At 42.9% G+C, this 56,273-nt stretch carries 31 protein-coding genes (1 of these 31 cut by a window edge); 25 read left to right on the top strand and 6 right to left on the bottom strand.

The features are described 5' to 3' along the window. A partial coding sequence (locus tag BGP15_RS09430; protein ID WP_286769339.1) for a sulfatase-like hydrolase/transferase occupies window positions 1-825 on the bottom strand: 825 nt, incomplete at its 3' end. Between the two features lie 33 nt (window positions 826-858). Continuing rightward, the gene (locus tag BGP15_RS09425; RefSeq protein WP_286769338.1) at window positions 859-2,730 is read right to left on the bottom strand and encodes a right-handed parallel beta-helix repeat-containing protein; all 1,872 of its coding nucleotides are present in this window, start codon (window positions 2,728-2,730) and stop codon (window positions 859-861) included. Between the two features lie 245 nt (window positions 2,731-2,975). Between BGP15_RS09425 and BGP15_RS09420 the strand changes: the two genes are divergently transcribed. The 6 genes from BGP15_RS09420 to BGP15_RS09395 all read left to right on the top strand — a co-directional run bounded on the left by BGP15_RS09420 (window position 2,976) and on the right by BGP15_RS09395 (window position 15,174). Then, the gene (locus tag BGP15_RS09420; protein ID WP_286769337.1) at window positions 2,976-5,579 is read left to right on the top strand and encodes an AfsR/SARP family transcriptional regulator; all 2,604 of its coding nucleotides are present in this window, start codon (window positions 2,976-2,978) and stop codon (window positions 5,577-5,579) included. Window positions 5,580-5,837: 258 nt separating this feature from the next. Beyond that, window positions 5,838-9,035 carry a SusC/RagA family TonB-linked outer membrane protein gene (locus BGP15_RS09415; protein WP_286769336.1) on the top strand — a complete coding sequence of 1,066 codons (3,198 nt, stop codon included), beginning with the start codon at window positions 5,838-5,840 and terminating at the stop codon, window positions 9,033-9,035. 18 nt (window positions 9,036-9,053) lie between these two features. Then, complete coding sequence (locus tag BGP15_RS09410) at window positions 9,054-11,027, top strand: RagB/SusD family nutrient uptake outer membrane protein (protein WP_286769335.1); 1,974 nt, start codon at window positions 9,054-9,056, stop codon at window positions 11,025-11,027. A gap of 10 nt (window positions 11,028-11,037) precedes the next feature. Further along, the gene (locus BGP15_RS09405; RefSeq protein WP_286752952.1) at window positions 11,038-11,769 is read left to right on the top strand and encodes a DUF3823 domain-containing protein; all 732 of its coding nucleotides are present in this window, start codon (window positions 11,038-11,040) and stop codon (window positions 11,767-11,769) included. Between the two features lie 71 nt (window positions 11,770-11,840). After that, the gene (locus BGP15_RS09400; RefSeq protein ID WP_286769334.1) at window positions 11,841-12,821 is read left to right on the top strand and encodes a family 43 glycosylhydrolase; all 981 of its coding nucleotides are present in this window, start codon (window positions 11,841-11,843) and stop codon (window positions 12,819-12,821) included. Between the two features lie 97 nt (window positions 12,822-12,918). Beyond that, complete coding sequence (locus BGP15_RS09395) at window positions 12,919-15,174, top strand: GH92 family glycosyl hydrolase (protein ID WP_286769333.1); 2,256 nt, start codon at window positions 12,919-12,921, stop codon at window positions 15,172-15,174. A 188-nt stretch (window positions 15,175-15,362) separates the two neighbouring features. Here the strand turns inward: BGP15_RS09395 and BGP15_RS09390 are convergent, their stop codons facing one another. Together BGP15_RS09390 and BGP15_RS09385 are read right to left on the bottom strand one after the other, a co-directional pair. After that, window positions 15,363-17,849: a glycoside hydrolase family 95 protein gene (locus BGP15_RS09390; protein ID WP_286769332.1), complete on the bottom strand. Its 2,487-nt coding sequence runs from the start codon at window positions 17,847-17,849 to the stop codon at window positions 15,363-15,365. A 3-nt stretch (window positions 17,850-17,852) separates the two neighbouring features. Continuing rightward, on the bottom strand, window positions 17,853-19,097 hold the full coding sequence (locus BGP15_RS09385) for a glycoside hydrolase family 99 protein (RefSeq protein WP_286769331.1): 1,245 nt from the start codon (window positions 19,095-19,097) through the stop codon (window positions 17,853-17,855). A gap of 323 nt (window positions 19,098-19,420) precedes the next feature. Here BGP15_RS09385 and BGP15_RS09380 point away from each other — a divergent pair, with 323 nt between their 5' ends. The 5 genes from BGP15_RS09380 to BGP15_RS09360 all read left to right on the top strand — a co-directional run bounded on the left by BGP15_RS09380 (window position 19,421) and on the right by BGP15_RS09360 (window position 27,349). Further along, window positions 19,421-22,534 carry a SusC/RagA family TonB-linked outer membrane protein gene (locus BGP15_RS09380; protein WP_286769330.1) on the top strand — a complete coding sequence of 1,038 codons (3,114 nt, stop codon included), beginning with the start codon at window positions 19,421-19,423 and terminating at the stop codon, window positions 22,532-22,534. Between the two features lie 9 nt (window positions 22,535-22,543). Beyond that, window positions 22,544-24,160 (top strand): RagB/SusD family nutrient uptake outer membrane protein, encoded by a 1,617-nt coding sequence (locus BGP15_RS09375; RefSeq protein ID WP_286752946.1) that lies wholly within the window; start codon window positions 22,544-22,546, stop codon window positions 24,158-24,160. A gap of 324 nt (window positions 24,161-24,484) precedes the next feature. Beyond that, window positions 24,485-25,675 (top strand): erythromycin esterase family protein, encoded by a 1,191-nt coding sequence (locus tag BGP15_RS09370; protein ID WP_286769329.1) that lies wholly within the window; start codon window positions 24,485-24,487, stop codon window positions 25,673-25,675. Between the two features lie 5 nt (window positions 25,676-25,680). Then, on the top strand, window positions 25,681-26,586 hold the full coding sequence (locus BGP15_RS09365) for an ABC transporter ATP-binding protein (protein WP_286769328.1): 906 nt from the start codon (window positions 25,681-25,683) through the stop codon (window positions 26,584-26,586). After that, entirely contained in the window at window positions 26,579-27,349 is a 771-nt protein-coding gene (locus BGP15_RS09360) for an ABC transporter permease (protein ID WP_286769327.1), read from the top strand. The genes BGP15_RS09365 and BGP15_RS09360 overlap by 8 nt, the downstream gene beginning before the upstream one ends. Before the next feature lie 29 nt (window positions 27,350-27,378). Here the strand turns inward: BGP15_RS09360 and BGP15_RS09355 are convergent, their stop codons facing one another. After that, window positions 27,379-30,132, bottom strand: coding sequence for a hybrid sensor histidine kinase/response regulator transcription factor (locus BGP15_RS09355; protein WP_286769326.1), 2,754 nt, complete (start codon window positions 30,130-30,132; stop codon window positions 27,379-27,381). A gap of 292 nt (window positions 30,133-30,424) precedes the next feature. Here BGP15_RS09355 and BGP15_RS09350 point away from each other — a divergent pair, with 292 nt between their 5' ends. The 7 genes from BGP15_RS09350 (at window position 30,425) to BGP15_RS09320 (ending at window position 42,229) form a co-directional block, all read left to right on the top strand. Next, window positions 30,425-31,747 (top strand): sugar porter family MFS transporter, encoded by a 1,323-nt coding sequence (locus BGP15_RS09350; RefSeq protein ID WP_286769325.1) that lies wholly within the window; start codon window positions 30,425-30,427, stop codon window positions 31,745-31,747. 198 nt (window positions 31,748-31,945) lie between these two features. Further along, window positions 31,946-32,896: a carbohydrate kinase family protein gene (locus tag BGP15_RS09345; RefSeq protein ID WP_204990784.1), complete on the top strand. Its 951-nt coding sequence runs from the start codon at window positions 31,946-31,948 to the stop codon at window positions 32,894-32,896. 86 nt (window positions 32,897-32,982) lie between these two features. Further along, on the top strand, window positions 32,983-36,108 hold the full coding sequence (locus tag BGP15_RS09340; protein ID WP_286769324.1) for a SusC/RagA family TonB-linked outer membrane protein: 3,126 nt from the start codon (window positions 32,983-32,985) through the stop codon (window positions 36,106-36,108). A gap of 45 nt (window positions 36,109-36,153) precedes the next feature. Continuing rightward, window positions 36,154-37,836, top strand: a complete 1,683-nt coding sequence (locus BGP15_RS09335) for a RagB/SusD family nutrient uptake outer membrane protein (RefSeq protein WP_286752939.1) — start codon at window positions 36,154-36,156, stop codon at window positions 37,834-37,836. Window positions 37,837-37,879: 43 nt separating this feature from the next. Continuing rightward, window positions 37,880-38,992: an SGBP N-terminal domain-containing protein gene (locus BGP15_RS09330; protein WP_286769323.1), complete on the top strand. Its 1,113-nt coding sequence runs from the start codon at window positions 37,880-37,882 to the stop codon at window positions 38,990-38,992. A 60-nt stretch (window positions 38,993-39,052) separates the two neighbouring features. Beyond that, entirely contained in the window at window positions 39,053-40,657 is a 1,605-nt protein-coding gene (locus tag BGP15_RS09325) for a glycoside hydrolase family 32 protein (RefSeq protein WP_286769322.1), read from the top strand. Window positions 40,658-40,723: 66 nt separating this feature from the next. After that, a complete protein-coding gene (locus tag BGP15_RS09320) occupies window positions 40,724-42,229 on the top strand; it encodes a glycoside hydrolase family 32 protein (RefSeq protein WP_286769321.1) in 1,506 nt (501 codons plus the stop codon). Window positions 42,230-42,291: 62 nt separating this feature from the next. Here BGP15_RS09320 and BGP15_RS09315 read toward each other — a convergent pair whose 3' ends face one another. Continuing rightward, a complete protein-coding gene (locus tag BGP15_RS09315) occupies window positions 42,292-43,440 on the bottom strand; it encodes an alginate lyase family protein (protein WP_286752936.1) in 1,149 nt (382 codons plus the stop codon). 155 nt (window positions 43,441-43,595) lie between these two features. On the opposite strand from BGP15_RS09315, the gene BGP15_RS09310 reads away from it, so the two are divergent. The 7 genes from BGP15_RS09310 to BGP15_RS09280 form a co-directional block, all read left to right on the top strand. Beyond that, entirely contained in the window at window positions 43,596-44,195 is a 600-nt protein-coding gene (locus BGP15_RS09310; RefSeq protein WP_053003692.1) for an RNA polymerase sigma-70 factor, read from the top strand. Window positions 44,196-44,259: 64 nt separating this feature from the next. Beyond that, a complete protein-coding gene (locus BGP15_RS09305; RefSeq protein WP_286769320.1) occupies window positions 44,260-45,531 on the top strand; it encodes a FecR family protein in 1,272 nt (423 codons plus the stop codon). Window positions 45,532-45,780: 249 nt separating this feature from the next. Then, on the top strand, window positions 45,781-49,317 hold the full coding sequence (locus BGP15_RS09300; protein WP_286769319.1) for a SusC/RagA family TonB-linked outer membrane protein: 3,537 nt from the start codon (window positions 45,781-45,783) through the stop codon (window positions 49,315-49,317). A gap of 23 nt (window positions 49,318-49,340) precedes the next feature. Next, window positions 49,341-51,098 (top strand): RagB/SusD family nutrient uptake outer membrane protein, encoded by a 1,758-nt coding sequence (locus tag BGP15_RS09295; RefSeq protein WP_286769318.1) that lies wholly within the window; start codon window positions 49,341-49,343, stop codon window positions 51,096-51,098. Between the two features lie 75 nt (window positions 51,099-51,173). After that, window positions 51,174-53,816, top strand: coding sequence for an alpha-L-fucosidase (locus tag BGP15_RS09290; RefSeq protein WP_286769317.1), 2,643 nt, complete (start codon window positions 51,174-51,176; stop codon window positions 53,814-53,816). A 29-nt stretch (window positions 53,817-53,845) separates the two neighbouring features. After that, a complete protein-coding gene (locus tag BGP15_RS09285; protein ID WP_286769316.1) occupies window positions 53,846-54,811 on the top strand; it encodes an SGNH/GDSL hydrolase family protein in 966 nt (321 codons plus the stop codon). A 55-nt stretch (window positions 54,812-54,866) separates the two neighbouring features. Beyond that, window positions 54,867-56,273 carry the 5' portion of an alpha-L-fucosidase gene (locus BGP15_RS09280; RefSeq protein ID WP_286769315.1) on the top strand. The gene runs 432 nt beyond the window's last position, so the window shows 1,407 of its 1,839 coding nt (coding positions 1-1,407); its start codon is at window positions 54,867-54,869; its stop codon lies beyond the right edge, outside the window.

Genomic DNA, 56,273 nt, shown 5'->3' with positions numbered 1-56,273 from the left:
GACATGCACTGCATAGTTGGAAAAATGAAGGAAAAAAGGTTCCTTACGGCGTATAGGTTCTTCGAGTGCCTTGAGGGCTTCCCGAGTCAGCGCTTCGGTTAGGAATGTGGAAGTACCATGATATTCCATCAAATCAGGCACAGCTTGATAACTGGCTTTACCAGGCATATTACCGTAATTCTGCTCGCCATAGTAGTTTTGTGGGTGCCCAGCGGAGTGTCCTGCAATATTCACCATAAAACCCAAATTCAACGGGCTGGCACCAGGTGTTCCGGCAGATCCCCAATGTGCTTTGCCCACGTGAATGGTATAGTAACCATTGGCCTTAAGGATGCTTGGAAATGGAGTAGCATATATCGTATGTGGTATATTGGGCACAGGGCTTAGTCCGTTGATATTCCAATCCGGTGGATTCAACAATTCATCTTTGCTATCGGTCGGTGTGTCAGCCTTGGGATGGGTCCAATTGGTGACACGATGATGAGCAGCATTTAAACCGGTCAGAAAGCTCACCCGGGAGGGTGTGCACACCGGTGTTGCATACGCATTGGAAAATTTTATGGCTTCTTTGGCCAATGTTTCCAGATAGGGGGTATGAAACTTTTCGTTGATTGGTGTTTTGACCTTGTAAAATGGTTCGGACATGTCCTGCCAACCAAGATCATCTACAAAAAACACGACAATATTGGGGCGTTCTGTTGTGGATACCGATTGATGCTTCTGCTTAATTTTAGTTCGGTTGACTGTTTGCGCATGGCCTCCTACATACATACCGATAAATAACACCGCAAGGGTGAATGATAAATTGTGTTTGTGAAATAACATAGGGACAGTTTATAGTTTAAATATCGGGACTTATTATTGATCCAACCTTTGTAAATCACTTTGTTTGCCATTTACAGTATTGTTGGAAACGCTACTATTTGCGACACGTTCAAAAAATAAGGGCTTTTTATTCCAATGAAATGCAGGATATTCCTTATTGGTCTTGATTTGGTTGTTGCGAAAGACCAATCCATTGACTGATTTGGCATAAAGAATAGGCTTATCGAAGGTTTCAAAGTGGTTGTCTTCGATGATGATATGGCTATGGAAGTATTTCTGCTGATTTTTTAAATCCGGAATTTCTGGATAGATCGATATAATCGCATTGGTAAATTGGAACATATTGGTCAAGGCATTGATAAACGTGTTTTTTCGGATGCGAATATCGTGGCAGCTGCCAGTTTCATACCAACCATTGGCATCGCCACACAGGAGAATAGCGGTACCTGAAGTATGATCAAACAGGTTGTTTTCTACCAGGGTCTTTTTTGGCGTACTGAATAAAGCTCCCCGGGCTCTATTGTGACGAATGGTATTGCCGCTAAATAGTACACCTGGAGTCCATGTGAGGTTTTCGATGCCAATATCCATTTTTGTTGGGTCAATAGCTGGATCCAAAGCAGTACTTAAGGTGATTTTGAATTCGCGGATTGGCTCTGAGGCTTTCTCGCGTAAAACGCTAATGGATTGGATCTTATTTTTTTGGTCCCAGAGCTCCATGGTGCTGGATCGTATAAATTGGACGGTATCCCCTTTGTAACCCCAGTCAAATCCGTAGGATTGATCGTGCATGTAACGGCCAATCAAAGTTTTGTCATCCAGTCGTTTGGTGATCTTGAGGTAAGTGCCGTGGATGTTGATGGCATCATCCATCATATTTTCGTAGAGCCCATTCTTCGATACAATGACTCCCTTGCAGCCCGAAAAATGTGTAGCATCAGCCTGTGCTGTAAAATAACGTGGATCCTGATCGTTGCGAAGAGCAATTCGGAAACCTTCTAAGGTGATATTGTCCGTTAATTGAGCTAACAAGCCCATGCCTTCGGCGTAATGGACGGAGATATTTTCTAGTCGTATATTTTTCCCTTTATGGACAAATACGCCCGGGTTGGGACGAAATCCAGCGCGCATGGCAACGACAGTGCCCGGTATAAGTTTGCTGTTCTTCCATTGCTGAGCTTGTATTACGCCCGGAGAAAGTTCCTTTACTTTGCTGGTGCCAACACGGATGTCGCTGGTATTATAAACAATACGCTTGGTCTTTTCTTCAAAGGCAATACCGGATGTTGGTTTTAATTCCCAACCTTCACCGGTATTGTAAAATATACTGTCCTTAATTTTGTAAGTTACCCAGGGAGCAGTTTGATACGTGATTGTACCGTTGATGGTATCGTTTTGTAGGATCTTAACCTGGCAGATTTGAGGGCGCTCAAAATCGATGTGGATATTTTTCAGCGTTAAGTTCTTGTTTTCTATCAATGCAACAGGCAGCATCCTGCCATGATAAATAAAATCTGAACCCTGTCCATCGATTGTGATGTTATCGCAATTTTCAAATGCCATGCCTACCGTCTTGGGGTTGTCCTGATCGTGATTGGAAATGTAATATTCGCGGGTTAACGCCCCTTCTGGATGAAAGTCATAGCGCCCCTTTTTGAATTTTAAAACAAGCGATTCCCTCTTACCAATCTTGCTGAGAATAGACTGGATGACCTTATTGACCAATGCAGTACTATTGTTGCCCGTGTTGGGGACAACACCATAGGTGGAAAGATCAATCGTCTTAGTGGTGGACTGCGCAAGGCTTTCAAAACACAGGAATGGTATGAGAATGATCAGTAAATAAGATTTTAGGATATTCATGTTGATTGTATTAGAATGAATTGGTTTATGTTGTGCTTTCATCCTTGTAGGATTATACTTGTCGAAGATAGCTAATATCCCCTAACATCCCAATTATAGCCGTCAGCGTAGCGATATTTTTACGCATCTGGAAACATGTTTTTACCCACAAATGGGCCCAAAATACACGATCAAGAAGAAACTTGGTGCTTGGAAAAAGATCGCTACGCCCGCTGAGCTAATAGTTACAGAAATTTTAGATTTCTATTTAAAATTTTCTATTTTTGAGATCAGGCTTAATCTAAATTGTGAAGAAAAAATCAAGACATCTTTTTCTGTTTTTGTTGTTTATACTAATCTGTCAGATTGGATCAGCACAATATGGGTTAGAATTTTCCAGTCATAATATGGAGGCTGATAAACGGACAAGCTTGCAGATCGGTAACAAAGAATCGATTTCCTTTCAACATACACTGTCTGTTTCATTCGATCTTTCTTTTCTGCCGCTCCAACAGGATTATTTTGGTTATATCTTTCGACTGGTTACGGACGACGGTGTTAATATCGATTTAATATACGATCGGCGGCTTGATCAAGACAAACATTTTAAATTGGTAGTCGGTGAGGACTTTACCCCTATATCGTTCAATGTCCAACCCTTACAGTTGTATTATAACTGGACACCCATGCGGCTGGAACTGGATATAGATAAAAAAGAGCTTTACTTTGAGGTCGGGACGACCCGGTATTCCTATCGCCTAAAAAAACAGATCGCGCCGCAGTTTAAGCTTGTATTCGGTGCTAATCGGATGAAAAACTTCCAGACAATGGATGTTCCCCCCATGCGCTTAAAGGATATTCGAATTGCAGACAATGGCAAACTTAAATACTCTTGGCCATTGGATGAGTCTTCAGGAACAAATAGTTTAGACGAACAAAAAAAGAGTGTTGCCGAGATCGGCAATCCGATCTGGATCAAACGGCAACGTAGGGAATGGAAAATGCAATCTTCGTTCACACTGGAAGGACAAGCTAGTGTGGCCTTTGATAAACATGAAGAAACGCTATTTTTTGTCGGAAATAAGCGCTTGATGATCAGTAAAATTGGTGGTAATGACTTACGTTCGCAGGAGTATACCAATGGTAAGCTTTTGCTCGTCAATGGCAGCCAATCGCTTTTTGATCCGATCAAAAAAAACGTCCTGAATATCTCCATCGATCAAAAAATTGTGGCTGCTTATGATTCCACCAATCGAACCTGGAATAAACAATTTGATTTTCCGGCAGTAGGCACAAACTATTGGCTGTTCAACAAATATTTTAATTCGTCCGACACGAGTATCTATATGATCGGGGGCTATGGACATTTTAAATACAAAGCGGGCGTATTGCGTTATCATCTGCCCACACAATCTTGGGATAGCATTCCTTTTACAGGTGATGAAATTTTTCCGCACTATCTTGCCGGCATGGGGCAGGGAAAGAATGGTGTATACCTCGCCGGAGGTTATGGCAGTTCCACAGGAGACCAAATGTTGAATCCCCGCGTTTCAAATGATTTTCTTAAGCTTGATTTTAAACACCGCAAAGCACTAAAAATTTACGAATTTTCATCTGCATTTGCCGATATGGTATGGGCCAATAGTCTGGTCGTTGAAGATAGTAGTGGACTGTTTTATGGATTGATTTTCCCGAATAATAAGTTTAAAACGCATCTACAATTGGTGGCAAGTAACCTCAAAGGGACACAATACCAGTTTCTGGGGAGCACTATACCTTTCGATTTTCATGATATCCGTTCTTTTGCCGATCTCTATTATGCACCTAAATCAAAGTCCTTTGTAGCAGTTACCTTGTTTTATGATGACAAGACCGATCTGACTAAGGCAACGATTTATACTTTGCTGGCCCCCCCTTTACCGTCTGAACAGGGTATAATGCCTTTGGCTAAGCCTGCGCTGCTTAAATACAGCCTTTATGCCCTCGCTGTAATGGGATTATCGCTCTTGATCTGGTGGTATCGAAAAAGAAGCAAGCAAAAAAAACAAACGATTTCCGTCATAGAAACCGATAAAATAGGAGAGCCGCACCTACAAGCAGCTCCCTTGAAGGAGACTGAACAAGATAAGAGCGGGCAATTGGTAGATCTTCCGCAACCCAAGAAAGTGGCCAAGGGATTTGAAACCCGACATGGCGCCGGAATCTACCTTTTCGGCGGCGACTTACAGATTGTGGATCTTGGTGGAAAAGAAATCACAAAGAAGTTTTCGCCATTGCTTAAAGAAATGCTGCTGATTTTTATTCTCTATACCGTACGATGGGAGCGGGGAATTAGCTCAGAGAGGCTGACTGAGCTATTTTGGTCCGATAAGAGCCAGTCGAGTGCGCGTAATAATCGATCCGTGAACATCGCCAAGCTCAATAGTTTACTCGAGCAATTGGGTGATTTTAGGGTGACCAAAAAAAGTGGTTACTGGTGCATAGAGCCGATGGATACAGTGTATATCGATTACCTCCGCTTCAGCAGGATGGTATCCAATAAAAAATATTTTACAGAAGCTGAAATTAGAGAATTACTCGATATAATTGACAAAGGTGGCTTCCTTTTCGAAGTGGACTATGAGTGGCTCGATAATTTTAAAAGTGAAATGTCTATTCTGGTGCTCACAACATTGGGCAATTTTATTGAAAATTTGAATGTGCAGGATAATGCCGAACTGATTATTGAGATATGTAATAAGATATTCTATTTTGATGAAATCAATGAGGAGGCGATGGTTCATAAATGTCGTTCCTTGTTACAGCTGGGCTATCACAGCCTGGCCTTACAGTGCTATGAGAATTTCTGTCAGATCTACGCTCGTTTATATGGCGAAGCTTACCCCAAAAGTTTTAAAGACTGCCTAGATTAAAAAAAAAATATTTAAATTTTAATATGCTGATATACAGTTGTTAATAGCGGTTTTAAATACCTGTTAATCTTCTGTTAATCTTCTATTATACCCTCCACCAATATATTCGTTTTCATACTTAATAACCAATCAAATGAAAGCGAAAAATTATTTTCAACTCTTCCCCAGGGAATAGTGGTAATGGACTGTTTGTAGCAAACGGGTCCTCCTGATTACATAAACCTAATACATCATTCAATAACCAATTTAAAACGATACATGAAAACAAACTTCATTTTTAATGAAAGGCCACTGCCGTGGAACAAGCTCCGCACTTATCCTTGGCAGTGGGCATTGTCCTCGCTGCTGCTATTGTCTCCAATGGCAACCATCGCGCAGCAACAGCAAATCGAAGGTAAAGTGCAGACTTCAAATGATAAGCCGATCGCTGGGGCTTCCATTACAGACCTCCGTACCGGGCAGACAACATCGTCTGATGGTCAGGGGCGATTCAAGATTAACGCATCGCCGGGCGACAAACTCGTGATCACTTATGTAGGTTACCGCAAGACCGAAATGATCGTAGGGCAGCAACGTCTCATGGATGTATTGCTCAACGAAGATAATACAGACTTGGAAGAGGTCGTTGTGGTGGGCTACGGCACGCAGAAAAAGGCCTCGTTAACAGGAGCAATATCATCGGTAAACAATAAAGAAATTACGGTCACAAAAAATGAAAATGTGGTCAATATGTTAGCCGGTAAAATGCCCGGTGTGCGTATCAGCCAACAATCGAGCCAACCGGGATCGTTTGAATCAAATATCGACATCCGCGGAATGGGTGAGCCTTTGATTGTAGTGGACGGAATTCCCAGGGACAAAGATTATTTGTCACGCATGGATGCCAATGAAATCGAAAGTGTATCCGTATTAAAGGACGCTTCAGCAGCTGTATACGGTGTGCGCTCGGCGAATGGTGTTCTTTTGGTCACCACCCGTCGCGGAAGTAATGAAGATGGAAACTTTGAAATAAACTATTCCTATAATCGTGCCTGGCAAAAGTTTCTTTATGTTCCCAATACGGTGGATGCCCTTGCTTATATGCAGCTTAAAAATGAACAGATAGGTCGCGATTTTAATAGCAATTATCCGGCGAAGATGCCTAATATTTTTGGGGCAGCAGATTTTGAAGCGTATCAGAACGGCACAAAAAAGACATCCAATTATGTAGATGCGGCATTTGACAAAGTATCACCACAATACCAGCACAATCTGTCCATCAACGGTGGTGGCAAGAAAGTTAATTATTTCTTCAACCTGGGCCATATGGACCAGATGGGAGCCTACAAAAGCAAGAGTCTCAACTATAATCGCTGGAATTTCCGCTCCAACATCGATGCGCAGATCACAGATCGTCTGAAAGCATCTTTGGATGTGGGCGGGTATGCCGATGAGACCAACCAACCACGTACGGATATCTGGGCCGTCTACAAACAGGCCTGGAGACAAAGACCTATTGTGCCGATCTATGTCAACGACAATCCCCTTTATCCGAATTTTGAGATGATCGATAACGAAAATCCGGTCGTGGTAACGGACTCCAAACAGACTGGCTATCGTAAATTTTTACGTAAGCAATTCAACGGTATCATCTCTTTAGACTATAAAGTACCCTTTGTGGAAGGCTTAAATGCGAAGGCAACCTATAATTATGATTTCAAGTACAGTGACAACACGGATTTCAAAAAGTCCTATTTTTTATATAGCTATACACCACCGGTCTATGATGGTAACGGCCAGATTATAACCCCTGAAAAGTATAATGCACATGAGAAAAATGCTCCTACGACCGTGAGGCGGAGTTCTTATCCGGATACGCATTCTCTGATGCAGTTCACGTTGAATTATAACCGTCGTTTTGCCGAAAAACACCAGGTCTCCGGTTTGTTGCTTTTCGTCGAAGAATATAACAAATGGGATAGCTTCTATGCACAGCGGGAGATCATGGTCAATTCGGAATATCTATTTGCTGGAGAGGACAAGAACCAATTGGCAAATATGGAAGGTATTGGCGAACGTACAGCACGAGGTTTGGTCGGTAAGTTCAATTACGATTACTTAGGTAAATACATTGCCGAATTTAGTTTTCGTTATGATGGCTCATCTAAATTTCCAAAAGAATCACGCTGGGGATTTTTCCCGGCAGCCTCGGTGGGTTGGCGTATCAGCGAGGAAGGGTTTATTAAAAACAACTACAATTTTATCAATAACTTAAAAATAAGGGCATCCTATGGTAAGCTCGGGGATGACCGTTCGGCAGGTAATTACCCTTCAACCATCGTTGGTTATGCACTGGAACCCAATGAAACGGGGTGGATCTTTGGTGGAAACCTCGTGAATGGGGCCCTGCCTACAGCAATTCCCAACCCTAATCTCACCTGGTATACTTCCAAAACTGCTGACGTGGGTTTAGACATGGATCTATGGAACGGCAAGCTGGGCTTGACTTTTGATTATTTTAACCGTAATCGCTCAGGCCTTCTGGCGACAAGCCTTGACTTGATCCCTGGTACTGTTGGTGCCAACCTACCGCAGGAAAATCTGGAAAGCGATCGCACGTTCGGCTATGAGCTCTCTTTGACACATCGCAATAAGATCAATGATTTCAATTATTTTATTAATGCGCAGGTCTCTTCTACCAAGAGCCAATTTGTAAACCGAGTAGAATCAAAAGCGGGTAATTCGTACGACAACTGGCGTAACCGCTATTCTAATCGTAATAAGGAAATCTGGTGGGGCAAGGAGTACGCCGGACAGTTTGGATCGTATGAACAGATTTATAACCACCCAACATTGGTAAGCAGCGGCACATTGCCTGGTGATTATTACTATCAGGACTGGAACGGCGATGGAGTGATCAACGATGCCGACAATCATCCTATTGCAACGTACAATATGCCTTTGATCAACTATGGTTTTACCTTAGGAGGATCGTGGCGTGGTCTGGATCTGACGATGAATTTTCAGGGTGCAGCAAAAGTGTATGTACAGTATAGTGAGGTACTGGCAGGACCACTGCAGTTTGACGGTGGTGCTTTGACGCAGTTTTTGGATCGCTGGAGACCAGTTGATGCTGGTGCCGATCTATTTAACCCAAGCACACAATGGCTTGCTGGATATTATCCTTCTACTGGCTCAGCCATGGCCGAAGGAACCCGGGCGGTTCAAAATGCCTCCTATCTGCGTCTGAAAACCTTAGAACTGGGTTATTCTCTCCCGCAACAATGGTTGAAGACATTAAAAATAAAGAATCTTAGGATCTATGCGAGTGCTTATAACCTGTTGACATGGACAGGTCTCAAATATACCGATCCTGAGCACCCAGGATCTGCCGGAGGTTCTTCATCGGGTGATATTGATGTGTACAAATATCCCATCAATAAAACCTACAACATTGGAGCATCCATTAAATTTTAATCTCAAAACGAACAAAACATGAAAAAATCAATCGCTATAGCAATCATTGGCCTTTTTCTGTGCTCGGGTATGCAATCCTGTAAAAAGATGGATTTGGATCCATTAGGAGTATTGGGTGAAGATGCGCTTTTTGGAAATGAGGCCGGAGCACGTAAATATGTCGCCGGAATGTACAGCTATCTGCCCATAGAAGACTTTGTATACCATCCAGAAAGAGGATTTAGATGGGACAATTATTGGCAAAATCCGGAAACGCTTGCGGCTATGAGCGGCGAGATGACCGGACAATTTTGGGGGATAGCTGGGGCACAGGGCTTTGGTTACTGGCCATATGATCGCATTCGGAATGTCAATACCCTGATTGCGGGCCTACCTAAATACAAAGCCAATTATACCGAACAGGGGTACAATCAGATCTTTGGGGAAGCTCATTTCCTACGGGCTTTCTATTATTTTGCTTTGGTTAAGCGTTACGGCGGGGTACCTATTATAAAAGATGTGCAGGATCCTACCGCTGATAAAGAACAACTCTTGGTTAGTAGAAATAAAGAATCTGAGGTCTATCATTTTATCAATGAAGACTTGCAGGTGGCAATTTCTATGATGTCTGGAAGCAGCGAGCGGGGCCGCGCCAATAAATATGTGGCCGCGGCATTACTTTCCCGCGCCATGTTATATGCCGGTAGCATTGCTAAATATAGCTCGTATAGTAATCTGTCCGGCGACGCCACGGACAAGCAGTTGGTGGGTATCAAAAAGGAAGAAGCGGAATGGTTCTTCAAACAGGCTTATGATGCTGCAACAACCGTATTGGCAGGGCCATACAGTTTGTATAATAAGAATGCCCAGGATAAGGAACTAAACTATGTGAATTTGTTCTTGGACTTAGATAGCCCCGAGGATATTCTGATCAAGGAATATAGTCTCACTGCACCGCACAACAATCGTCTTAAACATAGCTATGACGCCACGCACCTACCCAATCCGACCTTTTCAAGTGACAATGAGTCTGCGGCATATCCCGTATTGAATGTCGTAGAATTGTTCGGTGAGCTTCCAATCACGGATGCCGGTGGAAAGCCAATACGCTATACAGACCGTAAACAGCTTTATGCCGATTTGGAACCTCGTCAGCGAGCCACATTTTACTTCTCGGGAATGGAATTGCGCGAAGGCGCCGAAAGGCGAAGTTTTGATATTCAGCGTGGACTCTATAAAACCTTTCCCGGTAAGGCTGCTGATGCACAGATGGGCGCCGGTACTGCCGCTATAAATAGCGAGTCAAATCGTATCCTGGCTGGACCCAAGAATAGCCTCTTTGATTACAATGGCACGAAGATCAACATAACGGGCGAACATGGCATGTGGAAAGATGGACATGCCAACAATACGCGAACAGGTTTTTATATCCGTAAATACATCAACTATAAAATGTCTACCAAGGATGTGAAATTGTATAACAGTACACAGCCCTGGAAGGTCTTTAGGCTTGCAGAGATACTTTTGAATAAGGCTGAAGCGGCTTATGAACTTGGTCTGATCAAAAACGATGAAACACTAAAACAGGAAGCATTCCAATACATCGCGCAGGTCCGTAATCGCGCAGGTGCTAAGCCTTATCTCTACACGGCCGCTTCGGCGAACCTCTCCGGTAAGTATGGTTATCCCTTGGATGGAAATCTGCAATTTATACGCGAGGAACGCGAACGTGAATTGTGCTTTGAAAATCACCATTGGTGGGATATGCGGAGATGGCGCATTGCTGATGTGGAGCTCAACAACTTTGTGCCCAATTCGCTGATGCCTTACCTCGTATTGGATGAACTGAAATATGCCCCGGGCGGTGAACGGATCAACTCCTTTATTTTTATTCGCGAAAAGGAACCTTGGAACAAGACGTTCAACTTTGAAAAGAAATGGTACTACGAACCTATTCCGGGAGGAGAACTGAACAAAAACCCTAATCTATATCCACAGAACCCTATTTACTAATTGAGCAGAAATGAGAACAATATATTTATTGACAGCATTGACAGGCCTGTTATTTTTAAATGCCTGTTCGAAAACAGATAATTACGATGGTCCGAATGCGAGTATGAAAGGGCAGGTCATTGATAAGCTAACCAGTAAACCCTTCATGACAGGACAGGGCGAGTTTAGTATCCGTTTGCTGGAAACTAGCTGGAGCGACAATCCTGCACCGCAGGATATTGCTGTCAAGCAGGACGGATCGTATAATCATACAAAACTCTTTCAGGCGACGTATACGCTGCAGCCTTATGGTGGGGCATTTTGGCCAGCACAGAAGATCGAAGGTTATCAGTTGGGGGCCAATGCAGAGCAAAACTTTGAGGTGACACCCTATCTGCAGATCAAAAATGTGAAGTGGACCTTAAAAGCGGAAAATAAACTGGAAATCTCCTGTACGCTTGCCGCGCCTATTACCGGTGGATTGCCACAAGTGATCGAAGTTCGCCCATTCTTAAGCTTGACACCATATTGTGGGGCTGGCAATCGCATTGATGCGTATTATAAGGATGAATATCGCGCATTGATTAACCAAAATTGGGAAAATATCGGCAATATGCAGACCGGAGAAGGGAAGGAAACCTATACGATCAAGGATATTCCATTGAAATCAGGGTACACCTATTATGTACGGATGGGGGCAAAAGTCCGCGACACCTACGAAAAATTCAACTATTCAGCAGTGGAAGCAATTAAGGTACCCTAAGCAAAGAATCTAAACAATAAGCGGGACTTGGTGCCCGCTACTATTACTACTCAATACTAAATAATTATCGGATGAAACAATTTATTAAAGCTGGTTCCAAATGCCTATTGGGCATGACATTATTTTTTGCCACACACTTGCAGGCGCAAGATAATCCATTTATCAAACATATGTATACCGCAGACCCTTCGGCACGGGTATGGGCCGATGGCCGCCTGTATGTGTACGCTTCACATGACATTGCTCCGCCTCAAGGATGTGATCTGATGGATCAGTATCATGTGTTTTCGACTGCGGATATGAAAACATGGACCGATCATGGCGAAATATTACGCGCCTCACAAGTCCCTTGGGGTAGAAAAGAAGGTGGATTTATGTGGGCTCCTGACTGTGTGTATAAAAATGGTACCTACTATTTTTATTTTCCACATCCAAGTGGTACGGAGTGGAATAAGACCTGGAAAATCGGTGTGGCTACAAGTAAATCACCAGCAAAGGATTTTGTGGTACAAGGCTATGTAAAAGGGGCCGAAGCACTTATTGATCCACATATCTTTATCGATGATGATGGGCAGGCTTATTTTTATCAGGGCGGCGGCGGTGTCTGTAAAGCCGGGAAGCTCAAAGACAATATGATGGAGATCGACGGTGAACTGCAAAAGATGGAAGGCTTAGAAGATTTTCACGAAGCCTCATGGGTACACAAGTATAATGGAAAATATTATCTGTCCTATTCTGACAATCACGATGAGAACTGGAAAGATGGAGTGAAAGGGGATAACCGTATGCGTTATGCGGTAAGTGACAGTCCAATGGGACCATGGAAATCGATGGGCATCTATATGGATCCGACGAATAGCTACACCAACCACGGTTCGATCGTGAAGTTTAAAGGTAAATGGTATGCTTTTTATCATAATAGTGAATTGTCACAAAAAAATGGCGAATTCAACGATTGGCTTCGCTCTATCTGCGTAGACCGTTTAGAGTACAATAAGGACGGCAGTATCAAGAAGGTAAAGCAGACTGGCTTACTGACAGGTCCTAAATAATCGATGGGCACGAAGACGATATGTTGCCAAAAAAAATTAACTTTAAGGGCGGAACAACTGTTCCGCCCTTAAACCATCGAACACTTAATTGTTTAAAATGCTAACGAAGAATATCAAACGTAAAACCAATACATTGTTACGCACAATATGTTGCTGTTCTCTTCTTTCGGTCAGTATGCTAAAAGGTTTTTCCCAAGCTAGAATGACGAAAGATTATGTTGATTATGTTAATCCATACATGGGAAACATCAGTCATTTATTGGTACCAACCTACCCAACGGTTCACTTGCCAAACAGCCTTTTGCGCGTTTATCCTGAGCGGGGAGACTATACTTCAGATCGTCTGTTTGGTCTGCCGCTTATCGTTACCAGCCATCGTGGAAGATCGGCTTTCAACCTTAGCCCAATGGTAAAATTGCCAAGCGGTTTGAAACCGGTACAATTGTACAGTTACGATCAGGAGGAAATTCATCCGTATGCGTATTCCGTGTTATTGGATCAAGAGAATATTCAGGTAGACTACGCGTTGTCGCATCAGTCGGGGATGTATACCTTTACTTTTCCGTCAACTTCGACAAAATACCTGCAGTTCAATTCACAGGAGGGGAAACTTCAATGGGACGGTCAGGGACTTTCGGGTATGCAGGATATTGGTAATGGCACGCATGTGTATATTTATGCCGTTCCCGAATCCAAACCTGTTGCCGTGAAGCGACTGCAAGGCCAACAATTGGAAAATGCCACTGAAGCTGCTGGTAAGAATTCTTGTCTGGTACTGGAGTTTAATCAAGCAGGGACTAGCTTACGTATGAAATATGGTGTTTCATTTATTGATGCGGCACAAGCAAAAGCCAATTTGAAGCGTGAAATCAGCGACTTTGACCAAAAGAAGCTGGCCGAAAAAGGACGTAAAATATGGAACGATGCTTTAGGTAAAATTGCTGTAGAAGGCGACAATGAGTCCAATAAGCATGTGTTTTATACGTCTTTGTACCGCACTTACGAAAGGCCTGTCAACATTTCTGAAGATGGTCGCTATTACAGCGCGTTCGACGGAAAGGTACATCAGGACGAAGGTAAACCTTTTTTTACAGATGACTGGATCTGGGACTCTTACCGGGCACATCACCCATTACGGGTACTCTTGGATCCCAACACAGAGTCCATGATCCTCAATTCTTTTGTCCGGATGTCCGAGCAAATGGAGCAGCCATGGTTGCCTACTTTCCCTGAGATTACCGGCGATAGTAGACGGATGAATTCCAATCATGGTGTAGCAACTTTATTGGATGCTTATCGCAAAGGAGTGCGCAATTTTGATATCAAGAAAGCGTATCTGGCTGCAAAAGGTGCAATTACAGAAAAGACTTTGGCTCCATGGTCCGGTAAGGCCGCAGGAAAACTAGACGAATTTTTTAAGGAGAAAGGCTATATCCCAGCATTGTATCCAGGTGAAAAAGAAACCATACCCGAAGTAAACGGTTTTGAACGGAGACAACCGGTCGCAGTAACCTTGGGTACCTCTTACGATTTATGGTGCTTGGCACAGCTTGCGCAAGAATTGGGTATTCAGGCTGACTATGAGTTATTTATGAAGCAATCTTTCAATTATAGAAATCTTTTCAACGAGCAGACCAAATTTTTCCATCCCAAAGATGACAAGGGAAATTTTATCATGCCTTTTGACTATGTGTTTTCTGGTGGACAGGGAGCACGGGAGTATTATGGTGAAAACAATGCCTGGATCTATCGCTGGGATGTACAACACAACATTCCGGATCTGATCAAATTGATGGGTGGGAATGAATTGTTTGTCAAGTATCTCGATGAGATGTTCCAGCAGCCTTTGGGTCGGTCAAAATTTGATTTTTATGCGCAGCTTCCAGATCATACAGGTAATGTTGGACAATTTTCCATGGCGAATGAGCCGGCTTTGCATATTCCTTATCTCTACAATTACGCCGGACAACCTTGGATGACACAGAAACGGATACATAAGCTGATCGGTGAATGGTTTAGAAACGACCTAATGGGTGTGCCAGGTGATGAAGACGGTGGTGGTATGTCGGCTTTTGTGGTATTTTCCCAAATGGGCTTCTATCCTGTGACACCGGGTTCGACTTCCTACAGCATCGGATCTCCATTTTTCCAGAAGGTGAGCATACAGCTTCCTAATGGTAAATCTTTTGTTATTATCGGCAAGAATGCATCTGCAAAAAATAAATACATTCAGTCGGCGAAATTAAATGGACAGCCACTGAACGTTCCACAGTTGACCCATGCCGATGTGTTGAAAGGTGGTACCTTGGAGTTTGTGATGGGGGATAGTGCAAATCGCAATTGGGGAAACTAACAAAGCTTGCTTACCAGCATGCGTATGTCAGAAAGTAAAAAAGGTAAAAAGCGCTGTTGATCATCGATCAACAGCGCTTTTGTTTATATACAGCTGTTTTCTATGGTCTATTCGGGCTAGGAATTTTCGTTACGTTAAATCGAATGAACAAAATGTGGCAAGCAGCTCAACAATGGATGAATGCATACTTATTGAAACATTTCGGGGGTAATCAAGACTGCTGTACCTTTTGTTCCATGTCGTTCGATCTGTTTACCAGCATAACTGATACAGATTGGACCAGTACCGCTGGGTAGGATTTCAGCTTTCTTAAGCTTACCGTTTTCCCACTGTATATTCACCGTACGATTTCCTCTTGCTTTGAGTCCGGTTACGCTTCCTTGATCCATGTTGTGGCTTAAAGCGGGGAGCAGCTCGATGAGGTAATTGTTATTTTTGTCCCTGACCTGGCTTTGCAGCAGCATTTCGGCAATCGCTGCGGTCGCGCCAAAGTTCCCGTCAATCTGGAAGGGTGGGTGATTATCGAACAGATTGGGCAGTGTCTTATCACTGATCAGGTTATACAATAAGCGGTAGGCATGCTCTCCGTCATGCAATCTATTCCACATATTGATTTTCCAGGCCAGGCTCCAACCTGTACCATGATCGCCCCGACTTAATAGCGTCTTTTTTGCAGCTTCGGCTAGTTCGGGCGTATTGACGATTGAAATTTGGTTGCTGGGATGTAGGCCAAATAAATGGGATGTATGCCTGTGATTTACCTCCGTCTCCTTGTAATCTTCGATCCATTCCATAATGCGGCCTGTCTCTTTGCTAACCTGTGTCGGGATCAGTTTTGTTAAGGCAGCTTGGCAGCGTTTTCTGAAATCAGGATCGCAATCTAAAAGCTTTGTTGCTTCCACACAGTTTTGTAGGAGGTCGCGGATAATCTGTGTATCCATGGTGGCCCCATAGGTAAAACTGGAAATTTCACCTGATGGTAGGATAAAACTATTCTCAGGAGAATGTGAAGGGTTGGTGGTCCAATAACCGGCGAATGATTTACCTTGCGGTATTTTGACCATAAAGTCCAGAATAAATTCAGCTGCTCCTTTCATAATAGGATAAGCTTGGACTTTTAAAAATTCCAGGTCGCCTGTATAGTTGTAGTGTTCCCAGGGGTGCTGCGCGATCCAGGCCGACCCCATGGGCCAAATACCCTGTACACCATCAGCTGGGGCAGTATATCCCCAGGCATCGGTGAGATGATGTACCACCCAGCCTTTGGCTCCATAGAGCTTACTTGCGGTACGCTCACCAAAAGGGATTAAGGCCTTAGTCAGGTCAAATAGCGGGGTATGCAATTCAGACAGATTGGTTACCTCGGCAGGCCAATAGTTCATTTGCAAATTAATATTAGTATGAAAATCAGCATTCCAAGGTGGATCCATCTGCCAAGCCCATAGTCCCTGCAAATTTGCCGGCATATGTCCTGGACGGGAACTGCTAATTAAAAGGTAACGACCGAACTGAAAGAATTTGTTGATTAAGGTATTAGGTACTCTTTGCAATCCTTTTGTTAGCCGAACGAGCGAATCAGTCGATAGTTTTGCGAGTTTATCGTGTTCTTGATCTGGAAGATTCAACTTGACCCTATTGAAATACTGTTGATAGTCTTCAATATGGGCCTGTTTTAACTGCTGATAACCCTGTTTTTTCAGGCTAGTGATTACATTGTAGCAGCTCGCAAGCGGATCAGTATGCGCTGGGGTTTGTGGATAGGCGATATTTTTCAGTCCGGGATAATCTGTAGCAGCGGTAATGAGTATAGTAATTTCATCTGCTCCGGTAATCGATACGCGGCCGTCGGCATTGACGAGTTTACCGCCTTTCAAGACCACTTTTGCAATGGCGGCAAACTTTGTTCCGCGCTCATTGGTGTGAGCAGATTGGCCAATCTGACCCTGAAGTAGCAATTGTGTAGGATCGGCTGGGTCAGTGCTGCAGCTGAAATCTTGGGCTCTTTTCCATGTGAAATTGAGATCCAAACCTTGTTTTTTACCTGCTGAATAATGGATGACCATTGCGTTGGCAGGAGCTGAAATAAAAGACTCGCGAATATACTTGATACCATTGTATACATAGCTTGTTTGTTGCAATGCGCTTTGGAGATCAAGTGAGCGCTGATACTGCTCAGCTTTTAGATGAGGCATATCCAACCACAGTTCGCCAAGCGACTGATAAGGCTTGATGTTTTTTGGTTGGCCCATTAAGGTGCTGTCCGCAAGTTCAATGGCTTCCTTATTTTTACCTTCAAAAAGAAGTTGTTGTATGCGGGGCAGATACCTTTGCCCATTGGGGTTATTGGGATCCTGCGGATGACCGGCCCAAAGCGTACTTTCGTTCAGCTGGATGCGTTCATCGGCTACACCACCAAAAACCATGGCACCGAGCTGACCATTACCGAGCGGTAAGGCTTCCTCCCAAACCCCTGCAGGGCGTGTGTAGTATAAAGATAAAGGGGCAACCGACAGACTAGCGACTGATTGAATCTGTGTGCGATCTGTCCAGAATTGCGTGATCTTTTGTTGCCGCAGACTAGCAGGAGCATCTGTTGTTTTAGTGGACTGCTGTGCCTCAACGATTGTATTGCTCATCAGTAGCAGTGCACAGTATAAGAGCGTTTTTATTTTCATCTTTTAGTTTCTTTTTGGTTGTTTGACAGGGGCTGAGGTTTTGGTTTTTAGGTATTTGCTTGCCTGTCCGGTTAACCAAAGATAATGATCATTTGGTAGATTATCTTCAATACCGACAAATGAGCCTGTTCCATTGCGAGGAACATCTTTTTGATGGAGTGTCTTGAATATAGCGGTACCTTCATCGACTTCATCAAACATGGCAATGTAGAGCATTTGGGCACCAATTGAAAGATTATACTGTAATTGTTTCCACAAGAAATTTCCGGAATCACGTGGGACAAAGGCACGGGAGCTACCCGTCATGTTAGTCCAGGAGAATCCGGGAAAGCAAAGTGGTGCATAATCGATTTTGTACTGTTTGCACCAGTCCATATCATCTTTGATCAGTGATTTGAACTCATCGAATCCGACCTGATTATATCGACCGACAAACCAAGGCATAATGATAGCTGATTTTTTGATGAGTTCATGTAAAAATGGATCGGATTCGGTATCCTGGCGCAATTCACGCCAATAAGTCGGTACGCCAAGAAGTACGCTATAGCCGTTTTGATTGAGATAGTTGACAATACGTTCGGCTGTTTTGAGATTATATTTTCGACCGTCGTTAAATCCGATACCCCAAACGGCAATAAGTGGTTTACCATGATGAAAAAGATAAGTTTTGGCGCGATCACGCTTTTTGAGGTTCCATTCTTTTTCGAGGGCGGCTACATCGTCCATTAAGATTTTGTCGTCGCCATCTTTTATACCACTAAGGTCGTACATGATGCAGATTGCACGGTCAAATTCGTTGGCTGAACGAATAGCCGAAGTCAATACGGTATTGAAATGGTTGCGACCACTGGGGTTGGCAATCTCACCTACGAATCGCTGCATAAATACGCCATCGATTCCGTATTGTTGCATCCATTTGAAATGGAGGTTGACCGATGAATAATCATGAGCGCTATAAAGTTTAGCGGGCTTGCCTTCTTTTGTCATAAAAGGACTATCATAGGTCTTTTGATATGCGCTGACGTCGGGCCAAAAATCGATATTCGTAGAACCAGGTTGGAATCCATTTTTCCCACGGTAATGGTACCATCCGCGGTCTGCACCATCGGTAGGACTATTGAACCAACCTTGGTAGCCAGCCATGACGAGGCCGTTATAGGAATCGTATTGTTTTTGTGCGAATAGCAGGCCTACCGAAAAAAGTAGGCAGATGCCAAGAAAATGAAATTTGAGCGTTTGAGCTGTCATATCGATTTATAATTAAGTTATCCCGCTAAATATCGATTAGCCCAATTAATAGTCCATTAATAAAGTATTAATAGAACACATAAGTATTTGTTTTTAATATAACAACAGCGTTCCGGCTTGGATGCATCCGGTTGCATTGTTTTATATACTAAAAAAGTGACAAAGTGAATTTCAATAAACAAAAGTCAATCGATTGCGTTATTTGCGCAATCGATTTCGTGACACCGTTTTTTTGTTCCCATAAAATATCCCTCTAATTTAATGGGCTGAACCAGTCAATCAAATACTAAACTGACAGACTCAACTTTACTAACTATTTAATTATGATTTCAAAATTTACAAGTAACCAAAAGGTAAGCCTGCTTGCTATTGCTCTTCTTGTTGCGTCTTCGCAAAGTTTGTGGGCCGCAGAAACGCCAATTGCATTTAAACATAAAGCAAACGAGGCCACTCAGAACCAAGTTACCGGGAAAGTAACCGCAGAAGATGGTCCTCTTTCGGCTGCGACTGTTTCGGTCAAAGGTACATCGGTATCGACATCGACAGATGCAAAAGGGACATTTACAATTCGAGCGAAAGCCGGTGATATTTTGCTTGTTAGTAGCGTTGGCTATAAAACTAAAGAAGTAACTGTTACAGGGACGACCCTGTCAATTCAGCTCGAAAGTAACAATGAGGCTTTGGAAGAAGTTGTTGTTGTGGGATTTGCCAAACAAAAGAAAGTAAATCTAACTGGTGCTGTACAGGCGATCACGTCAAAGGATCTACAGGACCGTCCCGTTACCAATGTATCCTCAGCGATCCAGGGTAAATTTTCGGGTGTAACAATTACTCAAAATTCAGGACAGCCCGGTAAAGACAACGGTACGATCCGAATCCGTGGCCTAGGTACTATCAATAATGCAAATCCGCTTGTTATTGTCGATGGAATAGAAAGCTCGATGAATAATATCAATCCCAACGATATTGAAAGTGTTTCGGTATTGAAAGACGGACCTAGTGCAGCAATTTATGGATCTAAGGCTGCTAATGGGGTTATCCTGATTACGACCAAAAAAGGGGGAAGTGGCAAACCGCAATTGAATTATACAGGCTATGCTGGTATTCAGGATCCAACACGTCTACCAGAATATATGAACTCTTATGACCATGCTGTCATCTTAAACGAGGCTCTTAAAAATGAATGGAAGACGCAGCGTTTCTCCCAGCAGGATCTAGAACTTTTCAAAAATGGATCTGATCCGGACGGTCATCCCAATACAGATTGGTTAGGGTTGTTGTATAAAGGGTCAGGTTTCCAGCAATCGCATAATTTGCAGGTTACAGGAGGAACAGAAGATGTGCAGTATATGGCTTCCGGAGGCTATCTAGGGCAGAAAGGTGTTATTAAAGTTGCGAGTTCGGACCGGTATAATTTACGCACAAATGTGGGGGCAAAAGTGTCTTCAAGGCTTCGATTTGATTTAGGGCTGGCGTATAACTATCAACGTATTACCGAACCCATAAACCCTTATACAGGTGACATGGCACAGATCTTTAGACAGGTAAATCGTATTCCTAGTTTTATTCCATACAAATATAGCAATGGTGTGTATGGTCGTGGTAGCGACGGTAACCCAATCGCTTGGATGGATCTGGAGGCAAAGGACAATATGATCAATAAACATACGCAGGTCAATTTCTCCGGTGAATTTAAGATTATGGATGGATTGAAGATCAAACAAGTTGTTGGCTTTCAACCGATCGACAATATGTCTTCCAAATTCGTCAAAGACATCCAATACTATGCACCGAACGGTGATTTGGGACCTAAGCAAGGGGTGAATAATCTGACTGTTTACAACTTTCAATCTGAACGATTGACTTTTCAAACCTTGTTGACCTATGATAAAAAGATTGGTAATCATCAAATCAATGTCTTAGGCGGTTTTATGGATGAAACATTCCGTGCAGATTACTCCAGTGCTTATGCGCAAGGGTTTTTGAATAATGATTTTTCGGAACTGAATTTAGGTAGCAAGGACGGAATGAAAGTCGACGGGGGAGCAAAAAAGTTAATTTTACGCTCTTTCTTCGGTCGTATCAATTATGCATTTGCGGATAAGTACCTATTGGAAGCCAATGTGAGACGTGACGGGACATCGCGATTCTTGGGAAGCAATCGTTGGAGTACTTTTCCTTCGTTCTCAGCAGGATGGCGTATTTCTCAGGAAGATTTCTTTAAAGAATCTTCTTTGTCTGATGTAATTTCAGAATTGAAATTAAGAGGTGGTTGGGGTAAACTCGGAAACCAACAATTAGCGGCAACATCAGATAATTCATATCCTTCTTCAGACGCTTATTATCCAGGCTTATTTACCATTTCTCCTGGCTATAATTACTCCTTTGGCGGTGAGATTAGTTCTGGCGGAGCTATCGTTGAATCAGCAAACCCAATATTGAAATGGGAGTCAACGACAAGTACTAACATTGGTTTGGACCTGAACTTCAAAAACAATTTGGGCTTTGTATTTGAATACTTTGACCGTAAAACTGATGGAGTATTGTTAAAACTGCCCGTATCGAACTTATATGGTCTTCCCGCGCCTTACCAAAATGCAGGGAAAGTACAAAATAATGGGGTTGAGCTCCAAGTGAACTATCAAAATAGTATTGGTGATTTTAAATATAGCATTGCCGCAAATGGTTCTTATATTAACAACCAGATCAAAAAATGGGCAAGCGATGAGCCACAGGTTAATGGAACTTTTTATATCTATGAGCAGGGCCGACCAATCCGTTCGTTTTATGGCTACGAAACAGCAGGAATCTATCGTTCGGATGAAGAATATAAAAACAGTGGCATTCAAGGCGTAAATGGAACTGTAGGTGCTGGTGATATTATCTATAAAGATCAGAATGGCGATAAAAAAATCGATGGAAATGACCGTGTATATCTAGGTTCGCCTGATCCGAAATTCATCTTTGGTCTGACGTCCAATATGAGTTATAAAAACTTTGATCTGAGCCTATTCTTCCAAGGGGCCGCTAAAGTACAGGGCTATCTTTGGGGTGAAGCCATTGGCGGGATCTCGGGATCTGATAAACCGACAACCATTTTTGCAGATCGTTTCAATGCAGAGACCAATCCAAATGGATCGATGCCGAGGGCATTGACCAGTTGGTCACAAAATAGTCCTTCAGGCACTCCTTCCGATTTTTGGATACAGAATGCAAGTTATGTCCGCTTGAAGAACATTACCTTCGGTTATACCTTACCAAAAACGTTTACGGATAGAATCGGTATTAAAGGGGCCAAGGTATACTATAGTGGGCAAAACCTCTTGACTTTTACTGGTTTTGCTAAAGGATTTGATCCGGAGGCTCCAGCGGATTCTAGAGGTAATTACTACCCACAAGTGAAAACAAATGTGTTTGGTCTTAACGTAAACTTTTAATTGAAAATCATGAAACTTAGAAATATAACGATCGCATTGAGCGTAGCCACCTTATTGTTCTCTTGTCAAAAACTCGATCAGGAACCGTTGGATGCATATAATGCCGATAATTTTTGGAAAACGGAAGCAGAAACCGATTTTGCTGTAACAGGTTTGTACAGCGGTACAAGGGGAAGCGACGGTAAGCTGGCCGAAGGATCTGCTTGGGAAGACGGTACACAGATCTTTTACATGGACTGTACTTCGGATAACTCCAATAGTGATTTCCCTTGGGAAGGATTCCAGGCTTTGGGAAATGGGACGGCAACACCGACAAACTCTGGAAACGCAGAGGCACGCTATACGTACGAGCATATCCGTCGTGCTAATTATATCCTTGAAAATATTGAAAAATCGCCGGTTAATGCTGAAAAAAAGAAACGGCTGACCGCTGAGGTACGCGTCATACGCGCATATAAGTATTTTGATATGGCGACCTTATTTGGGGGAGTACCTATCATTACGAAAACTTTGACCACAGAAAATTCGTTCGTGCCTGCAAATACGCAAAAAGAAGTATTGGAATTTGTGGAAAAAGAATTGAAAGAAGCTGCAGCAGATTTGTCGTTTGCTAAGGGAGGCGGGCGGATGTCAAAAGGTGCCGCCCTTGGTTTGTTGGCTCGCTGTTATGCTTTTGAAAAGAAATATCAGGATGTCATCAATACAACACAGGAGATCATCTCTTCGGCTAATTATAAATTATTCGATGATTATGCAACCCTATTTGAAGAGGCAAATGAAAACAACAGTGAGGTTATGATGAATATCGAATATTTGGTAAATATTCAAGGATATACTTCACTTGGTATTATGCTGCCCAATTCCATGGGCGGATGGGGGTCTATTGTACCAACACAGAGTCTGGTAGATGCTTACGAAACTGCCGATGGAGAAACTATTGGCGAGTCGAAATCCTATAACCCTGCCAGTCCATATGAAAAAAGAGATCCACGCCTGGGCGCAACAATTGTTTACCCAGGAGCACTGTATAACGGTAAATATTTCGATCCATTGGATCCGAAATCGGAAGATTATCCATCTGGTCCAGATAATGCATCTAGCACAGCTTACAACTATAAAAAATACATCCAAAATCCGAGCAGTTATGCGAACATTTGGAACGTGGGTACCAACATTATTGTGATGCGTTATGCTGAAATGCTTCTGTTAAATGCGGAAGCAAAGATTGAATTGGGGATCATTGATAATAGCGTATATGACAATATCGATCTGGTTCGTCTACGCGCAAAGATGCCAAAAGTAGATAAAGCAGTTTACAGTGGTCAGAGCAAACTGCGTGAGTTGGTTCGTCGCGAGCTGCGTGTAGAATTCGCAGGAGAAGGACGCCGTCGCTTTGATATTATTCGTTGGGGAATAGCCAAAGATGTGATGAACGGTCCTGTCAATGGCGCGCTGTCAAAAGGTGCGGTGGATCCTAAAACAGGCAAGGTTACTTACACGTCGCTAACGGACCGTTTTTTCTCTGAAAATAGAACGTTCAAAGCTGGAAAAAATGAATTGTGGCCAATTCCGCAAGCTGTAATCGATAACAGTAAAGGAACGTTGAAACAAAATGTAGGGTATTAATTTTCTCCTGCTATATTTTTTACGAAGCAAGCAAGCAAGCAAGCAAGCAAGCAAGCAAGCAAGCAAGGCGGTTATGTGATACACTCACTTAACCGCCTTTTTGTAGTTATAGGGCATTTCTAATTTTTTTTGTATAATTTTTTTGTGGAAAAAGAAAAAATGATCATCTTATGTTAAAATGTATTCTACTTTAGCGTGACACGCAGTAGATAGATCAATTATGAATTATATAAGCTGAAATGCATGAGAGGTGTTTTATGTGCACTTGCGATAACTACAGTTTTAATTTTATCGTTTAATAAGCTTGTCTATAATGATACGCCCATGGCGAATCATGCAACATTATTAACCGAAGTGAATCGCCATAAAAAAGAAATCAAAAGTATCTTGATGACCGATAGTAATTTTTCGGATCTACGCTTTTTTGATGCTACGCTAAAAAATAATAGAATTTTGATGTTGGGTGAAATGCTGCACAATGATGGCGAAACTTTCAAAGCGAAAGCCAGACTCATCCGTTATCTGCATGAGCATCTCGATTATGACGTAGTTTTATATGAGGCAGGGCAATATGATATGTGGATGATGAATGCACAGATGGATACCCCTACGAGTCGGTCTCAAGTAAAAACGGTCGGCGGTATCGGTCTATTTGACTTTTGGTGGCAAAATGAGGAAAATCAACTGCTCTTAACTTATTATAAAAATACGAAAACATCCCAGAATCCTATTTCTCTCGGTGGGTTTGATATTCAGTTTTCGGGTAGGGAATTGTCTGATAAGCGGGCGAAATTATTAGAAGATTTCTTAGTCAAAAATGGGATTGATTCAACCAAGTATCCTTTATTGAAAAAAAATAGAAACAAACTGGAATACCTGACATATGAACGTTTTGCCAGCAAGCAGCTCGATGCGGACCAAAAGAAACAGTTTTTAGCAGAATTGGATGCATTGAGCCGTGTGATCAGCAGGGGTGTAAAAGACAATGAGCACCTGATCTATAGCCGATACCTGTCCGATATGAGAAATAACTTTGACAAATCTTGGCGCTATAAATCAGGATCAATGCAGAGCATGCATTTTAGGGATTCCCTGATGGCAGAAAATCTATGCTATCAGATCGATTCGCTTTACGCCGGCAAAAAGATTATCGTCTGGTGTGCCAATATCCATAGCTTTTCTGCTCCATACAATAAAGATTATTGGCCGCTTGGGACTTATCTAAAGCGTAAATATGGCGCCCAAGCATATAGCCTGGACTTTACTTCCTATGGACGATACGATAAAACTGGCCGTGTTGTCGATAAAGTGGGTAAGTTGGCGGTGGAAAATGTATTTCATGCTACCAAATCGCCTTATTTCTTTTTAGATCTTCGGGAGTTGTCCAACAATAGTATTTTAAAACAGAATTTTAGTTCAGTCATCAATCAAGGGATTGATGAAGATAGAAGGTGGCACGACTTTATCGACGGCATTTTCTATATCGATATCAATAAAGATCCAATTTACCGGTAACACCAATGGAAAGTATCCTCACAAAACAACTTAGCTTTAAAATAGGCGCGAAAACAATCCTGGATAACATCAGTCTGCAGGTACCAGAAAAGGGTATTTATGGCTATCTCGGGCGAAATGGAGCCGGAAAATCGACAACAATCAAGCTACTTTTAGGTCTTTTGGAGGACCGGACAGATGCGATTTTTATTCAGGGAAATAGTCTTAGGACAAATCGAACACGTATCTATACGAATGTTGGAAACCTGATCGAATCGCCTTGTTATTATACTAAGTTAACCGTTTTTGAAAATTTAAAGTATTTGGATATCATTCATAAAAAAGGGAATAAACGCATTGATGAAGTGTTGGAAATGGTTGATCTTCATCGGGAGAAAAAGAAAAAAACGAATGCTTTGTCTATGGGTATGAAACAGCGGTTAGGGATTGCAATGGCGATATTTCATGATCCCCAATTACTCATTCTGGATGAACCATTAAATGGTCTCGACCCACAGGGTATTGTGGAAATGCGCAACTTGTTTTGTCACCTCAATGAACAGGGTAAAACGATCTTTCTTTCAAGCCATATTTTGAGTGAGCTTGAAAAAATAGCAACACACATTGGTATCATAGAAGGAGGAAAAATGATTTTCCAAGGAACTAAGCATGAGCTGCTGGGACAGGTTGACCGAGAAGTGTTCTTACGGACATCCAATCCTGCTGCAACAGTTTCTATTTTGCAAAATGCAGGTTTTTCTACGGTTAACTTCGATGGCGAAGACGTTGTCGTCAGTATAGGGGATGATCAACAATTTGATTTTGTGATCAAATCTTTGGTTGAACAGCAGATTGCTATTTATGGGCTGGAATCCCGTGGTGCTGACCTTGAACAAATTTTTATAAACCTAATCGCTCGTGCAAATGACTAATACATTTTATACTGCTTTTTTGTCTGAAAAGTACAAACTTCTTCGTAACAGGGAAATTTTTGGGGTCTTGATCGCACCTATGCTGCTTATTTTTGCGATTAGCGCTTATATAATCTATGACATTGTCAATTCCGGTGGTGCCAGCGCCATTCCAAATCCCTGGAAAGTCTTATTGGGTCGATATGTATTTCAATTTTTTTATTTACTCTATCCCATTCTTGTCGCTTTGTTTGTATATGCTTGCTGTGATGTGGAGTATAAGAATAACAATTATAAAATACTCTTTACTGTGCCCATCAGTAAATCGAATATTTTCTTTTCCAAAGCGACCTTTATTCTACTAACATTACTTTTTTCAATTCTTTTTGCGTACGCTGCATTTTTGATCAGCGGCTATCTGCTCAGTCTGATTTATCCCGTCCTTGGTTTCCAGAATTACGACTATAGGCAGGTGATTTTTTATACATTTCTGAAGCTTTTCATTACCTTATCAGCTATTGGGATGATCCAGCTGGCTTTAAGTCTATTGTTCCGAAGCTTTATTTACCCGATTGGGGTGGGGATGTTTATGTTGGTGTTTTCAGTGCTGGTGGCGCAAAAAAGCTTTTCGGATTTTATACCCTATACGGGTGCTTATAATGCGGTCATGAACATCCTATCCGAAAATGACTCATTTGCACGGCTCGATTACTGCAACATGGTGATGGTTATTGTATTTCTATTGATCAGCTTTTATCTATTTAAACGAAAGGGGCAGTTTTAACGTTTCGTTCGTGCATGCCCACTGATCGGCTATTTTTTGTCAAATTCTTTTTTATAGGCGCTTGGTGACTGTCCATATTTCCTTTTAAAGGCCGACGCGAAGTAAGATGCTGATGAAAAGCCGACACTACTAAATATTTCGTTGATGGTTAGACCCTCAGCCATCAGGCTTTTGGCTTTCTTTAATCTTCGTTCCACAATATACTCATTGACACTGCAGTCGAGCAGCTGTTTCACCTTACGATAGAGCTGAACGCGTGAGAGATGGAGGTCGTTGGCAATCCCGTCGACGCTTAACCGCTGATCCGATAACTTGGATTCGACAATGGCGGAGAGATTGTTTAGGAATCTTCTGTCGCTATCGTTGACCTGTTCGGCTTGAGTACGCTCAAACTGTTCGACGTTGCTGCTATATTTTTCTTTAAGCTGATGACGCGATTGAAGAATATTTGAAATACGTATCCGCAGCAGTTCGGCATTGAATGGCTTAGTAATATAGTCATCGGCCATTAATTTGCTCCCCTCAAGCATGGTCTCCTCGTTGGCAAGTGCACTCAGTAAGATGACGGGAATATGTGCGGTCTGATAAAAGGCTTTGATGTCTTTCAAAATATCCAGTCCGTTTCCATCAGGAAGCATAATATCGGTGATCACCAGGTCTGGAAAATGTGTCTTCATCATACTAGTGGCTTGCTGGGCATCCTTCGCCAGAAACAGGTTGTAATCCTGTTCCAATAACGAGCGGAGATAGTCTCTGATTTCATCATTATCTTCGACGATCATAATGCTCTTCGATTTGTTGGATCGAAAAGAAAGATTGTTGTCTACCACCTTTGCTGTCGTGTCCAGTAGATCTTGTTGCTGAAACGATGGTTTTTCTCCACTGTCGAAACCGGCCAGTTCAGCAGGTTCATAATGACCATTCCCAATTGGCATGCGGAGGGTGAAGATCGATCCATGGCCGGGCTTGCTGCTCACGGTGATCTGGCCATGATGCAGTTCGACGATCTGTTTGCTGTATGCGAGTCCGATTCCGGATCCGTTACGGCTGCCGGCTCCTTGGTAAAAAGGATCAAAAATATGCTCAATATCAACCGGCGCAATTCCCAGACCATTATCCAATACGCGTAGATAAAAATAGTCCTTGAAATTGTTTTCTTCTAGTATAATTTCAATTCTGCCGCTTGCTGAAGTATGTTTGATCGCATTGGATAATAAGTTGGATAGGACCTGTTCCATGAGGTATTCGTCCATCCAAACCTCTTTCAAACTTGTTTTGTTGACATAACTGACCGAGATTCTGTTTTTCTTAAATAGCGGTTTGAAACTACCTATTACCTGCTGGATGAATGGATCGATATAAACGATAGACGCATGTAACCTAATTTTTGATTTACTGATTCGGTGGATATCAATGAGGTCGGTAACCAAACGCTGTAGTTTTTTTGCATTCCGCTTGACGCGCGACAACTGTTCTTTGACTTCTTCTGGCAGGTCTTTTCGTAATTCAAGGTCCTCGATAGGCGCTATAATAAGCGTCAGCGGTGTTTTAAATTCATGTGAGATGTTGGTGAAGAAATTATTCTTGATTTCTGCCGCTTGCTGGATCTGACTATTCATCTCGACGATCTGTTTTTGTTGCGCAAGGATCTCACTATTTTGGATTTCCAGATGTTTGTTCTTTTCCCAGTTGCTCCTGATCACGATAATAGAAATGCCACCAAAGACAACAGCAAGCACCAAGCTAACGACCAGTACATTAAGAACCGACTTTTGACTTTGGTAAATCTTATTCTGTTCCGTAATGAATTCCTGTCTTTTGTCTATATCGAGCTGCTGTTGCTTTATTTTATCCGACTGCAGGGCAAGCAACTCCGCGTTGGTTTTATCGATGACAGAGGTTGCGAGTATATTCTCGCGGCGGTAGTTTTGGTGGTTGATGATAGCCAAGGCCGTTCGAATGGCTTCGGCTCCGCCAGTGGGGTAGAGTATGGAAGCGAACATTTTGCCCTGTATGATCTGTTCAAGGCCATTTCCGGGACCAGGAAGGGCATCAACACCGATTATCTTAATGTCCTTTTTGATCTGGGCTTCGTCCAATGCTTTTTTTACCCCCATGGCCATCTGATCATTGAAGGTGAAGATGATATCACTCTGGATCATTTGGTCTATATGCTTACGCGTTTCCAAATAAGCTTTGTTTTTTTCCCATCCGCCGTGAATGATTCCGCTCGTTCGAATCCCTTTAGCATCTCCAATTTGCTGCATAAAGCCTTTTTCACGTTCTATGGAGGCGGATGTGCCCGATAATCCAGTAACCAGGCCGATCGAACCATTGTTTTGTAAAATGGTGCGGCTATACTGGCCCGCCAGTTTTCCGATAGCAAGATTGTCTGCCCCCACATAGGCATTATATTGGCCTGAGGATGTCTTACGGTCAGTTACGATGACGGGTATATTGCGTTGAAATACCGAATCTACTATAGGGGTAAGGGGCTCGGCCTCATTTGGCGATACAATCAGAAGATCGATATCCTGTTTGACTAATTCCCGAATTTGATTAATCTGGACATTATTGTCGCCATGGGCATCTCGATAAAGAAAGTCAATATCCGGATTGAAGGAAAGTTCCCTTTTCATTTCTTCGAGCATGGTTTGTCGCCAGGCATCATTTCCGATACACTGTGAAAAAGCAATAATCCGCTTTTTCTTCTGGACCATTGGTTGACATCCACAAAAAAGAAGCAGGATCAATATGCCACCATAAATGAAATATTTTCCCATGATTTTTTTCCCTTCAATATCCGAATATACATTATTTAGTTTTTTTAGGCTAACCTCGTCTTTGTTAGTGTATTCTTTACACTGATATGGAAACTTTCAAAAATGTATCATTTTCTAAATTTTCTGTTTAAAAAGTGAAAGTTTTAAAAAGTAATACTAGTGTAAGTTTCAGATTTTTAGTGTTTTAATGTTTTTTAAAAAATGTTACATAAATAAATGTTTTTGCGAAGCTCAAATTTAAGTTAAGATGAAACCAGGGTTAAATTTGGATTAATCAATTATAGATCATAACATGAACAAAAACACGGTACTAGCTTGGTCCTTTGTAGTGGCTTTAGGCGGATTTTTATTTGGATTTGATACAGCGGTTATTTCAGGAGCAGAAAAGGCCGTGCAGGAACACTGGCATTTAAGTGAGTTTCAGCATGGATTGACCATGGCCATTGCATTGATCGGAACAGTTGTTGGAGCAGCGCTGGGTGCACTGCCTTCAGATAAGTTGGGGCGTAAGAATACTTTATTTGCGGTTGCAGCTCTTTACTTTATCTCAGCAATAGGCAGCGCATTGGCGAATGACTGGACGATATTTATTTTATTCCGCTTTTTGGGTGGTATAGGCGTTGGCGTCTCTTCGGTAACTGCACCAATCTATATATCGGAAATATCTCCGGCGGCATCGCGTGGAAAATTGGTCGGACTTTTCCAGTTCAACGTCGTATTGGGGATTCTGATTGCCTATCTGTCCAATTACTTTATCGGTCAGGTAGGGGAGGAGTCCTGGCGTTGGATGTTAGGCGTACAGTGTTTTCCGTCGTTATTATTCTTCGGTCTGATCTTCCTTATTCCGGAAAGTCCAAGATGGTTACTGCTGCACAGGGGTAATTTAGCTGAAGCAAAACGAATTATGAAAAAAATCAACTCGGATGGTTACGAGCTGGAGATTTCAAAAATTCAGGAGTCCAAAAACAATACAGCAGGGGAGGGCAAACTCTTCGTTCGCGAAAATGTCAACCCTATTTTATTGGCCTTTTGTTTTGCGCTGTTCAATCAGGTTTCAGGTATTAACGCAATTATCTACTATGCCCCCCGTGTATTTGAAATGGCCGGCTTGGGCTCACAGAGTTCATTGCTTTCAACAGTTGGGATCGGGGTTGTCAATTTTATTTTTACGTTGCTGGCGATCAATTTCATCGATAAGGTCGGTAGAAGAAAATTAATGTTGGTGGGTTCGATTGGACTGATTGTTTCTTTGGCACTCGTTTCCCATGCTTTTTATACCAATCAAACGACGGGTTTTGCGATCACCATCTATCTGATGAGTTTTATTGCCTTTTTCGCATTCTCGCAAGGCGCTGTGATTTGGGTGTTTATTTCGGAAATTTTTCCGAATGATGTCCGTGCTAAAGGACAGACATTCGGCAGCTTGACACACTGGGTGATGGCGGCAATTATTACCTTTTGTTTTCCTGCATTGACGGAAATGCTCGGCGGGGGCGGTACCTTCTTGATCTTTGCCCTATTTATGGTTTTACAGCTTATCTATGTGCTTAAGTTTATGCCGGAGACAAAAGGGAAGTCACTGGAAGACCTTGGGCATACCATCAATCTACATTAGTCTTTAGCTGGACTAAACGAATAGGCGTCGGAGTAGCCATGGCGCGACTGGCGCCTATCGAAAGCTATTTAATCAATGACATTATGATAGCAAGTCGTGTGTATCTATTGTCAACATTGAACTTAAAGGGAAATATAATAATCAATTCGTTACATGGCTTTTGGCGCTCGGCCGAAGCTTTGTGAAAAAAGAAGAAATATGAAAAACGGAGAAAAATCAATACAGGGTATTTGTTTTGGAGAGGTACTTTGGGACAATCTTCCTACCGGTAAAAAATTGGGCGGTGCACCGTTGAATGTGGCTTATCACCTCAATAAACTGGGCGTTACGACGCGTATGCTAACACGCATAGGGCGTGATGAAAATGGTTATGAACTACGTAAGGTATGTGAGGATCTGGGCATTCCGACCGATTTCTTCCAGTATGATGCGTTGTTACCGACCTCAACCGTAGAGGTTTCGATCGATGCTAAACGCGATGTGCATTACGATATCGTTTATCCGGTAGCTTGGGACAGAATAGCAGTGGATAGTGCTGTTCTGGAAGCAGTTGCAACGGTGGATTTTTTGGTATATGGAAGTCTAGCCTGTCGGGATGAAGTAAGCTTCCAAAGTTTGCTGTTATTGCTTGAAAAAGCCCGCTTTCGGGTGATGGATGTCAACCTGCGTACACCTTATTTTGGTCCTGAAAAAATACATAAGTTGTTGGCATACGCTGATTTTGTGAAAATGAATGCCGAGGAACTGCATGTTATTTCCGACTGGAATGGCGCTACGGAAGCCTATACCGATCAGCAGCGTGTAGACTTGATCATGGCCCGTTTTGCAATTCAGGAGGCAATTGTAACCTATGGTGCAGATGGAGCCGTGTATCATTATAAAAAAGATAATATCAGTTATCATTTCCCGGCCTTGAAAGTTCAGGTAGAAGATACAATCGGAAGTGGTGATTCGTTTTTGGCGGCTTTCCTCACCAAAAGGTTTCAGATGCAGGAGGGTGTTCAGCTGGAGGAAGTACTGGAATTTGCGGCGACCTTAAGTGGGTTTGTGACACAGAGCCGGGGGGCTTGTCCTGAATATAACGATGAGGTCATCAATCGATTCCAATGGTTGCATCCGATCTTCAATGGAGGCCAGAAGCAACAGTAAGTATACTGCTTCTTAAAGAAGCAGTATACACGCTATCATCATAAAATAATCAATCTAAATAATTAACCATTTACGCATAACCAATTATGTTTACAAGACAGAAAGCAATGCTGCTCCCGTCTTTGGCACTTTTTTCTGTTGTCGCATTTGCGCAGCAGACTGAAATCCGGGGAAGAATTACGGATAGTGGAACAGCAGCACCTATAGTGGGGGCATCTTTAGTGGTGAAGGGAACCACAATAGCTACCAAGACAAATGAAAAGGGAGAATTTGTCCTCCAGACATCGGGCAATCAGGGCACATTAGAAATAAGTTATGTCGGCTATGCCACGCAGACAATAGCTGTTGCCGGAAGAAAGTTCCTCGATATTCAGCTTACGAGCACCGAAAAAGGACTGGATGAAGTGGTCGTTACGGGATATCAAACCGAACGGAAGAAGGACTTGACTGGCGCAGTGAGTGTTGTGAATGTTGCTGAGATGATGAAGGCTCCAGAAAATAACCCGATGAAAGCCCTGCAAGGAAGGGTAGCCGGTATGACTGTAACTTCGGATGGTAGTCCAAGTGGAGCGGCAACAGTGCGTATGCGCGGAATCAGTTCGATCAATAGTAGTCAGGATCCCTTGTATGTCATTGATGGAACCCCCACACAGGGCGGAATGCACGAACTCAATTCGAATGATATCGAAAGCATTCAGGTTTTAAAGGACGCTTCTTCGGCGAGTATCTATGGCTCGCGTGCAGCCAATGGTGTTATTGTCATCACCACGAAAAAAGGAAAGCTAGGTGCCCCTAAACTTACAGTAGACGCCTACGCCACCGGTACGCATTTTAATAATCGCATGAAAGTGCTGGACGCACAACAATATGGTCGTGCCCTATGGCAGGCAACAATCAACAGCGGTGGCAATCCAAATGGAAACAATATTGGTTATCAGTTTGAATGGAATAACGATGCGAATGGCGTGCCTCAGCTCAATACTGTTTTTGTTTCCAAGTATATTGATCGTGAGCACACCATGTATGCTTCAGATACCGATTGGTTTAAGGAAGTTTCGAAACCAGGATTGCAGCAGTCATACAATGCGACATTGAGCTCCGGAACAGAAAAATCCAGCTCCTTTTTCTCCTTAGGTTATTTGCACAACAATGGCACACTCCGTTACACGGATTTCCAGCGAATATCCGCCCGGATGAATGCTGACTATAAACTGTTTGATGGGAAACTGGTTGTTGGAGAGAATTTTACGGTAAACAACACGGGTGAAGTGCAGGTCCCCGGCGATGTACTTGACCTTTCGTTGAAAGCTTTACCGATTATCCCCGTGCATACGGTAGATGGAATGGGCTGGGGGGGACCAGCATTAGGAATGAACGACCGTCATAATCCCATGCGTGTACTTTACGACAATAGAAATAATAAATACAATTATTGGCGTTTGTTTGGGAATGCCTATGCCGATCTACAGCTGATAAAAGATCTGCATGTTCGAACCAGTTATGGCCTGGATTACAGTAATTTTTACAAACGTAACCTGGAAGTATCCTATCGTTCGGGATTTATGAACAGCAGCCGCAGTGGCGTTAATATGGAGCAGTCTCATGGGATGAAGTGGACTTGGTCCAATACAGCGACTTATCGGAAGGCAATCGACAAACATACAATAGATGTGCTTGCTGGTATCGAAATGAACCGTCAGAATGATATTAATTTTAACGCCTATACCGCTGGTGATGGTGCATTTGCCATAGAAACACCAGAGTATATGTGGCCAGGTGTGAGTACGGGGACAGCGGCAGTAGGAGGTGGCTCTACAGGCTTCTCGCTGCTATCCTATTTTGGAAAGGCCAATTATTCCTATGATGACCGTTATCTGGCTTCTTTCACCGTACGCCACGATGGCTCTTCCCGCTTCGGTAAAAATAACCGCTTTGCCACTTTTCCAGCAGTAACGGCAGGCTGGCGGATCTCTTCTGAACGCTTTATGGCAAGTACAAAAAATTATATTTCTGACCTCAAGTTACGTGTGGGATGGGGGCAGACAGGCAACCAGGGTATTGGTAATCTGGCTACCTATGCCCTGTTCGTCCCCGAATATGGTGTTGCTGATCCAACATGGAATATCGTGGACGGTACAGCATACGATCTATCGGGTGCAGGAACGGGAAAGTTACCATCGGGATACCGCAAAATCCAAACGGAAAATAATGATCTGAAATGGGAAACTACCACGCAGACGAATATAGGCTTGGACTTTTCATTGTTTAATCAAAGTCTCTATGGTTCGATTGACTGGTATGTTAAAGCAACCAAAGATATGTTGATCAATCCAGCCTATATCGGTGTGGTCGGAGAGGGCGGTTACCGTTGGGCGAATGGTGCCTCCATGGAAAATAAAGGTTTGGACGTATCGGCCGGATATCGTAATAAAACAACCTTTGGATTGGATTATGATGTAATGGCTGTGTTCTCGACCTATAAAAACAAGGTGACACATTTACCCGAAGCAGTAGAAAACTCCTATGGTGGTCGTCAAGGAGACAATATTATCGGCCGGCCGCTAGGGTCATTTTATGGCTATGTCACCGACGGCATTTTTCAGAATCAGGACGAGGTGGATGCGCACGTCAATCAGACCGGTAAAGGGATAGGGCGTTTACGTTATGTCAACGTCTATGATGCGGACAAGCAGATCACCGATATGGACCGTACTTGGATTGGTAGTCCTCATCCTGATTTTTCTTATAGTTTGAACATTGTGCTAAAATATAAAAGCTTTGACCTATCTGCGTACTTTCAGGGGGTACAGGGAATAGATGTTGAAAACTGGCTGAAAAAGCAAACGGACTTCTGGAGTGTGGACGACGTCAATTCCAATAAAGGTGTACGTCTGCTCAATGCCTGGACACCACAAAATCCAACGTCAACGATCCCGGCCTTACAAACAACAAATAACAACGACGAGGGCCGTCTGTCAAATTACTTTATCGAGAATGGATCTTATATGAAGCTCCGGAATTTGTCTCTGGGCTACACTTTGCCAACAGCAACCGCCGCACACCTACGTATGAGCCGATTAAGGATTTATGTAACTGGTCAGAATCTATTTACCGTTAAATCAAAAAATTTCACCGGTGTGGATCCTGAAAATGTAGGTTGGGGTTATCCAATTCCAACCACGTGGACAGCTGGGGTAAATATTGGATTTTAAAATGGGAGCGAAATAAGGCGATACACTTCTAAATAATTTATACGGATGAAAAAAATAACCACTAAAATAGCGATATTCATGGTTCTTGCTGGACTACTTCCAGGATGCACCAAATTTTTAGATCAAACACCCAATGGTGTACTGAGCTCCGATCAGGTTAAGGAGCCCGAACGATTATTGACAGCTACCTATGCGGCATTGGGTAACGATCATTATGATGTTCCTTTTAGCTTATGGCCCTATGGTACGGTTCGGTCGGACGATGCTTATAAAGGCGGATCGGGACCACAGGATATCCAGACCTTTCATTTCCTGGAGGTCTCCAATAACATTACAACCAATTTTGCAGAGTTGGATAAATTGTGGTTTCAGTTGTACGTTGCGATTTCGCGTGCCAATACCACGATCAAGACCATACAGGAGATGGATAATTTCGATGGGAAGGAAGAAAAGCTGGGTGAAGCACGCTTTCTACGCGGTCATTTTTACTTTATGCTAAAGATCCTTTTCAAATATGTACCTTATATTGATGAAAATGTCGCAGTAGACAGCTATGAAACCGTATCGAATAGGGCCTTGAGCAACGATGCGCTATGGCAAAAGATTGTGGATGATTTTCAGTATGCTGTAGATCATCTCCCGGCTGTACAAACGGAGGTCGGGCGTGCCAACCGTGTTGCTGCTGCGGCATATCTTGCCAAAACCTATCTCTATAAGGGATACCGTCAGGACAATGCCGAACGTAATGTGGTGACGGGCATCGATGCCGGAGATTTGGAAAAAGTTGTACAAAATACGGATGTTGTACTTTCATCCAATCATACGCTGGAAACCGACTTTGCTTTTAACTTCTTGCCGGGCAAATATGAAAATGGGACTGAAGCCCTGTTTTCAGTTCAGTTTTCAAAGGATGACGGGACAAAATTTGGGCGTGTTAATTTTTCTGATGTGCTATCAGTACCTATGGGCGTAGGTTGTTGTGATTTCAATAAACCGAGTCAAAGCCTTGTCAACGCGTTTCGCACAACGGGTAAAGGTCTACCACTGGATAACTACAATGCGTTGAATAGCTTTAATACCTCAGAAAAGTACGATCCACGGTTATTCCATACAGTTGCAATTCCGGGCTTACCTTACAAGTATAGTAGCAAAAGAACGTATGAAGAAAGCTGGAACCGTAACCCGGCAGAATATTCGGTTTACGCCTCATTGAAAGAGAATGTAGATCCCGATTGCGATTGTTTTGTCCCGATGGTACCGTTCTATGCCAATACAAAAAATCGAATTGTATTGCGCTTTGCCGATGTGCTGTTGATGCGGGCAGAGGCGCTTATCGAGCTGCATCGTTCGGCTGAAGCACTGCCATTGATAAACCAAGTACGTACGCGGGCAAAAAATAGCACTGCACTTACGGGCTATGCAAATGATAAAACCCTGATCGAAACGTACAAAAATGGAGATAATATTGTATGGAACGAAGAAAATGCCCGGAAGGCGTTACGTTGGGAAAGACGATTGGAGCTTGCGATGGAAAACGGAAGATTCTTTGATTTGGTACGCTGGGGAATTGCAGACCAGGCCATGAATGCCTATTATGATGCGGAAAAGTCACGTCGATCTTATTATTCTTCGGCACATTTTACTGCAGATAGGAACGAATACTTGCCGATTCCTGAAGCACAGATCAGATTAAGTAAATATCTGTACAAACAAAATCCAGGCTATTAAATAAGCATTTATTGTTGAACGATTAGCATAACCAATTATTCCAATGCACACATTAAAAAATACGATAAAAGTAGGGATTACTATCCTGCTTATCTGGCTTATTGCTGCCTGCAAGCGTGATGCCGATAGCACACTCAATTTGAACGCAGATGTAGAGGTACTTTCCTTCAAGGTCGGTAATACCGCTGGAAAAATAGATCCGGCAAAAGGTACCATTCTTGTCATGGTTCCTGAAGGCACAGATCTTTCAGCGGTGGCTCCGACGATTGAATTGCCCAATAATGCCAAGGTTTCTCCAGCTTCAGGTATCGCCCAGAACTTTTCATTTTCTGGAACAACACCAATTACTTACCGCGTGTTTAATGGAAATCTATTCAACACCTATCAAGTAACCGTCAAAGAAATCAAAGCGGAAATAACGGCATTCCATATCGGAGAAAAAGCTGGGATCATCGATCAGAAAAATAGAAGCATTAAAATTTACCTACCCCTGGGGACAGACCTGAAGAACTTATCACCTGCGATAGAATTTACAGCTGGCGCGAGCATAACGCCCAATCAGAGTGGCCCCGTGGATTTAAGTTCTCCGATAAAATACAGCCTTGCGTATATGGGGCAGACGTTCCAGTATACGGTAACAGCGATTTTGGGCACGGAACCCAAACAGATCCTGATGATTTATAATGGCGAAACAAGCGTTCCACATTTCGACGGGTTAGGGGTGAGCGCCGTAGATTCACCTTATCCCAACCCGAAAACTACGGGAATTAATGCAACACCGTTCTGTGCGTCTTTTGTCCGGGATAATAAAACGGGCGAAGGCTGGCATGGTGGTGCGCTGTGGAATGCAAATAAAGTGACTATCAATCCGGCAGAATATGGCCGTTTTTCCATTATGATATTGAAGGATGTAGCGGGAGATGTACAATTGGAGATTCAATCGGATGGTGAACAGCAAAAAGATTGGTTGCGGGCTAATTACGCAAAGGAACATGTTGGGGAGTGGCAAGAGTTGGTTTTTCAGATTCCTGCTGGAAGAAAGGCTATCATCAACAATATACTTGTGATGCCGCATGAGCATCCTAATGGACAGCCCGTGGCATTTCCTACCCAACGGATGTACTGGGACGAATTGAAAGCATTACCTAAAGAATGATCGAATACAAATAAAACAAGCGATGATAGATTATAAGGGATTAATAGAAAGATTTAAATCATGAGACCAAAAATGTATTTGCTTCCGACAGTATTCTTGCTCAGCTTGTTGACAAGTTGCAAGAATAGCGACGAGCGTTCGACAGTGGTAGATAAGCCCATAACAATACAACCTGTGGACAGTTCTACGGCTTGTATTTCGGGGCAGGAGGCTGGCCCATATCAACGATTCTATAGGCCTCAGCAGGGGTTTGTGGGCGATCCCATGCCTTATTACAATGCCAGCGATAAAAAGTTCTACTTGTTTTATCTCTATGAGAACGCCAACAGGCACCCGATTTATAGCACGCGAACAAGTGACTTTGGAACATTTGAGGGCTATACCGAAGTATTGTCGTCGGGCGCTGTGGGGAGTCAGGATGAATGGATCGGAACAGGAAGTTTTATCAAAAAAGGAACAGTGTATTACTGTTTCTATACAGGTCATAACAGTGTTTTTACTCCAGCAGAAAAGATCATATTGGCTACCTCCACTGATTTAATGAATTGGACCAAGCAACCAGCTATGGCACTGCAGGCTGCGGTGGGCTATGATCGAAATAATTTTCGGGATCCGCACGTTTATTGGGATGAAGGCCGTAATGCCTACGTGATGCTAGTCACGACGCGAAAAGACGGAAAAGGAATCCTTGCACGTTATCAGTCAACCGATTTAAGCAGTTGGTCGATGATTGAACCGCTCGTTGCGACGACAGGGACAGTGGAAAAATATGGCATCGAAACAGATGCTGAACTATTGGAATGCCCGGATCTATTTAAAATGGGCAATAAGTGGTATCTGTTGTTTTCGCGGATCAACCGGGATGAACATCGCAAGACATTTTATCGTATTGCGGATTCTCCGGATGGTCCCTGGATGATCTGTCGGGATGCCGAAGGACATCATGAAACCTTTGATGGACTTTATCTCTATGCTGGCAAGACGGCTAGCGATGGTACAACACGTTATCTTTCGGGTTGGTGTTCAACGGGACAAACCGTCAATAATAACAACGAACTGCCCTGGGCTGGAAATCTAATTTCCCATCAGTTGGTTCAGGGAACGTCAGGACAGTTGTATTCTAAAATTCCGGAGGCCCTAAACAGTAAATTCAATAAAGAAGTCGCCTTTGAAAAACTGAGCAGCGTTGGTCAAGTTTCTGAGTCGAATAAAACCTATCGTTTGTCAGCTCAATCAGGGGGAAGAAGCTATGCGCTGTTTAACCGAAATACGTCGACCGTAAAAATGACAATGACTATTGATGCTTCGCAATCCAATCAATTTGGTTTTTCATTTGGAGCATGTGATGATCCGACCGAAGTGTATAGCATTGCTTTTGACCTGACTTCATCCAATCGTTGGAATATGCCGGCCCTGCTTATGAATAAGGAGGCTCGAAATGGTGGCGGAAGTAAAACAGCACTCAATTTTACACCACTCACCGTACCGGCCAATCGGATTTTTAATCTGAAAATTAGTATTGAAAAGTCTATCTGTGTCGTGTATGTGAATGATCGTGTTGCTTTTACCAACCGGATCTATAAAATGGATCAAAATCCATGGACTATTTTTGTGGATCAGGGAACTGTTACAGTGAATGGGTTGAAAGTTGAAAAATCTTCCTGATAATTTATAAGATATTTGCTTATTGAAGCGAACAATAATCGGATTATAAACGTAAACAAAAGAAAAATGATAAGATTAAAAAAATACGGACTTACGATGTTCTTGCTAAGTATTGTCGGTACAAGTCTGGCCCAGATGGGACAGCAAAAACAACGGGATGCTGAAGAAAAATATCGCCCACTTTACCATTTTACTCCACAGCAGGGCTGGATGAACGACCCCAATGGGCTGGTCTATTTGAACGGTAATTATCATCTTTTTTTTCAGCATAATCCCGAAAAGCCCGTTTGGGGACCAATGCATTGGGGCCATGCGATCAGTAAAGATTTGATTCATTGGGACGAGCAGAAGATCGCATTGTACCCCGACAGTTTGGGAACTATTTTCTCAGGTAGCGCTGTGATCGATAAAGACAACACCGCAGGGTTTGGGAAAGATGCTATAGTCGCCATTTTTACCCATCACAATCATCAGGAAGAGGATCGGAAAACGGGATTGCATCAAAATCAAAGTTTGGCTTATAGTTTAGATAAGGGTCTTACCTGGACAAAATATAAAGGCAATCCAGTATTACCAAACCCTGGCATATGGGATTTCAGGGATCCAAAGGTGATGTGGCATGCGCATAGCCAACGTTGGATTATGACCTTAGCTACAAAAGATTGTATTACTTTCTATTCTTCCAAAGATTTGAAAACATGGCAGAAGGAAAGTGAGTTTGGTAAAGAGGTGGGAGCCCATGGAGGCGTCTGGGAATGCCCCGATCTTATTCCCATGGACTACAAAGGAGTTACAAAGTGGGTCTTGTTGGTCAGTATCAATCCAGGTGGGCCCAACGGTGGTTCCGTAACACAATATTTTGTGGGTGACTTTGATGGACATCAGTTCCACACAGAAGATACCAAAATAAAGTGGCTGGATTGGGGACCCGATAATTATGCCGGTGTAACTTGGAGTAACCTGGGGGATAGGCACCTGATGATTGGCTGGATGAGCAACTGGCAATATGCCAATGTGGTTCCTACCACAAAATGGCGCTCCTCCTCAACCATACCACGTGTTTTATCGTTGGATAAAATTGGACAGTCGTTCTACGTTGCAAGTACTGCGCCCAAAGAAATTGAAACTGCATTTCGACCGCTTAAAAAGTACCATGGCGGCGGAACGAAGGAAGTTTCGTTCGAGCAACATCTCCCGCAAGCGTACCGTTTGGACCTCAAAGATTTGAAGCAACAGTCTTTCAAAGTGATCTTATCAAATGAATCTGGTGACGAATTGATTATTGGTTATCGTGAAGATCAAAATGCCTATTATATTGATCGTTCTAAGTCCGGGGAAGTGTCGTTTAACGAGGAATTCCCAAAGATAGCTTCAGCACAACGCCTGCTGAATAACGGAACACTCTCTTTCAGCTTGTATGTTGATGTGAGCTCTGTGGAGCTTTTTGCAGATGGGGGACTAACGGTAATGACCAGTTTATTTTTTCCGAACAGACCGATAACCAAGGTGCGTATCGTGGGGAATAAAAAGCTGGAGTTTCAAGAGCTCGGTATTGCTGGATTTAAGAGATAGAACCCCAATTTACATGATTAAAGCGATCCTCGTTTTCACGAAGGATCGCTTTATGGTTTATACTATTCTATATTATTGGCCTGATTCAAGTATACCGGCATTAATGTCGGGAAAGTCCAGGCAAAATGATTCTTTTTGTAGATAATTGGACGGTAAATCGAGAGATACGAATCATATTCAGCCGTCTGATAAATATCCTTCATGGCTTCAAGTAGGTTGGAAGGCCAGACGCCTACCGTCATGTTGTGAATGTCTACGTCAGGATTTTTAAACCAGGGCCATGCTGTAGGATGTTGATTGTAATAATATAAGTAATCTAGGGCCTTTTTGATCGATTTCCCATCCTTCGTGGCTGCAAACAGGTTCTCGCCCGTCACCTGACGTATACACCACATGGAGGCTGTTAATGGGGCCAACGAGAAATAGGTGTACCATAAACCTTTTTCTCCTCGTTTTACTTCCTCAATGAGGTGACCATCCGCTGCGATTTTTTCAAAAAGATCGCCTTTAATCAATGATATGGTGAAGGCGAGCTCTTTTGGGTCATCAAGAAAATTGGCCGAAAGCAAATTTGCAAACCTTGCCCAATCAGCAATATTATTTGGCCTTTCACGTAAGAAATGTGTCGCTTTTTGATAGACGCTGATCGTCCAGCTTTTAAAGTGATTAAGATCGTTTTCTGCCCAGAGCGGATCGTTTTTGAGCAGCTCTGCAGCAATCATTAATCCGGCACCAGCATAAGAAAGTACAACTGGTCCGTCAAACTGGGAATATTTTTTATTGATGGTGGCCCAAGCATTCATGAAGTAAAGGGCTTTTTGGGCATATTTCTGCTCCCCGTTCAACGTATAGGCGAGGGCCGTACAATAAGCGGCAAAAGCGTCTGTGTGGAGTTTTTTTGCCATGGCACGTTGGCCTTCTTTATCGCTATAAAAGCCAGGGACGCTAAAATCTTCGACAGCATGATGATTGGTCAATAAAAGAGAATCGGCCAGCGTAATCAATTGCTTGTACGCCGTATATACCGGTTCGGATTTTTTGCTGATCTGCGATTTTACAAACTTAATCTGTGCATTCGGGTGCATAAGAGATTGGGCATGGCAGGGAGAAGAAGCCGTAAAAAAATAGATCAGAATCAAGGTTGACCCTATTTTAATACATTGAGCTGTCGAACGGCTGAGCTTCCGAAAATAATATCTAAAATTTTGCATGTTTTAAATGGATACGTTTATCAATTGATTGCGCAGCTATGGGGGGATTAGCTCCTGCAAATTAAGAAAAAAATACAATAAGTTTACTGGGCTTCAGAAATTTGATTTGAATTATTGCAGCGAAGTAATTAACTTCATGCCTAGAATAATCAATTATGGACATCGATCAAAATCTGCCTGAGAAGGAACTCTTGTGCCAACTTCACTATGGAGATATCCAGGCCTTTGATATTTTGTACCATCGCTATAGCCAGATTATTTACGCCAATATTCTTAGGTTTTTGAAAGATGAAACTATCGCTGAAGATTTACTTCAGGATGTTTTTCTACGTATTTGGGAAAATAGAACAAAAATAAATCCTGAACAATCTTTCGCCGCATTTCTGTTTACCTGTTCACGTAATATTACGTTTAATTTCAAACGAAGGTTGAAATTGGAAATGGAATCCGAGATCCAGCTCGCCTATGGGGTAGTGGAATCCGAGAATACCATTGATAAAGTGCTGGATTCAAAGGAAGCCTTGGTCCTGGTCGAGGAATTACTGAGCAAATTGCCCAAACAACGCCAAAAAATATTTAGGCTGTCTAAGCTGGAGGGTAAAAGTTATCAAGAGATCGCCGAAGAAATGGGGATTTCCATTGCGACAGTTCGCGACCATATTGTCAAAGCAAATAAGTTTATCCGAAGTGGCGCATTGCAGGATAGTGGATTTTCATCATTGTTATTGGCATTGCTTCTCTATTCGGCTAAATAAAAAAATTTTTTCTAGAGCAGACCTTTATTTCATGCTGTGTGTATTTACTTTAAAATACAGCTCAGTGGAGACCAATAAATCTAAAATAGACCAATTACTTCAAAAATATCAAGAAGGGAACTGTTCGCTTGAGGAGATCGAATGGCTACAGCAAGCGCTTTCTACTACTGACACCAGTGAGCAGGATGCGATCGATCAGGCGCTAGTCGCTAGTTTACTACGGCCTTCGTCTGTTGGTAAAATGGAGGAATCGAGATTGAAAATAATACTCGAAACCATCAAAAAACAAATCCAGCAAGGAAAAGAAGATAACGATAACTTATTGGAAAAAGGAGGGGAAGATCGTATGCCGATCCAGAAGAAAACTATTATCTCCATACGATGGCCCTATTGGGCTGCAGCGGCCTGTCTATTGCTCTTTGTTTTTTCAGTAATATTTTGGCAACAGCAGACGAGTCATACCCTGGCGGACAGGAATCTCGCTGGACTGGAAGATACAAAGGATGATGCTGTACAGCCTGGCGGAAACAGTGCCACTCTTCGCTTGGCAGATGGTACAGTTTTGGAACTCGATAAGCAGGCTTCGGGGATTGTCATGGGGGAAAATATCACCTACGAAAATGGGCAATCTATCGCCGATGCCTTAAGTAAACAAGGCCAGCAAATGGATCCAAGCAAGGCGATGTTGGAGTTGACCACACCGATGGGGGGGATGTATCAAATTACTTTACCTGATGGAACAAAAGTATGGCTTAATGCGGCCTCTTCGCTAAAATATCCGATGGCCTTTGCCAAAAATGAACGAAAAGTTATCCTGTTGGGAGAGGCCTTTTTCGAGGTGACCAAAGATAGCTCGAGACCTTTCAAAATACACAGTAAAGGGCAGGAAATTGAGGTGCTTGGGACAACATTCAATGTGAATGCTTATCCGGAAAATACGGCTATTAAGACAACTTTAATCACAGGGAAGGTCAAATTATCAAACGATAATCGCGCTTCACAGGCAATATACCTTCAACCCGGTCAGCAATCGACTAATACTAATAATGGAAATATACAAGTTGCAAATGTAGATACAGCGCCGTTCACTGCCTGGAAAGATGGCTTGTTTTATTTTGACGAAACACCGGTGTCGGATGCATTGCAGCAGATTGGTCGCTGGTATAATGTAGAAGTGAGGTACAAGGGCGAAGCGCCACAAACGCATTTCTATGGTCGTATCAAACGAAACAAGTCACTCCGCGACGTACTCGATGTATTGGAAGAAGGTGGGTTGCATTTTGAGTTGAGTAAAGGTCAGGAAAAAAATATCTTATTGGTGACACCATTGCAATAAAACCTTAAATATTGATGAAAAAAGAAATGACTATAGACTCTTCTTGAGCTGGAGAAAGGTATAAGCAACACAAAAAGGGCAGTGCTGGGGGGCACTGCCTTAAATTGGATGCATATACTTACAAGTGTTGCCCAAAGGCAAATTTTTGATAACCATTTATAAATAACATACAAACCGTACAAACATATGATTTTTTATCCATTTGTTAGGCTACACCCGTGGAGTTTAACTTTACGAAGTATACTGATTATGAAATTAATCGTACTCATTTCTTTACTGACTGCAATGCAGCTGTTTGCAGAAGGAAATGCGCAAACCATAAACTTAACCGCTAAGCACGTCACCTTAAATCAGGTGATGCGCGATCTCCAAAAGCAGAGTGGCGTCAATTTTTTCTTAAATGGCAAGTCGCTGGCACAGACTCGCTTGTCAGTCAATATACAGCATGCCAAATTGGAAGATGCATTAAATGCTATCGTAGCACCTCTGGATCTGGAATGGATCAAAAAAGATGAGGTGATCGTGATAAAACCCAAAAGAAATCCATTAATTCCCGAACACAAAGAAGTCCTGCAGCGGGGCATTGCCGGTAAAGTCGTTAATGGCAAAGGACAGGCCCTGGTAGGAACGACCGTTACCGTGAAAGGAACCAATATCTCCACGGTGACAGATCAAGATGGGAAATTTACCATCCAGTTACCAACTACCAATGCAACCTTGGTAGTTTCAAACGTCGGTTACCAAGGTCTAGAAAAGAGTGTCACCGGCAATGAAGAATTGAGTATTGTGCTTCAAGAGCTTGTCAGTGGTCTAGACGAGGTGGTTGTTGTCGGGTACGGAAGTCAGAAACGCGCAAATGTGATTGGTGCTGTATCGACCGTGAACGGAAGTTCGGTGGAAAACAGATCAACGGCTACACTTAGCTCTTCTCTGGCCGGACTCGCGGCGGGGGTTAACGTACAGACCACAACCGGAAAACCGGGGGCAGATGGCGCTAATATCCTGATCCGGGGAAAGGGAACTTTAAACAATACCTCACCCTTGGTGGTGATCGATGGTATTGTCGGATCCATGGATGCTGTCAATCCCAATGATGTAGAATCGATTTCCATTTTGAAAGATGCGGCAACAGCGGCAATTTATGGATCATTGGGTTCAAATGGAGTTATTTTAATTACGACAAAAAAAGGATCAAAGGGAAAAAATAATGTATCCTATTCGGGAATGGTTTCGATGCTACGGCCCAATAATGTACCCGAATTTATTACCGACTACGCGCAGCATATGCGCCTTGTGAATGAAGGGTTCAAGAATCTGGGGCAGGCGGCCGTATATACGGATGCAACAATCAATCTCTGGGAAGAAGCGAAGAAAAATCCGAATGGATTGACCGAATTTGGGATTCCCAATGAAGTTGCGTATCCCAATACCAATTGGGGAGATGTGCTTTTTGGACAACGCAAACTCTTACAAAATCACAATCTATCCTTAAATGGTGGGAGTGAGAACACGCAATACCTCTTTTCAGTAGGTTATTTCAACAACCCGGGGACCATGCCCGAAACTGGAGCCGACAAGATACGCATGCGTATTAATCTACAATCGAAAGTTGCCAAGTTTTTAACGGTGGGTACCCAGACCTTTGGCGATATGCAGAATTTGAGTGTGGCCGATGTAGTAACTGCATATTCTTACCTGACACAGACTGTGCCCGGAGTTTATCCTTATTACAATGGCGCTTATGGTTTTCCGGCTGCCGCCGAAGAATCGGCAACCGCAAACAATGCCCTAGCTTTTCTAAATGGAATGGGAGGGAAGAACCAGGTCAACCGATTCAACACCACAATATTTGCAAAGTTAAATTTAATGAAGGGGTTGGAGTTTGAATCTAAGGTAAATTACAATTATGCGTATACCGAAACCAACTCCCATCAGGTGCCTTATGAAAAATGGAATTTTGCAACCAACAAATTGAGTACAGCTGCGCTTTCGTCGGGACAAATTACAACCCAATATGGCCTTATCAAGAGCTACAATGTGATTATTGATAATGTATTACGTTATTCAGGATCTTTTGGTAAACACGACGTTGGCGGTATCTTGGGCTATAACGAACAGTATTTTAACCAATATAATATAGGGGCGGCTAAACTGGGACTTGTACACCCCGACTTGACGACATTTAATTCGGCAACAACAATGAGTTCTATCACAGGTGATGAGCTCGACTACGGTTTACGTTCCTTTTTTGGTCGCGCCAATTATGCTTACGATAATAAATACCTGGCCGAAGCGGTGTTACGGTACGATGGATCATCACGCTTTGGAACCGCCAAGCGCTGGGGCTTCTTTCCGGCCTTCTCCGCAGGATGGCGTATTTCGGAGGAATCGTTTATGCGTCCACTTAAGTCTTTTCTGAATGATTTGCGGATAAGGGCCTCCTGGGGGAAAACCGGAAATAATGCATCCCCGGGTAATTATGATCATCTGCCCTCGTACGGTACTGTAAACTATTCATTCAATAACCAGGCTGTTCGTGGTTTGGCGCAGACTAAACTAGGAAATGACCTGTTGCATTGGGAAACCACCACTACGACAAATGTAGGCTTTACTGCGACAGCATGGAGAAATAAATTGACCGTCGAATTTGATGCCTATCGCGCTTACACGGATGGAATTCTATACGTCCCGACTATTCCGGCGACCACAGGTACCGCTACAGCAGCGACGATGAACATTGCCGAAGTGAGCAAACGAGGGATTGAATTGACGCTGGGATACCAAGATAAAATCAACGATTTTAAATATGGCGTATCAGCCAACTTCGCCTATAATACCAATCGTGTCGAAAAATATAAAGGCGCATTGTCGGAGGGGTATGTCACTGATGCCGCCGGTAATCGGGTTTACCAGTCCAATATCGGTATGGTTTCTAATGGAGTAAACCAACGGATTCTGGAAGGCCACGAAATCAATGAATTCTATTTATACAACGTATACCGTGGCTCAGGAAGCCACTTCTTAGCGGATGGCTCCGTTGATAAAAATGGTGGACCTCGCGACGGAATGATCCGGACAGAACAGGATATGGAATGGTTGAAGGCTATGGTCGCTGCAGGCTATTCATTTCAGCCCGCCGACGGGATAGATCCTACCAAGATCTGGTATGGCGACTTGATTTATTCGGATATGAACGGTGACGGTGTTTATGGAAATGTCTATGACCAAAAGTTTATGCGCAAAAGGGCAACACCAGCATTCAATTATGGTCTTAGTATCAACATGGCCTATAAAGGATTTGATGCGTCCATGATCTGGTCCGCTTCTTCAGGTATGTCGTATTATTGGAATGAACTTTATCTCAATTCCTCTATCGTCGCACAGGGGAAATCAGTCCCGGCATTGGTCGCTAACAACCATTATTATTATAATGCCGCGAATCCTTCGGATCCCAACAATCGGATAGATGGCTATTATCCACGCTTAAAAGGGGTGACCGATGCACAGAATGGACGTACCAGCAATTATTATTTATATAATGCGTCTTTTGTGAAGCTGAGAAATCTTCAGTTAGGCTACACCCTTCCTGAAAGCATAGCAAAACGTTTCTCAATCGCTAAACTTCGGATTTATTTAGCTGGTGAAAACCTGTTGACATGGACCAAGTTCCCTGGACTGGATCCGGAAATTGGACCTGCGAGCAATGATCCTTCGCTGATCAACTCGTCTGTCGTCAACTACCCAACGATGCGTCAATATTCATTGGGTTTGAATCTAACCTTTTAATCTAAATGAACACCATGAAAAAGATGAAAAAATTTCTAGCGATTGTATTGCTAACAGGTATAGTAGGGTGCAAAAAAGATCTTTTGGATACCTCTCCATATTCATCGGTTTCCACGGCAACGATGTGGACAACCGACAATTTAACAGATTTGGGCGTTGCGGGAATCTATAGTTCGTTTAGGCTCCTGATGGGGCATAGTGGACTGATCTCACCCTATGAACTGTATCAGTTTGATCGTTTTTCCTATACGGGGCAGGCACGTTTTGATGAACCCTTATTGACGGGAACCATTACCGCGGGAGACCCCTTATTTTTGAACGTTTGGAAAATTCAATATGAAGGTATTCAGCGTGCAAACGACGCCTTAAAGAATATTCCCATAAAATCGCCTTCTACAGCAGAAAAGAAAGCAAAATATATTGCGGAAGCTAAATTTCTGCGCGCTTATTTTTACTTTCGACTTAACCAACTCTACAAAGGAGTACCCATTTATCTCGAGCCCTTTACAGCGGCGGAGGCCATTAAAGGACGTAGTTCGGAAGAGGAGGTTTGGAATCAAATATTGGCTGACCTGAACGATTGTATTGCTGAAAGCAATTTCCCCGATCGTTATCCCGCGGGTAATGCAAATTATGGACATGCAACTAAAGCGGCAGCCTATGCCTTACGGGGTAAAGTTTATCTTTATCGAAAGGATTGGGCAAAAGCAGCGGCTGATTTTCAAAAAGTAAAAGATGCTGGCCACACCCTGTTCGGCGATTATAAAGCTTTGTTTAAGGAGGCCAATGAGCAGTGTCCTGAGATGATTTTTTCCATTCAGCATCGCAGTGAACAGGGATATGGGAATAATATGCAGCTATTTTGCGGTTGGCCCTCGGTCTATTCGCGAGGCTGGAATTACTATATGCCTTCACCACACTTGGTTGATCTATACGAAAATAACGATGGCTCTAAGTTTGAATGGGATAAAATTATTCCAGGATACAGCAGTTTAACCGAAAATGAAAGGGAGGTCTTTTTTCTACGTAACAACTTGACAGATGCGGAGAAGGCAGCTGCGGTATTAAGAGGTGCAAAAATGAACCTTTATCTGCCCCAAGGCAATGAGGAGCGCATCAAAAAGGCCTATGAAAATCGTGATCCCCGTTTGCAGGCCAATGTCGTGACGCCTTATTCGACTTTTAGGGGTGCCTATAATTTTACGAATGTTGAAAGTCTTCAATTTATGCGCTGGCCATTTCGTGGGCAGGCACAGGTAGACGGCGATATTCAGAGTGATACGCAGATCAATTTCTTCTATTTCTATCGAAAATTTGTTGCTGAAGGAGTCAATGAGCTTGTGGATCGTAATTATGGACCTATCGATTTTCCGATTTTTCGCTATGCTGATGTTTTATTGATGTGGGCCGAGGCCTTGAATGAAGATGGTAAACTGAATGAAGCTATAGCAAAAGTTAACGAAGTTCGCCAGCGTGCGGGGCTGGCACTTTTAAATTCCAATGCTGTAACGGCTGTTGGCGGAAAAGATGATTTACGTACACGTATTCGCAACGAACGCCGTGTGGAGTTCCCGAATGAAGGGATCAATTACTTTGACGAATTGCGTTGGGGGACCTGGAAAGAGACGGTGTTTCAAGCAGGCAATGGACGTAAGCAGGTCTGGGGGACAAATGTTGGGAATTATAGCTACAAAGGCGATTTCTTGACCGTATGGCCTATTCCGACCTCAGAAATACAGATGAACGTGAACCTGGTGCAAAACCCGGGTTGGATCGATTAGTTTTTCATTTTTTAATTAAAGCCGAGGGGGATATAGACCGCATTCCCCTCGGCCGCCTGTAACATAAACTTAAAGATGATAGTTTTCAGATATCGCTTATATATCATTTATTTTTTGATTTTTTTTTATCCCTTTTATCTCCGTGCTGATACAACTGATTTTGTAACAAACGGATTTGATTTAGCAGAGCAACAGTATGCTTTACTGTATAAAGCGCATAAGGATCTAACGAAGTATCCGAGATCTGGAGATCCCAGTGGAAAAACAACGTTTACGGATATCCGAGATTGGACTGGTGGCTTTTGGCCGGGCTGTCTTTGGTATGTTTTTGAGTATACAGGCGATGATCAATGGCGGGACGCCGCATTAAAATGGACGAATTCATTACGTCAAAATCAATTTAATACGCATCACCACGATATTGGTTTCGTAATGAACTGCAGTTATGGCAATGCCTATCGGTTGACGGGTGACACCACCTTCAAATCGATCTTGATCCAGAGTGCCAAATCTTTATTGACACGTTTCAATCCAAAGGTTGGAGCGATCAAGTCTTGGAATACATTTTCTTCTTGGGACAGTAAGCATAAATATGAATTCCCAGTCATTATCGACAATATGATGAATTTGGAACTTCTTTTTTTGGCTTCCAAATTATCTGGCGATTCTGTTTATCGGAATGCCGCTATTCGACATGCAGAAACGACGTTGAAAAATCAATACCGACCGGATTACAGTTCTTACCATGTGGTTACCTATGATCCCAATACGGGTGCTGTATTGAGCAGGGAGACTGCTCAGGGCTTTTCGGACAATTCCGCCTGGGCTAGAGGGCAAGCTTGGGGATTGTATGGATTTGTTGTGATGTATCGTGAAACGAAGGATCCTAAGTTTTTACAGGCTGCTCTAAAAATGGCAGACTTTTATGCACAGCACCCGCGCTTGCCTGATGATGGAGTTCCCTTGTGGGACTTTGATGTCGATCAAGCGGGGTTTATTCCAAACTGGGACTATCGAAAAGAAGATTTTGGCACTACCCCGCGGGATGCATCCGCTGCTGCTGTCACTGCATCGGCACTTCTGGAATTGGTTGAATATATGGAGCCGGGACAACAGCAGGATTATTTGGATCTGGCTGAAAAGATTTTGCGATCATTGGGCTCGCCAAAGTACGCTAGTGAAGTTGGAGGAAATGGTCTGTTTATCTTAAAACATAGTGTAGGCAGTATTCCACATAAAGGAGAGATTGATGTGCCTTTGGTGTATGCAGACTATTATTATTTAGAAGCCTTGACGCGATGGAACAAGCGAAGACATCGACTTGCACAGCTAATGAAGGAATGGCAGGAGATGAATAAACAGAAAGCACGGGCACTCCAAGATTTTCAGCAACAAAAGTTTGGTCTATTTATCCATTGGGGACTGTATGCGATCCCAGCAGGTATATGGAACGGTCAGAGAATAGAAGATTTAGGGAGTCCTAGTGTCGCCGAATGGATTCAATTGGTCGCAAAAATTCCACGGTCAACCTATGCCAGGTTAGCAAACCAATTTTCGCCTCAATCTTTTGATGCCGATAACATTGTTAAAATGGCCAAGGATGCTGGGATGAAATATCTTGTTGTGACAAGTAAACATCACGATGGATTTGCGCTATATGGTTCAAAGGTCAGTTCATTCAATAGTAAACAGGCTACACCCTTTAAACGCGATATCATTCAGGAACTGTATGATGCCTGTCTTCGGCATAAACTCGATTTTGGTGTCTATTATTCACAGAATATCGATTGGAGGGATGGTAGCGACGCGCAATATAAGGTAACGAAGGCACAGCATGATCTTGCCCATACCAAAACCGATGCTTTTGGTGCCAATCTTTGGGATCCCAGTAAAAATTCCTTTGCTTCGTATCTCAACGAAAAAGCAATTCCTCAGGTAAAGGAAATTTTGACGCGGTTCAAACAGCTGAAATATATCTGGTTTGATATGCCGGGACTGATGACTGCAGAACAAAGCTTTCGGTTCTATAAAACCGTTTATGATTGCAATCCACATGTTATTGTCTCAGAACGGATTGGCAATGGCATGGGCGATTATGCCATTCCAGGAGATAATCGGATTCCAGATCCTTCGGAACATTTTAACCAACCTTGGGAAGCCATCGGGACATTCAATCATTCCTGGGGCTATAAATCCTACGATCATGATTGGAAAAATGTAGACGAATTGCGCTATTGGCTTTTGGAAATTGTCAGTAAAGGTGGTAACTATATGCTCAATATTGGACCCGATGCGCAGGGGAATGTCCCTGTGCCGGTAAAGAAAAATCTTGCTATATTAGGGAAATGGTTGCGACTCAATGGTGAAGCGATTTATGGGACATCCCCATGGACCACTGCACATGAGGGGCCTACAGCAATTCGAATAACGGATACCGAACAACGGGAGAGAGAAGGATTTAAGGCATCTTTTACCGCTTCGGATTTTTGGTTTACCCAAAAGAATGATTTTGTATATGCGATGGCTCTTGTAGTACCTAAGGGTGGAATCGTCAATGTAAAGTCCCTGAACCAAAGTAAGGCTAAAGTGAAATCAGTGGAAATCTTAGGGTTTGGTCAGGTCGATTTCCAGCAGGATGACCATGGATTGCAATTGAAATTACCCAAGAAGATAGAAAACAACAGCTTGGGCTATGCGCTAAAAATAAAACTAGGCTAATTCGAATATTGACTGTATCAATTATAACGATGTTGAATCAATTATTAACTACAAAAAAAATGCGTGCTTTGTCGCTGCTCTTCTGCTTAAGTTTATGGTATATACAAGCTGTTGGGCAAAAACAGGTAAATCAGTTTGCCTGGAACGAAGGACAGAAAATTCTTTTTCTGGGAAATAGCATTACCTATGCCGGGCAATATGTCGCCATGACCGAAAGTTTGTTCCTGAGCAGTCATCCGAAAAAGAAACCCCAGTTTATTAACTCGGGGCTACCAAGTGAGACCGTATCTGGACTTAGTGAGCCGAATCACGCCGATGGAAAGTTTCCGCGACCTTGTTTATTTGACCGTTTGGATAATGTACTCGATAAAATCAATCCTGAGGTTGTCTTCGTCTGTTATGGCATGAATGACGGTATTTACCTACCATTTGATTCGGCTCGTTTTGAAGCCTATAAAAACGGAATTATACACCTGCAAAAACGACTTGCAGATCAAGGCGTCAAACGTATCATATGGATGACTCCACCGGTGCATGATGATCCACAGCTTCGGCTCAATGGGTATAATACCGTATTGGATCGCTATGCCCAATGGCTTTTCAGCTATGCCAAAAAGCAATCCTGGGAAATCATTGACCTCCATTTCCCCATGCGTCGATATTTGGAGACCGGCATCAAGAAAGATCATCAGTTTAGGCTAGCGGCAGATGGTGTTCATCCTGGCGAGTTGGGCCACTGGCTCATAGCAAGGGAAATTGTTAAACACCTGATGCCTAATTTCCCGATCGAAAGCACATGGGATGATAATTTGCGCGATAAACCAAAACTTCGCCAGTTATATACCCTTGTTTTGAAAAGACAGACGATCATGAAAGACACATGGTTGACTTTTACAGGCCATAAACGACCCGGACTATCAAAAGGAATTCCATTGGAGGATGCGCGAAAGACTTATGATACCATGCAGGAGGAAATAAACAACTTGGGTTTCTGATGCCCACTGTTTAATGATTATAATCCATGAACTTTATGTATAAAACTATATTACGATGAAAATCAATTTTTTAAAGTGGAAGTGTGCAGCAGCAGTGGGAATGTTGCTATGCATGACCGATGTTGCTAATTCACAGACCAAATCATTACCCTATGAAGGCGTAGCTGGCTGGCAGGAGACACAAGATAAACGCATGGAATGGTTTAAAGAAGCTCGTTTTGGGTTATTTATCCATTGGGGATTGTATAGTGCAGCGGGAGGTTCTTTTGAAGGAAAAAAATACCCACAGCATTATGCAGAATGGATACAAACTTGGGGGAAAATTCCCAGTAAGCAGTATGCTGAAGTGCTGAAACCAAAATTTACATTGCGTTCTTTCGATCCAAAATCCTGGGCTCACCTTGCAAAAAAAACGGGAATGAAGTATATGGTGCTGACCTCCCGACACCACGAAGGCTTTAGCTTATTCAATAGCCAACAGCCTTACGCGGTTAAAAACGATTTAACAGGTACGGCAAATTTATCGCCAAAAGGGAGAGATCTTTACCGCGAAATTATGGAAGCTTTCCGCCAGGAGGGAATGAAAGTAGGCGCCTATTATTCGCTGCTGGATTGGCAGCATCCCGATTCCTATGAGGCTTTTCAGTTAAACCCGAATATTGATAATCATCAACCTGATCATGAACGGTATAAGGCCTATCTCTACGGCCAAATTAAGGAACTTGCCCAAAATTACGGGCGATTGGATATGCTGTGGCCCGATTTCAGTAGCAAACAGCACGAAGGTGAAGCCTGGGGAACCAAACATATTTTAACAGACCTGATCAAATGGCAACCCAACATTATTATCAATAATCGATTTTGGAATGGACTCGAAAATAAAAACGGTGATATTGGAACGCCTGAAAAATATATTCCACCAACAGGCTTGCCTGGTATGTATTGGGAGGTAAGCCATACCATGAATGAAAGTTATGGTTATAGCGCCCATGATCAAAATTGGAAAAGCTTCTCCAAGATCATGCAATTATTTGTGGAAACAGTAAGTAAGGGCGGCAATTTCCTGTTAAATGTCGGACCCGATGGTGATGGCGGCATTCCCGAACCTGCGGTGCGTATTATGGAGCAGATCGGGGACTGGATGAAGATCAATAGCGAAGCTATTTACGGGACTACGGCGAGCCCTTTCCAAGCGTTGGATTGGGGTTATTGTACGCAAAAAAATGGGAAACTCTATCTGCATGTTTTTGACCGTCCAGCCGATGGGAAAATAAATCTGCCAATCAAAAATAAAGTGACGGCTGTCTATGCCCTGGCTTCACCGAAAATGAAGTTAAAATCTACGCTGGAAAATGGTAGACCAGCAATTCCTGTTGATGTCTTCGACAGCAATAAAGGGCCTAAGGTTATCGTGGTGGAGATCCAGGGAAAACCAATTGTTGAGGAAAGCCTAACACAAACA

Origin of the sequence: Sphingobacterium sp. 40-24 (genome assembly GCF_001899705.1) — a bacterium.
GTDB lineage: Bacteria > Bacteroidota > Bacteroidia > Sphingobacteriales > Sphingobacteriaceae > Sphingobacterium > Sphingobacterium multivorum.
Note: the sequence above shows the minus strand (reverse complement) of the source record. Positions and strands in the feature narration are given on the sequence as shown.

Bases quoted from the DNA above. Each gene is read 5' to 3' on its own strand.
- BGP15_RS09300 (WP_286769319.1), top strand. From the start codon at position 45,781: ATGAAATTAATCGTACTCATTTCTTTACTGACTGCAATGCAGCTGTTT.
- BGP15_RS09415 (WP_286769336.1), top strand. From the start codon at position 5,838: ATGAAAACAAACTTCATTTTTAATGAAAGGCCACTGCCGTGGAACAAG.
- BGP15_RS09350 (WP_286769325.1), top strand. From the start codon at position 30,425: ATGAACAAAAACACGGTACTAGCTTGGTCCTTTGTAGTGGCTTTAGGC.
- BGP15_RS09425 (WP_286769338.1), bottom strand. From the start codon at position 2,730: ATGAAAGCACAACATAAACCAATTCATTCTAATACAATCAACATGAAT.
- BGP15_RS09375 (WP_286752946.1), top strand. From the start codon at position 22,544: ATGAAACTTAGAAATATAACGATCGCATTGAGCGTAGCCACCTTATTG.
- BGP15_RS09340 (WP_286769324.1), top strand. From the start codon at position 32,983: ATGTTTACAAGACAGAAAGCAATGCTGCTCCCGTCTTTGGCACTTTTT.
- BGP15_RS09335 (WP_286752939.1), top strand. From the start codon at position 36,154: ATGAAAAAAATAACCACTAAAATAGCGATATTCATGGTTCTTGCTGGA.
- BGP15_RS09315 (WP_286752936.1), bottom strand. From the start codon at position 43,440: ATGCAAAATTTTAGATATTATTTTCGGAAGCTCAGCCGTTCGACAGCT.
- BGP15_RS09405 (WP_286752952.1), top strand. From the start codon at position 11,038: ATGAGAACAATATATTTATTGACAGCATTGACAGGCCTGTTATTTTTA.
- BGP15_RS09310 (WP_053003692.1), top strand. From the start codon at position 43,596: ATGGACATCGATCAAAATCTGCCTGAGAAGGAACTCTTGTGCCAACTT.
- BGP15_RS09325 (WP_286769322.1), top strand. From the start codon at position 39,053: ATGAGACCAAAAATGTATTTGCTTCCGACAGTATTCTTGCTCAGCTTG.
- BGP15_RS09290 (WP_286769317.1), top strand. From the start codon at position 51,174: ATGATAGTTTTCAGATATCGCTTATATATCATTTATTTTTTGATTTTT.
- BGP15_RS09370 (WP_286769329.1), top strand. From the start codon at position 24,485: ATGGCGAATCATGCAACATTATTAACCGAAGTGAATCGCCATAAAAAA.
- BGP15_RS09330 (WP_286769323.1), top strand. From the start codon at position 37,880: ATGCACACATTAAAAAATACGATAAAAGTAGGGATTACTATCCTGCTT.
- BGP15_RS09410 (WP_286769335.1), top strand. From the start codon at position 9,054: ATGAAAAAATCAATCGCTATAGCAATCATTGGCCTTTTTCTGTGCTCG.
- BGP15_RS09395 (WP_286769333.1), top strand. From the start codon at position 12,919: ATGCTAACGAAGAATATCAAACGTAAAACCAATACATTGTTACGCACA.
- BGP15_RS09320 (WP_286769321.1), top strand. From the start codon at position 40,724: ATGATAAGATTAAAAAAATACGGACTTACGATGTTCTTGCTAAGTATT.
- BGP15_RS09360 (WP_286769327.1), top strand. From the start codon at position 26,579: ATGACTAATACATTTTATACTGCTTTTTTGTCTGAAAAGTACAAACTT.
- BGP15_RS09345 (WP_204990784.1), top strand. From the start codon at position 31,946: ATGAAAAACGGAGAAAAATCAATACAGGGTATTTGTTTTGGAGAGGTA.
- BGP15_RS09385 (WP_286769331.1), bottom strand. From the start codon at position 19,097: ATGACAGCTCAAACGCTCAAATTTCATTTTCTTGGCATCTGCCTACTT.
- BGP15_RS09400 (WP_286769334.1), top strand. From the start codon at position 11,841: ATGAAACAATTTATTAAAGCTGGTTCCAAATGCCTATTGGGCATGACA.
- BGP15_RS09355 (WP_286769326.1), bottom strand. From the start codon at position 30,132: ATGGGAAAATATTTCATTTATGGTGGCATATTGATCCTGCTTCTTTTT.
- BGP15_RS09390 (WP_286769332.1), bottom strand. From the start codon at position 17,849: ATGAAAATAAAAACGCTCTTATACTGTGCACTGCTACTGATGAGCAAT.
- BGP15_RS09295 (WP_286769318.1), top strand. From the start codon at position 49,341: ATGAAAAAATTTCTAGCGATTGTATTGCTAACAGGTATAGTAGGGTGC.
- BGP15_RS09365 (WP_286769328.1), top strand. From the start codon at position 25,681: ATGGAAAGTATCCTCACAAAACAACTTAGCTTTAAAATAGGCGCGAAA.
- BGP15_RS09285 (WP_286769316.1), top strand. From the start codon at position 53,846: ATGTTGAATCAATTATTAACTACAAAAAAAATGCGTGCTTTGTCGCTG.
- BGP15_RS09380 (WP_286769330.1), top strand. From the start codon at position 19,421: ATGATTTCAAAATTTACAAGTAACCAAAAGGTAAGCCTGCTTGCTATT.